Genomic DNA, 57,671 nt, shown 5'->3' with positions numbered 1-57,671 from the left:
CTGTTTTTATTTGTTACTGTTTCTGTTCGTTCATCTGACATCCCTTGTTTAAAATCAGAAACGGTCTGATGGATGTTTCCTGTAACAGTTTTTGGTAACTCTTTGACTTGTTGTTTCTTTTGAGAGACATAGTTCGTTGCTCGATTTTTACTATCCAATACTTTCCCAATTCGTTGTCCGGTCTGATAACTTCGAGTGAACGGTCGCTGTTGAACGCCTTGCTTTTTCTGTCTATCAGAAGTTACCGAAGAGCTACCGATAGAAGGCTTGTTAGTTGTAGTAGAAGGAACAGTTGATGTATTTTTTCTTCTTTTGGTTTTATCAGCTAAATACCCGACAGTTCCACCAATCATTGTTCGGCTAATCGTTCGCCGCAATCTTCTAGTACCACGACCCATGTATTGTTTTGGCCGACGGAATACACTACGACTGACTTGTTGGGAATCACTAGATTGCAGGTTGAAGAAATTGAGAATATCACCTAGTTTTAAGTAGATGCCCGCAAAGGTCACAATTTGTAGAAAAGCAATTAAGAAAAACGGATAACCTACCGTTAAGGTATAAAACATAGTAGATAAACTAAAGGCTACCGTAATAATCAACGTGATTCCAGCACGCAACATAATTGTATTGAAGAGTTTCATTAAAGCGGATTTTCCCATACTGGTGAACGTGGGTAACATGGATAATAAGAAGCTAATTGGCAGAAACATAGCATATAAAATAAACAGGATTTGAGAGAAAATCATGATGCCTGTTAACAAGAAGACAAAGATAGAAATTCCAATGTTAAACAACACTAAAAAGACAACAACGCCTAGACGATTGACCGTTTTCGTCAACGTTAGATTCTGATTATCGTTGTCTTCAATTTCTGCTTTTACGGCGTCTTCACGATCTTTTCCATTATTCGTATCAGGATTAACTTCCAGTAACGCATTCACCCGACTTTCTCCAATTTCTTCTTTGTTGGAGTTATCAAATTGTAGTAACAACCAAGGTTGTTCTACTTGGACCGAAAAGAGAGTATCTCGAATCAAATCAACACTTTCTTTTCCTTCACTATCTGCATGTGGCAAGATAATCTTTGAGCCCAAGTCTAAACTGGCTTGCGAAATATCCGCTGAAAACTCATTGATTCGTTGGATATAGGAAGGAGCGTAAGCAATGAATCCTGCTGATAATAAAAAGACAACCACAAAATTTGTGATTGCCTGAATGGCTTTTGACGTTTCACGTTTGATTAAGCCAACATAGGTAACATATGTGCCTACAATGAGAATAAAAAGCAATAAAAATCCGACATAAAATCCCGAAGGAGCGAACCCATTATGCGAGACCCCTGCTAGTATCTGCATGTTTTCTCCCACTTGATTGGCTGTATCTGAAATGAAATCCAGGGTATAGGCTTGTTGGACCAAATAACCTGTCGCATTCGCTAAATACAAACTAATGGTCCAAATAAAATTTGACATGGCATATAATCCATATTGCACTTGATTACCAATCTCATCTTTCCAGTTCCAAGGCAACCAATCCCAATCGGTATCGACATAAAAATCCAATTGATAATTTGCCAATGGATAGTGAGAATAAAGATTTTGTGCGTCTACTGTATCATCCACCAGACCGACTGCTTGAGCGATTGTGCCAGAGAGCAGGAAAAATAAAAAAGCCATTCCTCCAATTAGAAAAATGACTAACAACATCTTTTTTAATTTTGGTTTCAATCGGATGCACCTCATTCTTCTTGATGAACTGGGGGACGAGTATCAAAAGCATGGAATAAATCTTCAAAAACAGGATGAACTTGAATGGTGCCAACACGCCCATACAAATCTTGAATCAAACATTGGCCATTTTCTAGTTCTCTCAACCGTTTTTGATTGTCCTCATCGTCTGGATCAACACCAAAAAAGGCTAAGGTCTTTTTGATTTCTTGACTATCTGTCGAACGAAAGGCGAATTTTAATCCAATATTGTTTTTCAATTTCTCATCGATTAAATCATCGGCATTCTGCGTCACAAAATAAACACCCGCATTCATCGAGCGACCTGCACGAACCAAGCGATTGGATAAGGTTTTTCCTTGTGCCACTTGTAGAAAAGACCAAGCTTCATCTAAATCAACAATTTTAAATTTGGTTCGATCAGAATGGATGAAATCCAAAGCAAAAGTAGAAATGACAATCAGCATAGCCACACTCAATAATTCAAGGGTGGTATAATCTGAAAAATTTGATTGAGCATCAGGTAAGACTAAATCCGCTACTTGAATAATGTTCAATTGTTTCTCTAAACTAATCGAGTTTTCCGTTGATCCATCACTGAATAGTAAATGGGCAAAATCATAATCCGTAAAGCTTTCAATGTGATCCGCAATCGAATGAGACAGTGGATTTTTATCTTCTCGTAATTCATCAATCACTAACCACAAGCCACGTACTTCTTTTTGTGTCACTGACCGAATCGCTTTTCGTAAAAGTGGGAAACGTTCGCCGTCTCGACTAGATATGCCTGTTAAGAAAGTCAAAATATCAATCGCTAAGCTCTCCGCGTCTTTCTTACGCTTCATGAGAACATAGGGGTCAAGTAATCCTTGATTTTTTTCGTCACTTGTTAGATTCACAATATTAATTTCATCGGCAATTTCTGGCAATGTTTCTTTCCAATAACCACGTTCCGCTTTTGGATCGACAATCAACGCTTGTGCGCCAAATAAAACCGAGTAATAAACCAGCAAGTTATTAGAGAAGGATTTTCCACCACCTAAAGAACCAAGAAATGCCGAAGCAAGAGCATTGGTGACCGAACCTTTGACGCCTTGACTTGCTAGACTCGGTTTGAGATACACATTCTTACCTGTTTCTAAATTGTAGCCAATATAAATCCCATTTGTTTCTCCTAACATTTGAGAGGCACCAAATCCTAAGCCCGCTAGAAAATCAGAAGTCACATACTGCACATAATCATTGATGTATCGTTTGCTAGAAGGAAGAAATTCATAGTGTAACCCCAACATATCACCAAAGGGACGGATTAATTTAATGCTCCAATCATCATAAAAATCTTTAATCTCATTACAGCGACGTTTTAATTCTTCATAGGAAGAAGCGGCTACTCGAATGACATAACTCAATTTGTACATGGCTTCTTTGGTCTGATCGAGTTCAGCTTCTAACTCATTGACATCTTCTAAGGCTTCCAACACATTGTTTCCTGTTTCGTTGTCACTATTCCATGCGTGGTCGTCCAAGTCTTTGAGTTCTTTTTTCTTATTTCGAACGGTGGACAAGGCTTTTTTATTGGCGACAATTTCAATGTTCATGTTGGTGTCAATCGGAAAATCGAATTGTTGTTGCTGGTAATAAAAAATCTCATTAGAAGGAAAATCCAATTCGCCAACAATTGAATCGATCGTAAAGTAAGCAACATAAGCAGTTGTCTCATCATTTTGAATTTTTAAATAGCGTTGATTTTCTTCAATGAGTGAACGAGTCGGTTTCAATAAGTCATATCGTTTTACGAGTGTTTGATGTTTCAATTTTTTGAGAGGCAGAGGGAATTCGTATTCTTCAAAAGAACTTGTTTCTTTGCCATACAGATGTTCAATTAAATAGCCAAAATCATTTTTATTCAACGGTCTGATATGGAAACGACGTTCGATTTTAGCTTGTAAGAGGTCAGCCATTTTTGTGTAGCGACGAACTTCATCTTTTGGCATAACCACAAAATCACCCATCAATTTTTGATTCACTTCTCGAAAAAAGGTAGTGAGCGTGTTCTTAGCAGTCGTTCGTAAATTTTTTAAGGTCACTTCTTGTTCATTGACCAATAATTTAAATCCAATAAAAAAGCGATAGTCCACTTGATTGTCACCAATCATGTTTACTAACGCTTCGGTTTGTTCATCAATCCGCTGAAAAGCAATGTCTTTCAACCGACCAGTGACCATTTCTTTACTTTTTTCTTGAATGGAACGAATGGATCGTTCGGTACTAATTTGCAAGGCATGGATTTTCCCTTCGCGGTTTTGCGCGATTAGTTGACGAAACTTCGTATGCACTTGTAGTTTCTGTTCAGGGGTCAAAAAGGAATAGTTATAGGGCAACAATTCATAATAGGCAAAACATTCGCCTTCGTGATTAAAGACTAAATTATTTTCAATATATTTAATCGGATAATTCAATGTATTCACTCCTTACAATTGTGGCAGTTTCATTCATTTTTACTTTTTTAAATGTGACTGTTTTTCCAGCGTAGGTCACTTTGGAACGAAAGAAATAAGTAATCATTGTTTGAATAAAACGATAAGGTTTCTTTCCATCAAAGGTTTTTTGACTCATAAACCAAGTCAAGCCAACAGGAATGCCGACATACTTTAATAAAGCTCCTTCAATAAACGATAGAGGGGGAGCATCTCCTAATAACATTACCGTAAACAAACTACAAACAAGCCAAGCCATTTGACTAAAGGTAATAGGGAAGGGGAGTTTAAAGTCATTGATCGCATAGATAACTTTTTCAACGGACCAAATACTAGTATAGCTTTTTATTTTTTTCAATTATGGTTTCCTCCTTTGCATTATTATTAATAAAAAAAGTCTACCAATATTTGGCAGACTATATTCATTCGATTTTTTCTAATTCTTGTAGAAACGCTACTAACTTAAATAGTTTATTGGGATTTTCCTCTTGGGAAATTCTTCCAATAGATTGACCGATTTCTTGCATGATGTTATTAAATTCAAGTATGTGTATTGTATCTATGCTAAGACTATCCTTAAATTTTTTCTTCAAATTTTCTTGATATAAGAATATTTTATTAATAATAGATTCTGTTCCGCCTTCTAATATGTTTACAACATAACCACTAATTCGGGGATTTGAAATATATCCTTTGGTTTCACACCAACCATTATTATTATCTGAATTCATGACAATAACTTGCTCACATCCACTATTCATTACAATTGTGGAGTTATGTGTTGCTACAATAATTTGTCTACGAGATTTTAAATTTTTAAAATCTGCAACTAAATTTTTATAAATATATTGATTATCTAAGTTATCTTCAGGTTGATCAATAATGAATGGTTTAAAGTCACCAAGATATTCGTTATAAGTGAGTAAAAAAGAAAGCATTGCGACCACTTTTTGTCCCATTGAAAGGTTAATAATATTTTGAAAGTTTATTGCTTCAGTCTTCATGGATTCTCGATTATTGATATTGAATTCTAAAGTAAAAGTATCACTATTTCTAAAATAATTTTTGAGAAAATCTTTTGCATAACGTTCACTTTTAGGTGAAACAAGATCTTGCCTTAATTTATAAAAAAAGGCTATTAAATCTGTACCTTCTTTAATAAATTTTAGTTCTCTATCGGTAGTTTCAGTACTTACTTTATTAAAAAATATTTTAACATCTAAAGTATCGAATATTACTTGGAAATCTTTTTTATTGAAAATAAGTATAGTTTCAATAGAATTTCCTAATTGTTTAGATAATGCTTGTAGATATGATACTAAATTTTCATAAGTAATTGCATATCCTTTATAGTAATCATCCCAAGCATTTCTGGATACGTTAAAAACTGTATACCAATTAAAATAGCTATCATCAACATTTTTTTGAGTAAAATTAATTCTTAATTTTCTTTTTTGAAGTTCGTTATAGTCATTTAAAAGTTCATTTACTTGTTTTTTACGTGTATTTAGTATTTCTGATTTTTTGCCATATTTATTTATTAAGCCATTTATTCCAGGGCCAATATTGTTAAACATTTTTTTGTTTCTAATATCTTTATTTTGAAACAAAGTTCTATTAATAAATTTAGTTAATTCCTCTTCATCAGCGGCTACATTTACTAACTCGTTCGTAGAGAACTTAGGTGTAAATATCTTATCCATAAAGTGCTTTCTTTTGGTTACTTCACAAATATTCTTTCCATCATAAGTGAAGATTTGAAAACGATCATGTAAGGCGGCACGTCTTGTTTTTTCAGCATCATCTTGGGTATTATTTTGATAGTTAGAAGTTACACTAAAATAATTTTGTGTGAAAATTTGATTATTTTTAGCATAAGATGAATGTAACATAATATAATAAGTTTCGTTATGATATTGATATGCTACACAACTAGTTCCTTGCTTAAGAATTTTTTCTAAATCAGCGATATTCTCAATATATTGAGAAGTAATAAAACCTAATGTATTTAGAATAGTACTTTTTCCACTTCCACGACCACCAATAAAAGCATTCATATTGCTTGAAAAAGTAATGATGAGGTGTTTATCTTTTCCTTTCAAAAATTCTTTCCCATCGATATAGATTGCTTTAATATATTCTTTTGGCTGTTTTTGTTTTTCAAAAGAAACAGATAGATCATAATCTTTCAACGCAGACTTTATTGTTTCAAAATTTAATTTATCACCTTTTATATAGAAATAACTTGTTTTTAATTTTTCAATAAAATGTGCATCATTATCAATAATAAAATGAAATTTCTTTTTAGTATATGCTAAAATGTTTTGCTTTATAATTGGAATATGGTGTGGAGAGTTAATACCTATAATATTAAATAAATTAGAATTAAATAATTGGTTTTTATATGTGCCACTTAGAAAGTCTTTGCTGAAAATATCAGAACTATTAATATGAGCAATATAACCTATAGCACCTATTTCTTTAAGCATTTCAAAAACATCGTAAGAGGTTCGGATAGTTCCTTCTTTACCTGATAATACATTTTCTTTAAGCCATTCTATCAATTTATTTTGTTGATATTGGTTTCTTCGATCTAGAATACCTACAATATGATTCTTATCAGAACAAGAAATTTCAATTCCTTTTTCTAATCTAGTTTTTGTGGAGTATTTCTTTTCTTTTAACAAAATATTCAATGCCTGTTCTAATTTATCAAATCCCTCTATAGAATTATGATCAGTTATCAAACATAATTCTATATCTTCTATTAATAAAGAATGTGCTAGGATTAGATATGCTAGCAATTCTTTTTCATTCTCAAACTTTCCCCTGAGATAGGGAGTAAAATCTTCAATAGAATGATCAATAAAAGGAGAAATCTTTACTTCGTTTACAATTAAAAGTAAATCCTCTTCTTTCAGTTGCTTCCAACTTGTAAAAGGTTTATCCAACTTTATGTGGAGTTTTTCTCTAGTTTCCTCATTAATTAAAGTAAAATCATGTGATGCTGGTGTATGAATGTGGAAGATTGTTTTTTTGAAACTACCACCACTATATTTATTTTTTTCTAGTTCTTTATACAATAAAGGAATAATTCTACGAGAATCAGGTATATTCTTTGTGTGTGAGTCCAAAAAAATCTCCTCCAATTTTTATATACGTATTTAAAGTATATCAGAATTTTATTTTCAAAGTATTCAAAAACTAGAGGAGAGGCAACTCAATTTAAATATTAAAATACACCATTACTAGTGACTAAAAGAGTTCCTTTCAATTCCATATTTCTACCAAGTGATTGATAATTAATATAGTTTTTTCATTTCATCACGCTCTTTCTTAAAATAAAAAGAGCACTCCATTTTAAAGGGAATACTCTTAAAATATTAATTACCATATTTCTTTACTCTATAATCAAACTGAAAACCTTCTTTGGTTAATGCAGTTAAGCGTGGTTCAATATGGTTTTTAATTGTATCTGCAAAATCAAAGAGTTTTCGCGGATTATCAGGGTGTTGTACTTTGGTATACACAATATAAGTTTTGTTTTTTGGTATCTCATCAAAATTAAAAAAAGATTTCCCAGATTCAAGAATGTTACTAGCTGTCAGTACGGAAAGATATTCTGTATTTGATAATCTTTTCATATTACTCCAAATATTTTCATCCCAATCATCCAAGTTAAACCAAAGATCTTTAATTGATAAATAGGTAAGTAAGTAAAAATCTTTTCTTTTCCCATAGTGATAATCATTTGAGTCTAAATCAAGATCTGGATATTTTAATCCTAACTTATTAAAACTGATACGAAGATACTTTTCAAAAAAGTAAAGCTTCTGAGATAAATCAAATTGATAATCAATGAGTATTTTTTCCCATTCACTAAATAGTATTTCTTCAATTGTATCCTCGTTCTTACCTCCCCACTCGTCTGGGATTTCCCAACTCATTACACCATTGCTACCACCCAAAAAAACTTTAGGTGGCATAATTTCATGAGTCTTTTGAGTAATTATATATTCAATTAACTTACTAGTATGGTTCTCTTTTATTAGTTGTAAAGATAAATTAACTAATTGTTCCTTCTCTTCATTAAAACCAGAATAACTAAATGTAACGAATTGATAAAAATCGTTAAAATAATCACCTTCACCTAATAACATTGTCTCTAATTGATCATTATCTTGTAAAATGTGTTTTGCTTTTTTCGTACTTAAATTTGAAACAGTTTCATACAACAAGTAGGTCTCACGACTTTGGGTAAATGATGCTGGGTATTTATTATTAGAAGACAATAATAGTTTAAATGTATCTTCAATTGTTTTTTTAGGTTCAGAACCCACAAAAAGTGTTTGTTTCTCTTTTTCTTGCAGATAGTCTTGATATTCGTTTGAATGTTCAAGCGTTCCATCATCACGAAGAAACTGATATTTTTCTGGATAAAACAGATATAGATATATTAAACTAAGTTGTTGTTCGACCTGAACATGATGTAGTTTTTTGTGCTGAAAAAATTCCTGATTTACTAATTCATTAAATTGTTTTTGATCTCTTAGATTTCGTTTCTCTGCTATAAAAATATCTTGAAACTCTGTTGAAAGAGAGGTCTCTAATTGCTGGGATAACTCATTAAAATAGTTATTCCAAATATTTTTAGGATGCAAAACTATAGGTAGTTCCAATCGTTTATCTATAATTTTCCTCAAGTAATCTCCTTCCGAATGATTAATTTTAGTAAAGTCTCCTACAAATACTATAGGTAGACGACCCTTTAAAATATTAAACAGACTATATAGTTCTTCCTGTTTTTGTGAAGAAATTCTGTCAAAATCATCTACGACTAAAACTTTATTTTTTATAGAACAGTTTCTAAATATAAAACGGTAAAAATCATCTGACTTATACTTTAGAAACTGCCAAACAGTGACAATTAATGAAATGGTACCAGCAACTACAATAAATTTTGGAAAAAGTTGACTTAAACCTAGATTTATTAGTGGGGTCATCAAAATAGAAATTACAGCTGCTAGAACCACTACAAACTTTATCGTCCAGTATAAGCAACGATAAAGTTTTGAAAAAGCAATTTCAATAACACTTCGCTCGTCTTTTATTTTCCATAAATTTAACTCAACTAACTTAATTGGAGGAAGTTTCTTGGAAATATTATTTAAAAATACGGTTTTACCAGATCCCCATGCACCATTTAGAAAATAGGTCTCATTCTTTTTTAAAAGTTGAATAATATTTTTTTCAGCAGTTGAAGTATCAATATATTTTAATTTAATCACTTGTATACCTCCTTATAATTAGGATTTTTATTATCATTATCCTATAAATTTTACTGCTCCACAACAACTGCTTGAAAATATTACCCTACATACTCAAATATACCATGAGAAGTTACAAGATAGTTTCCCTCTATTTCCATATCTCTACCAAGTGCTTGATAGTCAATATAATTTTGAAGGTTGGAAGGGACTTCGCCAAGTTGTCCTGTTTCTTCGACGTAGTAGGTAGCCACATCTTCCATCGAATCACAGTCTGAATAACAGATAATGTCGTCTTTGTGTTCAATTAAATCTTCTAAACTCGAAAACCACGTATTTTGAATTTCTCGTAACTCTTTGAATAGTGGCGTATCCTCAATTTCTTCAATCAAAGCACACAAACGATTTATTTCAGTGATAGGGGTATATTCGTCAATTTCAAAAGGTAATTCATAATCATGGATAGCGTATTCTTCATATTGTTCATTCAATCCAATTTTTTCTTTGACTTCTTCCATATCAATGGGGGGATGAAACCAAGCACCAATTAATTCACCTTCATTATATTTGCCTAAATTTGAAATATAGACTTGCATATCCATTTCAATTCCTCCTTACATATAATAAAAATCTGTAAATGCTAACTGGATTTCATTTGGAATCTCTTCATTTACGACTAAATCAAAAACTGTATAAGATGAATATTCTGGATTGCTATTAAAATGAATGACAACGGAGTGAAGTGTTTCTTCATAGATATCCGTTGCTTTTTCAATTGCTAACTGACAAATTTCATCACCGATTCGTAAAGGAATGCCTGTCTGTAATAGTTCTTCATCAAAAGAATCTCGATTGAAAATAGTGGTAACTTTTATCATTGAACAGCCTTCTTTCTTTAGTAAGTAAAAAAGCAGTCAACTTTTAGAAGTCAACTGGTTAAAAATATATTTAAAATAAGAAATCAAGTAAAGGGAAGTTTGTTGTGTTCTAAAAGAGCCTTCAAATTAGCTAAAGATTCATCGTAATCAGGAGCATATCATATTGTAAGTGATTGTTCATTGGTTAGGGCAGACCAAACATTTTTGATGGATTCCTTAATCAGGACGGAACTATTTATCTTTTCATTGCTCATGACATATTTCTTTTTCATAACTTAATAGCTATAGTTTACCACGAATCTAGATTTATCAAGCACCAATAATACGATTGAAGAGATTCAATAATACATCTTTTACACCCATTGCGTTAAAGACTAAACCTACCGCAATCAAAGCAACAATCAAGAATCCAATCAGTTTAGAAAACTCTCGCTTAAAGCCTAAATACACGCCAATTACAACAATCGCTAATAAGACTAACGATTCCGCATTAGAAAGAAACCAATTATATAAATTTTGTCCAAAATTCATCTCACATTCTCCTTTATTTGATAATAACTTCCTCTACAGGAAGCGTTTGTTGTTGTAAAATCTTTTTCTGACGATCTGATAATTCCGCATAATCAATCATGTTTTGAATGACACTTGTTTGATTGAGTTTGTCGATTTTCATAGCTAGCTTTAAAGTTGGAATGACTTGTCGAGCTAACCAGTTCAAAGTACGGTCAAAAGAATAGGGTTCAGGTTCCGAAGTTAATCGCAGTTTCCGTTGATTTTCGCCGAGGAAAAACGACCAATCGGCATTGATTTTCCATTGACTGCGACGTTTGTTTGGGTCTTTGTCGACGAAGCGAATGTAACGATTGATAATGGAGAAGGTTGTGTTACCAACGTTCCCATTGTTTAATAAATCAATCACCGCATGTAACGCACGCTCATTTTTCAAACGGATCTCAAAACGATTCTTCACTGGATTTTCTTCTAGGGGAATGCCAAGTTTGACATATTGTTCATAGTCTTTCTGATAGATACAAAAATAGACTTCTGACTTTAAAGAGCCAATGTAAAGAGTATCGCCCATATCGGCTTTTTCATGTTGGCGAACCAATTCGCCTGAACGATAATTCTTAAAGTTACGAAAAACAGAAATACATTCTTCGTTTTGACATTTACGAGTGAGTTCTGGAATATTTAGTAAACCGACTTTATCGTTAATTGCTAAATCTAAACGTTTATAAACACCATCTACAGAAAAGACATCTAAGAAAAAGTCATACCACGTTCTTCTTTGTGCCAATAAGAAGTGTTCAAATTGCCGACAGCCTTTGCCTTTCATTTCCACGAGGACACCTTTTTCAATATCATGGGACACCATGACCGCAATATCACCAAATATATATTGTTCCTCATACGAGTAAAAAGCATATTCCTCATGTAACATGTACTTCATTTTTAGTTTTAAGATATTCTCAATCACTCCTTCTGGATTGGTGGTTGGAAATCGAATCCGCACATAATCGAATAACATTTCCAAGGGTAATTCTGGATTGAAACGTTCTAACATAGCATCAAGTTCTGTAAGTAAATCACTGGAAGGAATCACTTTTTCTGTTTCAATTTCACTTAGATATTGGCGAGAGATACCAACCGCAGTGGCTAGTTTATTTTGCGAAACACCATAGGTTTTTCTTCGTTCTTTTAGTTCTACTATTCGTTGTTTGAGGTTTGTCACAATCAATCCTCCTGTCATTTATTGAACAAACAAAAAAGGTGTCAACTATTCATAAAAAGTTGACACCTTGCAAAAGGATAAAAAGATTGTTATATCAAAGTTTCTAAGCTTTTGTTGTTTATTCTATTTGTATTTCTACCCCCCTGTTAGAATGGGGGGGTTAATCAAGGTGGGCGGTGGCAAGCCACACCCACCAGGCTAGAAAAAGCCATGACTTATGCGCTGCCGTCCTGACTTTTTCCGCCTGTATTTGTATTGTTATTCACATGTGATGGTCCTTCATTGTCGTTGAATTGATGATTCCCTTTCTTATACATTCGTCTTCGCTCATGTTTCCCCTTTAAACGCTGTCCACTATCAGTCACAAGTTCCTTCGATAGTAGACATCCTTTCTACGGGATGAATATAAGATCTTTATAATCATTAAAACCTCTAACGATTCGTAAAATACAGAATAAGAATACCAATTGGTGCAATCAACACACTAAAGAAATAGATCAACATAATTTTGATGAAGCCCCAAATCAAGGCAAAGATGCCACTCGTGATCCACACATTTTCGCCCATTAAAAGCGAAACAGCCGAATCATAGACAAACATCGCAAATGGATAGAAGATGAAATTTAGCCCCAAAAAAACATAAAAGGAAGTCGGGGCAGAGCCAGGACTTAAAAAATAGAAAAAAGCAGTAACAATCCCACTAAAAACATACTGACGGATCAAATAAGACGGATGTAAACTGGTAAAAACAGTACGGACAAAACGAAACATGCCATTCCCTCCAATCTTGTTTGTTATCACTACTATACCGCATTTTGTGAAAAAAATCTTATTCAATCATAGTCGAAACCTGTATAGGTAATAACTGGAGGAATTGTTTGATCTTCATCATGAGTGACTTGAAAATGAAAAATCACTGAAAAGCCACTCGCAGCCGTTTTTTCAGGAAAAATCATATGAAACTCTGATTCATTTGTTAAAATTTCAAAAAAGCCAGTGATCTCACTTTCTTTGTCTGGATGATACGTAGGGATAATCTCATTTTCAAAATCAGACAAGTATTGATCATAACCAACAATCTGTTCAATGAATTTGTAGTGATCAGATATTTTCAATGGTTTCATATCCTTTCTATTGTCTATAACCATCGACACCTTCTGAAATCAAATCATTATAAAGTGATTCAATTTGTAGACGAACAAGGGAAGAAGAGGTTTGTTCCATACCCGATTGCAATGTAGTAAGAATCACATTAAACGGAACACCGTCTGTAATGCCACCTTCTTCGATTGGTACTAGCCCCATAATGCCATTTTTACTGACATCAAAAGCTAATTGACGAAATCGACTACTAATTTCTTCCTCGTCACTTCTACCAATTTCATGAAGACGATAAATACACGTATCAAAGTCCATTTTCTGAATCCTCCGTTTCTTTTTTTGTTTTTGAATGATATAGATGACCAATCGTTTCTAAAAAATCATGGCCTTTAGGAACAAGTGGCGTGTAGAATTCACTAATGACATTGGTTCCAACGTCCACATAGCCACGACCTCTAATTTGTTTCAAAAAGAAATCTTTATCAACATCCCCGAACATCATGGAATACCCAAGCTCACTCATACGCCCAAGTGCCACACGAAAATTAAACTGATCTCGAATCCCATCTTGCAAATATTTTGCGTCGGGACGCTGACAAGCGAGGATAATGAAGAAACCCGCTTGCCGGCCTAACATGACGATTTGTTTTAACTTATTCATAACTGCCATATTTTCTTTGGCCGTCAACATTTCCATATAGGCCACATATTCATCAAAGATAAGGAAGTTTGGTTCTAAACCTAGATAAGCGTAATTTTCGCCTGTTTTATAGTTAGGCATTTTCTTCATATCAATACTGCGAGCCATCATGCGATCATAGAAATCATCGATACATTCAGAAATCTCTTCTTTTTTATAATAAACATTTCCCATAACCGTCCCTAAGTCCGCTAAATCGGCATTCTTCGGATCAAGAATAAACAGCTTAGCATTGGATTGAAGTAACGATTCAATAATCGTTAGAATGAAATAGGTTTTCCCACCACCAGTTCCACCAGCGATTAACATGTGAGGGAGGGAATCAAAGGACCACGCTAAATTTTTCATCAATTGCATCGAACCATCTTTCACAGAAACCTCTTCGATTGTCATACGATTGGCAATCGTATCATAAAGTAGGGTGTATTCTACAAAGGAATCTTTGAGTTCTTTATCAACTAGCTCACAGTACAAGCCTGATTCCAATTTCTTCTCTAATCGCAACAGTTGATCTTGATATTTTCCTAACGTAATTTCAACAGTAATGACAATCAGTCCATCTTTCATTCGATAATAGAACCGAGGGAAGAAACTGATTTTCTCTTTCTTTTTAGATGGTGAATCTTCAAAGAATTGGAATTCCTCGACTTGTTTTATTTCATACCACCCATTCTCTAAAATCATCCGAGCGAGTTTTTGACGATGGGTTAAACTCTTGTAGTAATCACATCCATAGCGATACAGTAAATAGAGAAGAACACCCACAGAAAGAAGTGAGAAAACGAGTGATAGGCTGCCATATGGACTGAAAAAGTGTTGTTCCAATTCCTCTAGCTGCCAAGTAGTCCGACTGATAAAAGCAAGATGAAAAGGAAGAAAGGCAAGTAACCAACAACTCAATATAGCGCCGAAGAAAAACTGAAAGACCAAGTTTTTATCACTTGGTCTGATTCGTTTTCCTTTTCTTTGTAAGAGTTTCATAGATTAATCCTGTTTGTTTTTTTGATCAATCTTTGGAGCTGGTGTTGGTTTGTTTTTCAGAATCAAATCATCTGCTTTAATGTACCAATCCACATCCGCCCCACGAAAAGTCGCATTGGCTACGGTGTCTGCGATTGGATTAATTAATTCCACTTCGGCATTGTAATCAAATTCTCGTAACGGAATAGAAGCGGGAATACTGACTTGGATCATTCGTCCTTGTTCACGTGATTTCAAGTCATAGGTTCGTTCCTTTACTTCGGTTGATACGGTGCCATCTTCATTGTTTAGAAAAACTTCCCGACGTAATGCAGAAAACTTCAATCGTCCAAATGTTTTTTCTTTGTCGATAATAATTCCTTGTGCTAATCTCATGTGTGTTTTCCTCCTTTAGGCTTTGACCATATCATCTGCATGTAAAATGTAATTCGTAAATCCACGTTCGCCAATCTTATAGCCTTCTGCGACAATGCGTGGGTTGACTAATTGAACCGATTCTTCAAACTCAAAGAACTTTTCTCCGGCAGTGTGAGGCAAAATGACCTCAATATCATCTGCCCGTTGCACATCTGAATATAAGTTGTAGCTACGAGAAACAGTGGTGAGACGACCATTGACGCGTCGTTGTTCGACGTTTCCTTCACCCGCAAATTCTAAATGTCCAAACGTGTCTTTCATAATCGGTACTACGTATTTTAATTCCATTGTTTTTCCTCTTTTCATTCAAAATTTTGTGTTGAAATAAGTTTAAACATCGTTAATCCTTGGTGGAGAACGTGAGGTGTTCCTCATTGAAACACTTCCTTTCCAAACAAAAAAGCAATTCAACTATGGAATTAGTCAAACTGCTTTAAATGGTAAAATAGGTGCCATCTGATAACTCAAAGGTATCTTCCGAAACATCTGGATCAGTTGGCTTTTCTTCTAAATGCGTGAGCTGATTTAATCGCTTTAAGCCATCAATGTGAGACTCAAACACACCCATTTCAATCAATTCATCCAAATAGGGAAATAGGTCGTAGTGATTGTTTTCTTCGATTAAGAGCGCTAAACGATTAAGTGTTAGAATATCTCCATCATCCATTAATCGGAAAGGAGCTTCCCAATCTTCAATTTCATAACTTTCATCTGTTTCCAATTGTAGCTTTTCTCTTAATTCATCTAATGATACTGGTAAGGTAAACCAAGCGGCGATAATCACGCCATCATATTCATAACGACTTAAATTAGTTACATATACTTGAATTGTACGATCCATTTTTACATCTCCTTGTATAAATTCCGAATGGTTTGTATTTGATTTTTGACAATCAGTAGGTATTCTTCAACTTCCATCAATTGTTCGGCGATCGCTTGTCGACCACGTTCTTCTTGACCGTCAATGTGTTGTAAAAACTGGAAATTATTGACAGCCGCAGACAATTGATTAATTGAGTTGGTACATAATAATTGTTGGGCAGCTTTTAATCGTTCACGTTCTCTAACCATGTGTTTCTCCTTTACTATAGACTTTCGCAACATTGGCTAATATATATTCTGCACAGGGAACAACAATGGAATTTCCTAATGCTTTGTATCTGGCTGAATCACTGATTAATTGTTGATCCATTCCATATTGGGTCCAATTTTCAGGTAACCCCATGATCCGTTCACATTCAAGTGGCGTCAGCTTCCGAACAAACCCTTCTGTTTCTAATCCGTCTTGCCAATAAGCAAAGACATCCACAGTACCAGCTAAGAGAGTGGGAAAAGGGTCAGTTGGTTGTCCGAAACTAGAGATGAACCCTTTGGCATTTCTTTCTTTTGCGTACGTACGCATTCGGCGCTCTTGGAAGGGATAGAGGAATAACTGCCGCCCTGTTTCAGTAATAAGACTTCGATGGTCTTTGGTGGGCGACAGCCTGTTTTGGTCGCAAGTTTCAAAATTCGACTGCATTCCTTGGATGTCAAATAATATTTCTCTGGCACGGAAGTCTCTAAAATCTGCGACGAGAAAGATTCTTCGCCGTCGTTGGGGCACACCCCAATATTGACTATCGAGGACTCGCCAACACACATCAACATCTCTCCCTCGCACCATACCGGCGTTTGCCCATTGACGAGAGGGAGGAATTGGAACTTCGGTTTGAACGAAGGCTTCCAAGACGGCCTTAAAATCCATCCGGTCATTTGATGAAAAAGCTCCCATGACGTTTTCCCAAATAGCGAGAGTTGGATACTTTCCATTGGTCTTTTCCCTCATTTCTTCAATAATTCTAATGGCTTCATAAAATAAATTGGATTTCTTGCCAGCTAATCCTTCACGATTTCCAATGGTTGAGAGGTTCTGACAAGGTGATCCAAACGTGACAATATCAACGGGTGGAATTTCTCCTCCATGTAATTTGGTTAAGTCTCCCCAATGAATCATTTTGGGAAACTGCCTTTTAGTAATACGAATTGGTGCTTTTTCAATTTCACTTGCCCAAAGTGGTGTGATACCATTTCTTTGAGCAGCAAGAGGGAAGACACCGATACCGTCAAATAGACTTCCTAAAGTAAGATTTGTAATTGTTATCAGCTCCTTGTAAATAAAAAAGACACCTCAATGTGAAGTGTCCAAAAAAATGTTGTGATTTCTATTTGTTTATAAGGATGAAATATAAAAAGATTACTCTTTATTATCATCATATCTTGTTAAAATTAAAAATAGATAAATAACTAAGATACATTTTGATTTCGTAATGTCAGATTTTTTAATTAGACCATGAGCAATTTCATTTCGTAGATTAAGCCCCATTGGTTCAACCATAATTATTTGAATTAAAGTATGAATATTATCTCCTAGAAAAGTTTTAATGTAATCTTTAACTAAAAATTCGTTAAATGTTATTTCATGCTGAACCGTATCTTTTTTGAGCGATGTGGTTGCGAATCCCAATTTAGCAAGAAATCGTCTAAATGTAGATTCAAATTGAGGAACTAAAATATGGATAGAGCTAACATAGTCTTCTTTAAAAAAATTTTCAATTCCTATTTTTACAAGAGGGTAATTTCTCTCATCAAGCATTTTCCATGAATCAAACTTTTCCATAAGATGATCGGCAGAAAGGCTATATTCTTCTATCAATTTTTCAAAAATATCCTTTAAGAAAATCTCTAAATTTAGTGTTAATTCTTGTACATAATTAGTAATGAAAATGAACCTTTTTGACTCTTCTTCAGTTTCTGCATTTACGATTTTGTTTCCACCATGAATTATACTTTTTGAGACAAGATTAAAAAAATTATTATCTGATTCTTGAAGCGATTGTTGCTGATTAATTACACTGACATTTGGAATAAATTCGTCACTTTTTGCAAGCTTGTCAAGAGATTCATGAATGTTAGAAATAATATAAGGTGAAACACAATTATTGATATAGTCTTTAGGAATTGTAAAAGGAATTTTTATTGTTGCCATTTCATCGCTTTGTTGATATGTTTCATAAGTTTGCTTTATTAAAACTTTTAAGTCATTAATTTTTTCTGTTTCTCCCATATTCTTATAGTATTCAAGCGCTTGTTCTAAGTTATAAGCTTTTGTTAATGAGCTTTTTTGTTGTCTCCCGCCTTGATACTCAGCTTCTAATTCATAGCTTTTTCCAATATCCAGACGGAGGTTTTGTATTTGTTCTGTATTGTAAGCCTCAAATTTTCCAAGCGCTATAGATTCCTCAACAAATAATCTATAAAAATGATACTCTTGATTTTCAAAACATTTATTTTTAAGATTTGTCAATATTGTTAATGTACAAGTATAAAGCTCTTCTGAAATACAATCTTTGAATTTAGATTCTAAAACGATTCTTACTAATTGAGAAAGATTACAAACCCATATCGAATCATATACATCCCTCGATTCAATTAATTGTGAATGTATTAGCTGAATAGCTTGTTGTAGGTATTCTTTATTACTCATAGAAAGCGAAACCTCAATTAATCTTGATATAGATAAAATGAAATTACTATCTTCTTGTACAGTTTGATATTTACTACAACTTTCTACTAGCGACGCAAGTAAAATTTGTGAAATTTGAAATTTATTTCTCGTTACTTTTTTACTCCCATACTCAAAAAGAAAATCTGAATATCTTACTTTTAAAAAAATATTATCTGTTCCAATCATTCTTCTTTCGTAATATAAAAATTGTTCATCAGTGAAAGCTGTAATTTCAGGAACATTTCCAATGCCTGCACGACTGTATTCGGGAATAAATCTAGTGTCATTTTTATTATTCGAAAGAATTGGTTTTTTTTCGATAAGTGAACAAATATCAATTTCATATTTTGCTAATTTTGCTTCATTTAAAAATCCTTCCGATTTTGCCCAATCATGGATATCTTTAAAACCATCTCTAAATTCTGTATAATACTTGGTAATTTCTATTCTTTCTAGTTCTTTAATTTTATTTATAAATTTTTCCATCTAGTCATCTCCGATATGTCTAATTTTAAATTCAATTATATCCTCTCAAATCCTATTAAGTAATACTAAACATATAAAAACAATATTTAATTGGATAGAGCAATTAAACAAAAGAGAATACTCGTCAAGAATTTTATAATATTATAAGATAGTCTATCTACTAAAGATTTGATATAATTAACATATTATTAAGAAAATACATAAGGAGGTATTGAAATGCTATTTTTTAAGATATTTTTACAAGAAAATAAAGAAGCACTCCCATTGTATAAAAAAATTCATAGAAGTGATTTCTTAGTAGGAAATTATCCTAATTCATATGCAATTCCTTATTCTCCAGAAAAATTTTCTAAATGGATAGATGAAAACACTATTTATTCTTTATTTATTCATTATTCAATCAAACAAGCATTAATTAATAATCGTAAGTTTATGCATATTTTAAATTTGAGTGAGAACTTAAATATGTGTTTAAGTGATTGCCAATTTTATAACATTGATTTAGATTTAGTTCTTGAAGGGGAACCTTTAGGAAATGAAGTAATCATACATTCCCTAAAAAATAAGCATTATAGGTTACTAAAAATTTCTTTTCGACTAGACAACCGTTACTTAATAAGTATTAAAAGAAACGGTGTTATTGAAATTGATGAACAAATTTTAATAACGAATAACCAATCTATTCGAAAATTAATAGATATTATAAATTTAGGGCATGGGGTGAGTACTTGACTGATTCTAAAAATAATAAAATAAATATAAGAAAAGAATCCGCTGCGCTAGGAAAAACGTTCGTAATCTCTTTTGTTATAGCTTTGCTTATAACAAATAATGAAAATTGGATTTTCTCTATATTAAATAGTTTAGGATTAACTAATGAGATATTTCAAAAGACAGTTTTAAGCTTAACAGTGACAGCAGGAATAGGATTAATAAAATTATTTTTATATGGATTTAGTAGATTTATTTTAAACAACCTACAACCATTAGAAATTAAGCTGATTCTTACCAATGGAAAGTTTGCAATTGAAAAACCAATTGAATTTTATCCTATAGATTCAGAATATGAAGAACAACAGATTGATATGATTATTAGTTTTAAGCCAAAAGGTAAACTCAATATGATTATTATGAAATATTTTGGAATAATTATAGATATATATTTTAATCCTAATATTCTAGATATTTATTTTGAAAATGGATGGGAAAGTCAAAATCCGTCATTTGAAGTGGTGGAGAGATCAATTAAAGTTAACCTTTTAAGTCAAATAAGTATTAAAGGAAAAAAGTTTTTTGATCGAGAACATGTTATTCAGGAAACGATATTAATTAAACCAATCAGAGTGAAAAATACTGAAACATATTTAGACTATAATTTTTCCTCTATCAAACATGGAATGTTATCTAGACTATTTACACAAAAAATCGAATTGGATTACAAAGTAGTAGATATCATTTGTAAGGAGGGGTAATAGATGTCTAATTCTAAACAAACAATGAAATTATTTTTATTAGATAAAATATTTAATCTAAATGAGGTACAGGAAACAATTCTCACTCAGAATTTTAAAGAAAAATTGTTTATAGCTAGAAAAGATATTGAACAAGAAAATTATATGACTGAAGATGAGAAACATTTTTATTATACATGGGATCAAAGTCAAACTAAAATAGAAAAACTATTACTTACAGATAATTCAGATGAAGTTATTGTAATAGAAACTTATGCAGTTTTAGAATATCCTAAACGGGTAAAAAAAGATAACGCGGGAAATATATTACCTAAAAAGGATCGAATTAATGATGCTTCTATAAGAGTAATATTTTTTGAGCAGGAAAAAAATGTTTATAGTTTAATTTTTTCATCAAACGAAGCTCATATAGATAGAGTAAGAAAGCTTATAGGAAAAAATTATATAAAAGATGTTGATGAAAAATATTTTATGCCCCCAGATTTGTTTAATTGGTTATTCTATAAATTTAGTGTGTCTAAAGGTTTACTTACAACAAATTTTACATTAAATAATATAAGTGGATTTATAGGGAATTCAATTGATGAACATAATATTTTTAAAAGCTCTTCAGATCAAACATCAGATTTGATTATTACCAAAGCATTTATCAGTAATGGTGAAATATTAAAAAATATTACAGCTAAAATTACTACTTTAGAAGGTGAAATAGTATTTTCTTTAGATCATAATTCTAATGCGACATTGTTTATTACCCAATCACTCATGTATTTTAATAGCATTGATAGAACAATACTAGCTCCGATTTATTTATATAAAATATTAATTCCAACTATAAAAAAGACTTATAAAGAAAATTCTAAAAAATTTTTAGAAAGAGATAAAAAGCACTTTTCTGCCAAAATTGGCTTAGAAGTAATTAAGTCTATTATTAACAATAATGATATTGATTTAAAAGACATCCAGGAATTATTTGTACAAATAGATGAAAAAATTCCTTCAATAACAAACAATTAGGATTCTGTTTATAAACAAATAGAATAAGCTAAAAAGATTCTTCTCTATATATATTATGTTATTTTATATTAGATTTTTTCTTCTATAAATTAGTAAATAATCTTGCTATTGATTGATATACTGGCGAAATTTTTAATTATAAAAAATGACCATCCTTTTGACCATCCTTTACTCTGTGAAAGAGGAAATATAACAGTTTCAAGATCTTTTGAAATCATGTATAAATTAGCTTAGGAACTACTAAGAATCACTAAAACTTTCAATACGGTCTCAAAGACGCAAACGCTGCGGAATAATAAAAACGCTGATAACTCAACGTTTAGCAGACTATCTGATAGGGATAGTCTGTTTTTTTATGTTTTTTGCCAATTTAAAACTTTGTTTGATGCTGAAAAAGTCGTAGGATCATAATGCACAAAACAATGAAAAACTAGTATATAGTTTTAATTATCCACTTGATAAAAACACCTTATATTAACGAAATGAAGAGGGGTTATTTCGAAGTAAAAAACCATTTACCTAAAATTAGAAGCTAAGCTTTCCTTTCAAGGAAGGCTTTTTGTTTTGTTATAGACTTGCGATTGTTTGTGAGCTAGATCGTTCATTTTAATGTCTTATACACGCGGATGATGGGTCTTTTTCCTCTGTTCATTCATAATATTGAACGGTACAGCTAGCGATGCTATACTGACCTCAGTTCCAAGAAAACGTTAACATTTTTTTGTGGGGGAGAGGTTTTTTATGAGGTTTGATCAATTGATAGCAGAAGAACTGATTGTTTTCGATCCATCGATAGATTCAAAAGGATCATTATTTGAGCGAATAGGGGATGTGTTGAAAAAAACAAATAAGGTAAGAAATGTTCAAAAAGTCGTTAAGGCACTATTCAAACGAGAGGAGGAGATCTCCACAGGAATAGAAGATGGATTTGGGATTCCCCATGCAAAAAGCAAATATGTGACAAAACCAGCACTGTGTTTTTTTCATACAGCCAAATTAACGGACTATAGCGGGATAGATGAAATGCCAATTGAATATATTTTTGCCATCGTAGTTCCTGAAAAATCAGCAGATATGCATCTAGAGATTCTCAGCACACTCTCCAGACGATTGATGAATGCAGATTTTAGAAAGGGAATAAAAGAAGCCACTACGCCAGCAGATATCATCAGACAGATTAGTCAAGAATGAAAATAGTAGAGTCTTTGTCCGAGTAGCGATAGTAAAGAAAAAGGAGGAAAACAACCATGAAAATCGTTGGTGTAACTGCTTGTCCGACTGGAATTGCTCATACTTATATGTCGGCAGAAAAATTAGAAGTAACAGCAAGAAATCTAAACCATCAAGCAAAATTCGAAACACAAGGTGTAAAAACAGAAAATCAGTTATCTGAACAAGAAATCAAAGAGGCAGATGCAATCATTCTTGCAGTAGATAAAGAAATCGAATTGGACCGATTTGCCGGGAAAAAAGTAAAGCGTGTCTCTACAAGCCGAGCAATCAAAGAACCGCAAGTAGTAATAGACGAAGCATTGAGAGATATTGGCGTATTCGTTGTGTCTAATGAAAAAGAACCAGCTGCAAATGAGAAAAAGCCGACAATCTATAATCATTTCATGAATGGTGTGAATTACATGCTTCCATTTGTGATCGCAGGCGGAATCATCATCGCACTGAGTTTTGCCTTTGGGATTACAGCGGCTGATCCCAACTCAGCAGACTATAATGTGTTAGCAGCTGCATTTTCAAGGATCGGAGGAGATACAGCGTTTGCCATGATGGTTCCTGCGTTAGGCGCGGGGATTGCTACATCGATTGCTGGAAAAGCAGGTTTTGCCCCAGGAATTGTTGCCGGATTACTGGCCTCTACAGGTGGTTCAGGTTTTCTTGGCGGAATGATTGGTGGCGTGCTAGCAGGGTATATCTGTGATTTTCTGGCAAATAAAATCAGCGTAAAAAAAGAATTTTCTGCTATTTATCAGCTGATTGTCGTCCCCCTTTTATCGATCTTAATTATTGGGCTTTTGATGGTATTTGTGATTGAACAACCGATCACATGGGTGTTGGATGCTTTGACAAATTGGCTGAATAGCTTGGGAAATACATCCGGGCTATTGTTCGGATTACTTATCGGGATCATGATGGCAGCTGATATGGGTGGGCCGATCAATAAATCGATTTCGACTTTCTCGATCGGTTTGATGTCAGCTGGAGTAAATGCACCGATTGCTGCTTGTATGGCTGCAGGAATGACACCTCCCCTAGGTATTGCTTTAGCCACTTTATTATTCAAACATAAATTTACCAAAGAAGAACGGACTTCAGGTCAATCATGCTGGATTTTAGGCGCTTCGTATATTACAGAAGGTGCTATACCGTTTGCGGTATCTGACCCGATCCGCGTGATACCTAGTTTGATGACAGGTTCAGCAGTCGCTGCAGGGATTTCCATGGCAGTAGGAGTTACTTCAATGGCACCTCATGGAGGGATTTGGGTGATGCTAATTCCAAATGTTATGAACAATTTACCTATGTATGTCTTGGCAATTGCATCAGGTACAGTCACTACAGCCTTTATGCTTGGACTATTGAAAAAAACAGTGAAAGAGAAAAAACAAGACAAGTGGACGAAAAATGAAAATCTAACAAATGAGGTGGAAGCGTAATGTTATATACAATGAAAGAGTTATTGAAAGTGGCTAAAGAGAATCAATTTGCAGTACCAGCCTTCAATATTTGCAGCTATGATATGATGAAAGCAATCATCGAAGAAGCAGAGAGATTAGAAGCACCAGTAATCTTAGAAATTCATCCTGATGAAATCGCCTATTTAAGTGTTGAGTTTGTTGCGGCAGTAAGAGCCTATGCTTATACAAGTAAACTGCCGATCGTTATCCACTTGGATCATGGCGGTACGATAGAAGATGTCTTACGGGCGATTCGAAACGGCTATTCTTCCGTGATGATCGATGCGTCTTTGAAATCATTCGACGACAATGTACAGATTACGAAAAAAGTGGTTGCGTTAGCTCATGCGGTAAATGTCTCAGTGGAGGCTGAGCTTGGAACGATTGGGAATAATGGTTCTGCTGAAGGAGGTGCTGAAACAATCATTTATACAGATCCTGATCAAGCGAAGATTTTTGTGAAAGAAACAGGAATCGATACACTTGCTGTAGCAATTGGAACAGCGCATGGCTTGTATCCGAAAAACAGAACTCCAAAATTAAATATCGACTTACTGAAAGAATTGAACCAACAAATCGATCTTCCATTTGTTTTACATGGCGGTTCAGGTAATCCGGACGCAGAAGTCAGCGAAGCTGTAAAATACGGAGTTGCCAAAGTGAATTTGAGCTCAGATCTTAAAAGCGTCTTTTTCAATGCTTTGAGAGAAATATTGAGTGAAAATCCATCGATGTACGAGCCGAATGAAATTTATCCAGCAGCTAATAAAAAGGTACAAGAAGTAGTCAAACATAAAATGGAAATTTTGAACACAGTAGGCAAGGCTAGCTTATACTAAAAATAAAAATGTATGATCAAGAGGGTATGACAATAGTCTTGTCATACCTTCTTAACCACACACGATGTTCAGAAGTAGTTTTTTCGAAAAATTTCTTCTTATTTCTCGAAGCCAATCACTTCTGTCACAACCTCTTTTTTCCTGTTACTATATAAAGTAAATGGGGTGATTTTATGTTGAATGAAGTGGAGAATAGACAGCAGGAGATTGTGAATTATCTAAAAAACAACCAATTTGCAAGAGTCACCGATTTGATCGAGTTAGTAAATTATAGCGAAGCCACGATTAAACGTGACCTTGTTTTTCTGGAAAAAAGTGGATTGATCCGTAGAGTTCGCGGTGGCGCCATGCTTGTTGACAATCGAAAAATTGACGTGCCTTACCTGATGAAGATCACCAAATTAGAAGAAGAAACAGAAAAACGTAAGATTGCAGATACAGCTTCTTCTTTGATTCGAGATGATATGGTCTTATTCTTGGATTCCAGTACAACCTCTTTACATTTAGTCAGAAACCTAGCAAGATTTGATGGTTTGCAGATCATTACGAATGGCATCGTCACAGCTGCTATGTTGAGTGAATACACAACGGCAAAAGTATCTGTATTGGGTGGGGCAATTGTTCCGAAACGAGCAACAATCAACGGTTCAAAAGCCTATAACGATGCATTGTCATATTATGCGGATTTAGCGATAATGAGTTGTCGCGGGCTAGATTTCAGCCAAGGAGTAACAGAAACTCATGAAGGAGAGGCAATGGTCAAAAAAGCTTTTAGAAAACAATCAGACCGGCTTGCCGTTTTAGTTACACAGCAAAAAATTGCACATAAATTCATGCATCAATCCATTGCTTTTCATGAAATCGATTATCTGGTGACAAGTAAAGAACTGACAAAAGAACAGTATGCGAAAGTAAAGGAACACCATATCGAATGTCTGTATGGATAAATTATTACGTGAATGTTCTAAGTGGCTTCCTCATTTTTAGATAGGACCTTATCTTTGCTCGCTTCTCTTAGCCGATGGTATAATAATGAAAAGGTTATCTTGTTAGATAATCTTACTTTTTTATCCAGGAGAAAGGAGTGCAGAAAATGAAACATGTGAAGGCGTTGGTAGTGAAGGCAATCATGATCTGGGCGATTCTGTGGGTCGTGCTGACAGGTTTATACGGTGTTAGCTTTATGGATTCAACAATTGTTGGGGTAATTATTGTAGTCATGATCTATGTGCTAGGGGATCTGTTGATCTTACGTAAAGTAGGGAACATCGCAGCGACGATCGCAGATGCTGGTTCAGCTGCAGTTATCTTGTGGCTCTATCTATATTTTATGAATGATACAGTCGATATTTGGATGAAAGTATTGATTCCTGCTCTATTGATCGGTGTGGCAGAATGGTTCTTCCACAAGTGGTTGCTAAGTCAAGGCATCGTACCAGATGAACGGAAAATGGAATAAATCAACAGTTAAACTATTCTTATCGATAAATGAAAGCTTTAAAAATAAATAGATGTTTAATTAAGAATAATCATAAACTATTTTTACTCAAAAAACCGCTCAGATCATTTTCAGATCTGAACGGTTTTTTTTATCTATTCATCAAGATCAAATTTCATTTTTCAATGATTCAATCAATTCGCCCTCTGCTTCATGACTATGTTTTCGGCCATTAACAAGATAGAGTGCTGTACATATCAATGGAATGACTCCGGCAATCACATACAATCCTCTAAATGAAGTAAGAGATTTTAGCATCCCCATCAAATAAGGACCAACGCCTAAGCCTAGGTCTAAACCAATAAAGTAGGTAGATAAAGCAATACTGATTCGATGTTCGCGGACGATTTTTAAACAAACAGCCTGTCCATTTGACATAAACGTACCATAACCTAGGCCGACTAATGCTCCAGAGATAAGCAATGTCACACTATTCGTCGTTACACTCAGTAAAAATAATCCTGCTGTTAAGAATAAATAGCTAGGATACATCACGTATTGTTCTCCTTTGACATCGAAAATCCTTCCAGTCAATGGACGTGTAAATGTGATGACCAAAGCATATACGACGAAGAAAAATGACCCAGCAGCAACTAAGTGGATTACTTTTGTATAAGAAGATAAAAATGATAAAACACTTGAATAAGAAAGACCCATCAAAAAGGCAATTCCTGTAATGAAAAGTGCTTTCTTTTCAATAAAACTATTGATATTCCATGAGCGAAGAGATATTTTTTGTTCTTCAGATAATGGAATATTTTTTACAGGAAAGACAAGGCAGGCAATCGTAACAAAGAAGACCAGTACAATTGAAAACCAGATAATGAAACGAAAATCAGTCATATTCAGCAAAATCATTCCTAAAAATGGCCCAACAGCAGCAGCTAAACTAGTACTTAATCCATAATAATTGATGCCTTCCCCTTTTTTAGATGCAGGGATATATGCAGTAACGATAGCATTTGTAGCTGTAGAAACTGTACCGTAGCCGAATCCATTCAAGAATCGAACTAAATACAATGCCCCGATAGTTGGCGTATAAAGATATGCTAATGTTGAAAGGAGATAGAAGATCGCGCCGCCTCTTAAGGTAAACTTCCGACCAAATAGTTCTAACTGTTTCCCCATGAATAAGCGTGCCAGCAATGTTCCGATGATATAGATCCCAGAAGCAAAACCTGCTTGGCTCAAGCTGGCGTGTAAGGTGTCTTGCGCAATGACTGCCATGATGACCATCAACAGATAATAAATCAGGTAGACAATAAAATTGATCAATGTGATTCCAATAAAATATTTATTAAATAATTTCTTTTCCATGTATGTTATACATTCCCCTTAAGCTGAATATGCTTTTAATTTTTGTATTTGAACTTCTACATCGTGATAATTGGATGGATAGCGATCAACAAGTTGGCGAATAAATAAATCTCTTGTAGACATAAACAGATTTAAAAATTCTTCGCATTCGTTTGTTGGATTCTCATCCACTGCTTTGATCAATTCGATCGAGTTTTGATACGCATCATTTAAAAAGACTAAAGAAGCTTTCATATCAAATCTTGTTTGATATGCTGTTTCTAATCGATTAATGATTGTGTTCATCCAGTAATTCATGTTTTTTCCCTCTATTCTTAAAAAATTTTACTTCTGCAGTATAACGAATAAAAAAAAGGAAAAAAATCGCATAAGTGATGGAAAAAGGTACTTAACAAATGTTAATATCATTAGTAAAATACCTTTGGACTTTAAAAAGTTTTAAAGTACTGTATGATCTTTTTAGATGAAAGTTTGGATGGGGGAGCATCATTGGATAGTAGAGTCTTAAAGGAATATTTGGATAAAAATGATTTTCCGATTATACGCAAAGGATATCATAAATATTTGACATTCGAAGGGATGGAAGATTCCCATACGTATATCTTGAAAGAGGGAACGGTAAAAGCAAGTGTTATTTCAAATGATGGGAGAGAATTTAACCTTCGCTATATCAAAGATCTTGAAATCGTCTCTCTTTTAAAAGACGAATATTCACAATTCATCGATTCGCCGTATAATATTCGAGTTGAATCAGAATATGCAGAGTTTTATCGAATCAATCGTGTGCGCTTTTGGCAAAATATCAACCAAGACCCAAAGCTACAACACTATGTAAAAGAGTATTACCGCTATCGTCTGCTTTATTCGATGAAAAAAATGCAGCAAATGCTATTAAATGGAAAGCTGGGAGCTGTTTGTACGCAACTTTACGAATTATATGATTTATTCGGTGTGCGGACAGAAGAAGGGATGCTGATCGATTTTTCGATCACGAATGAAGAAATCGCCAAATTTTGTGGCATCTCAACTGCTAGCAGTGTAAACAGAATTTTAAAACAACTGAAAAAAGATGGTATTATCACCGTTAAAGACCATCATATCGTTATTTTGAATATGGACTTGTTAGAAGACAATATTATCTTTTGATGAACAAAGAGGTTGTGAAATCAGCGTTTTGACCTGAGTATTAGAGAAACAAACGGAAAAATAGTTCCTCATATTTTGCCGTTTTTTGAGCTAATACCGAGGGTCAGCTGATTGAACACCGTTTACCAAGAGGTTGTGAGCCTGCCGTTTAACTCTGAGTCACAAGGAATAATTTCAAAAAACAGCTTTTCATGTTTGATGAATATTGTGACTTGTGACCGAGGAGTTGGTAGGAGAACACCGTTTAAGGAAGAGGTTGTGAAAAAGCTGTTCTGCATCAAGTAATAAGAAGAGCCAAGTAAAAACAGTCTCTTATGTTTTTAACTTGGCTGGACTTATCACCGTAGATGTAAGCTTTTGAACGCCGTTTATTTGCAACAAAAGGGGCTGTGACACGATTTTTGTCACAGCCCTTTTTTTGCGAACATTCATTTAGCAATTTTTAGAAACTTCTGCCGCCACCGCCAAAAGTCCCGCCACCGCTAGAATGGGTAGTACTTCCGCCACCGCCGCTTCCAGGAGGTGGGCTTTTGGGGATTCTTCTTGTCGTGACAAAAGAATTTGTCAGACGATCGGTTTTTTCAGTTAATTTGATACTGGATTTTTCTCGGAATGGATATTTGTAGATGCCTGATTTCAATTGATAACGCGAAACAGTCACAAAATAAAAGACAAGACTAAGGATAAGAGCCAAAACAACAGCAATGATGATTTCTACTGTCGTCAAAACCTTATAGCGTGTAATTTTGCCAGTTTCTTCGTCTACACGATAATGTCCTCCTGGAACTCCGTCTTCCACATATGTTGCTGATTTAGACAGGTAAGCTTTTGCAGCATTGTAATAGGCAGCATTTGTCATCTGATCATAAACATCATCTAATATCGAATCGATTCTGCTGTCAGTCAAATAATCGATCATATTACCAGAAGTCGAAATGTAGATTTCACGCTGTCCCATATCTAATAGCAATACTGAGCCATTTTGATCATTTCCGACTGCGTCTCTTAAGTAATTATCAGCAAAGTCTCTTGGTTCTTCTGAATTAGATGTAGTCGTTACGATCAAGACTCGTCCTTTGATTTTTTCATTCAGCTTTTCTGCCTGTTGTTCCAAAGATTGGATTTGATCTGTTGTAAATAACCCAGCCTCATCATTTACCGTAGCTGTATCTGCATGAGTAGCCACCGGCCAGCCAACACTTACTAGCAAAAGAAAGAATAAAAAAAATTTTTTCATCATATCAAGTAACCTCCGATCAGAAAGAGGATCGCTAGCCCAGCGAAAATCCCAAGAGCGGTCAGTCCCAATTTTTTCTGGCTGATCGGCAGGACACCGCTGACCTTTCCTGTTTGTCCATTCATTGCATAGTAGTAGACTTTTTTACTTGAGTCATTGCTTCGATAAGTAACAAGCCATACCGGCAGTAATACGTAATTATTTACTTCGTTTGTGATTGAAGCAGAAGTTCGCACACCGGTCAATGTTGTATATCCATTTGCGGTATCTTTTAACAGCTTCTCTGAATAGTCTTTTAATTCAGATTGAATCTGTGATTTGATTGCCTCATATTCGATATCTCTTTTTTCTGCTTGGAAACCGGCTAAATACTGGCTTTTAAAATCAATTGCTTTATCTAACGGGAAAGGTTGCACGCCTTCGACCATCTTTTGTTGCGTATTTTTTGATAAGGCATTTTTTACTAGTTCTTTAAAAGAAAGCTTGCCTGCTCTTGAAACAGCAAATTGCTTCGTTTCTGTGTATTCGATGTCACCTATCCGCCATATGCGGATAACTGTACCATTCGCCTGCATGGCACCATCTACTTCAGCATCTGTAGCCCAATAAGGGAAATATACACCTGTCAACTTATCGATTTGATCCTTATTGAAAAAAGCTTTGGGAACAAACCATTTTTTCTTGGTCCAAGCGAGAAATCTGTTGATTGCTTCTTCTTTCTCGACAGCAAAAGGAAGTACTTTATTTGGCAAGAATTCTCCGCTTAAACGTCCCGATAGTACGACGGGATTATGGCAGTAGTAACAATAAGTCGCAGCAGTTGTCGCATCAGTCACGATCTCTGCACCACAGTTGGGACAAAGAAAAAGATCCATCGCTGCGGTATTATCTGCAGATTCGTCCGCTGTATCTGAAAAACCGCCTGCCTCGTCAACCGCTTTGCGCTCGGCTTCATTCATATCGGCAAGCTGTTCTTGGGCTGTAAAAGTAAAATCTTCGGTAGGTGAAGGTTCTTCTTTGCTTTCTTCGCCAGCCATACGCGCTTCTTTTTGCTTTTGCTCATATTGGCTGACTTCTTCTTCTGTATAGATATTCAGGCAGTATTCGCAATGAAATTTTTGGTCTTTGGGATCAAAAGTCAACGGACCGCCGCAATTAGGACATTTATGTGTAAGAACATCCATCAGCTGCACACCTTTCTAAATAAATTAATCAACGGGGATTCCTTTAAACGGTTTACCACAGTTTGGACAGAATTTAGGGATGCCGTTGGAAAGATCCACGATCTCATTGCATTCACTGCATCGCATTTGTAGCTTAGGCTGAACGTTTTCTACAGGTTTGGCAGCTCCGCAGTTGGAACAGAATTTTCCGGAATTTTCTGTCCCGCAAACTGGACATGTCCAAGTATCCGCATTTCCTTGTGCAGTTTGTTGATTTTGTTTTTCTGCTTGTTGTTTGATTTGTTCTTGGTTATTTTGAGCTGCTTGAGAAAGATAAGAACCATTTGCATTCATTCCCATACCTACACCCATAAAGCCGGTCATTGCTCCTGCTTCATTTTTTCCGGCTGCTTCCATACCACGTGCAATGGAACCTTGCACGTATCCTTCACGTACGCTAGGATCACCTAGCATCGCCCCTTCGTTACGCATATTGATCAGTTTCACAGAATCATCGGTGTAAGAAATGCTGGCTACAGCCACAGAAACAATCTCCATCCCACGTAATTCACGCCAAGAATCATCCAATGCAGTATCCATGTATTTGCTTAATTCCAAACTCTTAGATGGTACATAAGAAATCCGTTGACCATCTGCAGACATCTGATTGATTGCTGATTGCAGCGCTGTTAGGAATTCAGCTAAATACTGCTCATTGATATCATTGATTTCCACTTGTGTTTTGTTTTTAGGGATTGCGTTTGTATAAAATAAAATCGGGTCAACGACATGAATAGAATAAGTGCCATGTGCCCGTAAGAATAATTCTGCGTTATAGAAATTGTCAAAGTAGTTCAACGGCGCGCTTGTACCGAATTTGATTCCCTTTATTTCTTGGAGATTGATATAAAAAACTTGTTGTTTCTGCGGTGTGACGCCGCCAAATTTAAATCGGTCAAAAGTTTCAGCAATTGCTTCTTTCAGTGTTCCGTTGAACATGGAAGGAGCTGCGTCATTTTTAATGGTGTAATAACCTTCCTCAGCGGTATAATCGATGATTTTTCCACCATCGACCAAAAGCATCATCATGTTTGGATAGACATGGACGACTGTTCCGTCTGTTAAAACATCTTCTGTTCCTTTACGATTGGAGCCACGTTTGTCATCTTTGCGGACTTTGACACCTTTTGTCATGACCGTTGTATCACTCATATTGTCTGGTTCGATGACTTCTAGCCATTGATCTGCCAGACCGCCGCCAACCATACTTGTTGCTGCTTTGATAAGACCCATAAAAAATTCCTCCTCTGATTCAGCTAATGCCAAACAATTATTGTTTATTTATTATACCATAGGAAGATGTGAAACTTCTCGGACTAGAGACGGAATTGAAATGGAAAATTGCGTATTGTTTAAATACCTGAAAAAGCCGAGAAGGATAGTAGTTTTTTTACCTAATATCACGTATAATAAGAGATAGTGAATTTTTTAAAAAAGGGGGATCCTTATGGCATATCAAGCACTTTATCGAGTCTGGCGTTCGCAGCGTTTCGAAGACATCGTTGGACAAAAAGCTGTGACACAGACACTAAAAAATGCTATTGTTTCCCACAAAACCTCACATGCCTACTTGTTTACAGGACCCAGAGGAACCGGAAAGACGAGTGCAGCAAAGATTTTCGCAAAAGCAATCAACTGTCCGAACAGTAAAGACGGTGAGCCATGCAACGAATGCGAAATGTGTCGATCAATTACTGCTGGTACGCAAGAAGATGTGATCGAAATCGATGCTGCCAGCAATAACGGAGTCGAAGAAATCCGATTTATCCGTGATCGGGCAAATTATGCGCCTACAAAGGCAGCGTACAAAGTGTACATTATTGATGAGGTACATATGCTTTCAACAGGAGCTTTCAATGCCTTGTTGAAAACATTGGAAGAGCCAAAAGAAAGTGTCATATTCATCTTAGCAACGACCGAACCTCACAAAATACCAGCTACGATCATTTCACGGACTCAGCGATTTGATTTTAAACGGATCAATACGGCAGATATTGTCGAACATCTTGAATTTATCTTGAAAGAATCGACTATCAGCTATGAACCAGCTGCATTGAATGTGATTGCCCGTTCTGCAGAAGGCGGGATGCGGGATGCATTGAGTATTCTTGATCAGGCAATCTCGTTTAGTGAAGGAACAATTACTTTAGATGATGCCATGCAAGTGACAGGTAGCTTAACTGACGAAATGATGGACAGTTACTTGAGTGCTTGCGTGAAAAAAGAAGTACCAGAAGCATTGGAAACATTGAACCAAATTCTCGCAGCCGGCAAAGAATCACGTCGCTTTCTAGAGGATATGTTACAATACTGCCGTGACTTGCTGATGTATCAGCAAGCACCTAATCTAGTTGAGGAACAATCGAGTACGATCAGAAGTACATTTACAGAATTGGCACAAACTGTTTCAGCGGATCAGCTGTTTTCAATGATAAAGATTTTGAGCGATACTCAAAATGAAATTCGTTTTACCAATAGTGCCGCTATTTATTTGGAAGTCGCTACAGTCAAACTTGCTCAGCTACCGTCTGCTTCTGTTCCTTCAGCAGATGTAGCATTTGCAGATGATCAGATAGTAAAACAGCTACAACAAGAGATTAAGGAACTAAGAAACGAAATCAAGGAACTACGCAGTAATACAGGAATTGAGAATACAAAAGTACAGCCAGTACAGCATACAAATCATAAAAAACAGACAAGTACCTATCGTGTACCGACGGAACGAGTATATAAAGTTCTGCGGGAAGCGACAAGACAGCATCTGAACCAAGTAAAAGAAGTATGGGAAGACTTGCTGATGAGTCTATCTGTCACTCAGCGAGCAATGCTTAAAGCAAGCGAACCAGTTGCAGCTGGACCTACAGGACTAGTGATTGCGTTTGATTATGAGATTGTTTGTCAAAGAGCAGCAAATGACGAAGAATTGCAGCTTTCGGTACACAACAACTTAAGCCGAATGATCAAAGATTATGCGCCTGATCCTGTTTATATTACGAGAGAAAGCTGGCCAGAACTTCGAAGAAATTATTTGACGCAGGCACAAGAAGAGGGAACAGAAAACTCTTTTGCTTCTGAAGACTCAGAAGGAGAAATCGAGTTGCTTCCTCAAGAACAAGAAGTACCAGAAGAAACACTTGTAGTAAAAGCAGAGGAACTGTTTGGCTCCGAAGCTGTTACAGTGGTAGATGATTAATAAAAAGGAGTAGATAATTATGATGCGTGGAATGGGCAATATGCAAGGCATGATGAAACAAGTACAAAAAATGCAAAAAGAAATGGCAGAAGCACAAGAGCTGCTAAATAAAACAGAGTTTACAGGTAAAGCCACCAATGAATTGGTCAAAGCGGTTTTTACAGGCGATCGTCGCATGAAAGATATCCAAATCAATGAAGAAGTCGTTGATCCTGATGATATCGAGATGCTTCAGGATCTTGTCGTAATGGCAGTCAATGATGCGATCGCACAAATTGATGTGGAAACTGAGAAAAAATTAGGGAAATACGCAAAAGGTTTGCCAGGATTTTAGTTTTAAACTGAAGGAGTAATGAATATGCAATATCCAGAACCAATTGCGAAACTGATCGACAGCTACATGAAACTTCCAGGAATCGGTCAGAAAACAGCGACAAGACTCGCCTTTTATACGATCGATATGAAAGATGAAGTAGTAAATGAATTTGCTAAATCTTTGTTAAGTGTAAAACGCGATTTGCATTTTTGTAGTATCTGCGGAAACATCACAGAAGAAGATCCCTGCGAAATATGTAGAAATCCTTCACGTGATCGAAGCGTTATCCTAGTGGTCGAAGAGCCGAAAGATGTAATGGCAATGGAAAAAATGCGAGAATATCACGGACTTTATCATGTTCTCCATGGTGTGTTATCACCGATGGAAGGGACAGGTCCAGAAGACATCAATATTTCTTCTCTGTTGCAGCGGCTGCATGATGCAGATGTAAAAGAAGTGATTATCGCAACAAATGCAACAACAGAGGGAGAAGCAACAGCTATGTATCTCTCACGTCTGATCAAACCCGCAGGTATCAAAGTGACTCGTCTAGCACATGGTCTGTCTGTAGGCTCTGATATCGAGTATGCAGATGAAGTTACTTTATTGAAAGCTGTCGAAGGAAGACGTGAGTTATAAATTTCTAATTAAGTGTTTTTTCAGATACAATATAAAAGCAGCACAAGAGATGGGGGCAACAATGTGAACGGACTATTTATTACAATCGAGGGGCCTGATGGTGCAGGAAAAACCAGCATCTTGAATGAACTTTACCCTCTTTTGAAAGAAGTAGCAAAAACAGAAATCATTCAAACAAGAGAACCAGGAGGCATTCCGATTGCTGAAGAGATCCGAGCAGTGATCCTTGATCCAAAAAATGATCGGATGGATGAACGTACGGAAGCACTGCTTTATGCAGCAGCAAGAAGACAACATCTAGTCGAAAAGGTTCTGCCTGCTCTGGAAAAAGGGAAAATCGTTTTATGCGATAGATTTGTCGACAGTTCTCTTGCTTATCAAGGTGCAGGCCGACGCATCGGCGTTACCGAGATTGCTCGGTTGAATGAGTTTGCTACAGAAGGTACTACGCCGGATTTTACCCTTTATCTTGACGTAGATTCAGACACCGGATTAAGAAGAATCAAGAAAAACAGACAAAATCAAATCGACCGTTTAGATTCGGAAGGTTTGGAATTCCACCAGCGTGTACGTCATGCCTACTTGAAGCTGGCAGAAGAGAATCCGGAAAGAATCCACAAAGTTGATGCAAGAAAAGGCTTTGAAGAAGTGCTGCAAACAAGTTATCATACAATTATTGAACAGTATCCGCAATTTTTTGAAAACTAGGAAGGTGAACGTTTATGAAAATTATTTTAGCGATTATCCAAGACAAAGACAGCAACCGTTTATCAAATGAATTGATTGATGCAAATATCCGTGCCACAAAACTATCATCGACAGGCGGCTTCCTTAAGGCTGGAAACAGCACGTTTATCGTGGGTATTGAAGATGACCGTGTAGAAGAAGCATTGGAAATCATCAAAAAAACGTGTGAATCAAGAAAGCAATTTGTATCTACACCTGTTACACTGGATATTTCGATGGATGGGGGCGTCCCTTATCCAGTAGAAGTAGAAGTAGGCGGTGCCACAGTCTTCGTCTTACCTGTTGAAGGATTCCATCAATTTTAGGAGGAGCTGAGCTATGAATCAAGAAATAAACTTGGCTCAAATGCAACCGATCGTGTATCAGCAGCTTCAACGGAGTTTTGAGCATGGGCGTATCGCTCATGCTTATCTTTTTGAAGGGGAGAAAGGAACAGGAAAACATGAAGTAGGTATATGGCTTGCACAGCACCTGTTCTGTACCCAAATGAAAGACAATCTGCCTTGTGGAAAATGCAACAATTGTCAGCGGATCGAAAAGAAAGAACATCCAGATGTTTTGGTTATTGAACCGGAAGGACAAACCATCAAAGTCGATCAGATCAGACGTTTGCAGACGGAATTCAGTCGCAGCGGTTACGAATCAAGAAAAAAAGTTTTTTTGATCAAAGAAGCTGAAAAAATGAATAGCAGTGCGGCAAACAGTTTGTTGAAATTCTTGGAAGAGCCCCCTGGAGATTTTTTAGCGGTGTTAGAAACAGATGCAGTAGGAAGAATTCTCCCTACTATTCAATCTCGTTGTCAAGTTCTGCATTTTCAAGAACTTTCGAAAGAAGCACTGATCCATCGATTGCAAGAAGAGCAGATTCCATTTGAAAAAGCAAAACTTTTGGCTTTCTTAACAAACAGTTTAGGAAAAGCAGTTGAAATCTCTCAAGATGAATGGTTTAATGATGCTAAGGACTTGATTTATCAATGGTTCGTTTACTTGCAAAAGCAAGATACTCAAGCCTTTATCTATGTCCAAAAAAAATTGGTAAAATCATTTAAAGAAAAAACACAACAGTTTACAGGATTATCTGTCTTGATGTTTTATTATCAGGAAGCACAGCGTCAAGCAGTAGCAAACGGCGAATATGGCAAAGTGAAACAGATAAACCAGATAATTGAACGGATATTGATCGCAGAGCAGAAACTACGCAGCAATGTCAGTTTTCAGGCTGTTGCGGAACAGTTCGTTTTGCATACGATTTTTTAGCTTGCCGCAAAGGATGATGATCAAGGAGGATGGAAATGGTAGAAGTAGTAGGTGTCCGATATAGAGATGCAGGTCATATCTATTATTTTGCACCAGGAGACTCTGAATATGTTTATAATGACAAGGTATTAGTCGAATCTCAGCAATCCTTACATATTGCTACTGTTGTCCTTCCTAAAAAAGAGATTGATCCCAATGACCTTCCTGAAGCTATCCGTCCGATCTTGCATAAAGCGTCACAAGCTGAATTAGAAAAAGACAAAAAAAACAAAAAAGATGCTCATGATGCATTGAAAATCGCAAAAGAAAAAGTGCAGTTGCGTGAGTTGGAAATGAAAATGGTCAAAGCTGAATACACATTTGATCGAAATAAATTGATTTTTTCTTTCACGGCGGACGGGCGAATTGACTTTAGAGAATTGGTAAAAGATCTGGCCGCTGTATTTCGTACTCGTATTGAGCTTCGACAAATTGGTGTCCGCGATGAAGCAAAGATAATAGGCGGAATTGGTCCATGTGGGCGTCCATTATGCTGTTCTTCTTTTTTAGGCGATTTCGTGCCTGTATCAATCAAAATGGCAAAAGATCAAAGTTTATCTTTGAATCCAACAAAAATTTCCGGTTTATGCGGACGCTTGATGTGCTGTCTGCAATATGAGAGCGAAGAATACGAGACAGCGAAAAAAGAACTCCCTGACTTTGGAAAAGTAATTGCTACACCTGATGGTAAAGGGAAAGTCGTAGGGTTGAATCTGCTTAGCCGTATCGTTAGTATTCGGCTGACTGGACGGGAAAATCCTGTCGAATATGAATGGGATGAATTGAAAGAATTTATCCAAGTAGGTGAGATGAATGGATAAGAGATCATTATACGACGGATTGAATCAATTAGAATCAGAGTTGAGAAATACATTAACAGAACTTGTTGAAATGAAGCATGCTTTGCATGAGATCGTAGAAAAAAATACAACTTTGGAGATGGAAAATCAACGTCTGCGGGAACACCTGCGGGAATTGAACCAAGTTGCACAAGCTCCAGCTGAAAATGTGAAGCAGGAACTTTCTAAGTCTCGTATGAATCTTGAAAAAATTTATGAAGAAGGATTCCATGTCTGCTACGATTTATATGGATCAAGAAGGGACAATGACGAGCCTTGTGCGTTTTGTCTAGAAGTGATCTATCGCGAAAGCGGTCGATGACCAATAACAAGAGGAGACTGGAGCGGAGAAATACTGCTCCAGTCTTTTTATTAAGGAGATTGTGACAGATGTATAATCAAAAAAGTTTCAAGGGAAATCCGGTATATGGGGATTTATATCTTGTACCGACGCCAATTGGAAATTTAGAAGATATGAGCTACAGAAGTGTTCGTATGCTGCAAGAATCCGATCTTATCGCAAGTGAGGATACGCGTAATACACAAAAGTTATTGAATCATTTTGAAATCCATACACCCCAAAAAAGTTTACATGAACATAATTATAAAGAACGTGTCCCTCAATTGATTGCTTTGTTAAAAGAAGGAAAAACGATTGCTCAAGTCAGTGACGCAGGAATGCCTTCCATCAGCGATCCTGGACATGAGCTAGTTTTAGCCTGCATAAAAGAAGGAATTTCTGTGATCTCTATCCCAGGACCTACAGCTGGGATGACGGCTTTGATTGCTTCAGGGCTAGTGCCTCAACCATTTTTATTTTATGGCTTCCTTCCACGTAAGAAAAAAGAACAGAAAGAAACATTGAAAAAGCTAAAAGAACAGACAGCTACGCTGATTTTTTATGAGTCACCTTATCGGATCACTGCTACATTGACAAATTTCTTAGAAATTTTTGGAAATCGCCAAGTCGTTTTGTGTCGAGAATTGACAAAAGTCCATGAAGAATACCTTAGAGGAAGTACGGAAGAGCTACTCGCTTATATCGAAGAACATCCAGTAAAGGGTGAATGTTGTCTGCTTGTAGAAGGGAATTTGTTTGAAACGCCAGTGACGGAAGTTGATGAAGAGTTGGGAACGTTAAAGGAACAAGTAGAAGCAAAGATCGCTTCAGGCGAAAAACCAAATGCTGCTATCAAAGCAGTAGCGCTGAAAAATGGGCTGAAAAAACAAGAAGTCTACCGTCAGTACCATGAATTAGACTGAGATAGTATAAGTTGTCTATAATGAAAGACTAATGAGGAAATCAGCTACTAACTTTTCAAATCTCTTGAACGCGAACGAATGTTCCTGTATAATAAATAAGAGGTGAGGATGATGGAGCTGCAATTTCCTTTACATAATGATACATCAAGAAAAATCATTCATATTGATATGGATGCTTTTTTCGCTTCGGTTGAAGAACGAGATCATCCTGAGTTTCGCGGACATCCATTAGTAATTGCCAGACACCCCAGTGACACTGGTGGGCGTGGAGTAGTGACTACAGCAAATTATGAAGCAAGAAAATTCGGAATTCATTCAGCAATGAGTGCACAAAAAGCGTATGAGCTTTGTCCGCAAGCCATCTTTAAGCCTGGCGACCATCATAAATACAGCGATATTTCCAAACAAGTACGGGAAGTATTCTATCGTTATACAGATATTGTGGAACCAGTTAGTATCGATGAAGCGTATCTTGATGTGACCGAAAATAAAATCAATTGCAAGTCAGCCATCAAAATCGCCCGAATGATCCAAGCAGATATTTGGGAGAGTGTCCAGCTAACATGTTCTGCGGGAGTAAGTTACAATAAGTTTTTGGCCAAATTAGCATCAGACTATCAAAAACCTAGAGGAATCACGGTAGTTGCCCCTCAAGACGCTGTGCCATTTTTAAAAGCTTTGCCAATTGAAAAATTTCATGGGGTAGGGAAGAAAACTGTACCTAGAATGCATGAGCTAGGGATTTATACAGGAAAAGACCTATATGAATGCACAGAAATGATGTTGATTCGAAATTTTGGAAAAATGGGCTATTCTCTTTATCGTAAAGTCAGAGGAATCCATGATTCTCCAGTAAACGTTACAAGAGAGCGAAAATCTGTGGGAAAAGAGCATACTTATGGGCAGCCGTTGCAAACGGAAGAAGCAGTGCTGACTCAGTTGCGCCAACTAGCTGAAAAAGTAGAAGAAGCACTGAGAAGAGTCCAAAAACATGGGAAAACAGTAGTTTTGAAGGTCAGGTACACGGACTATTCTACTGTGACCAAAAGAGTGACATTGCCAGAATATATCTATAAAAAAGAAGCACTCTTTTATCAAGCAAGCCTTATATGGGAGGAAATCTTGGGAGTAGAAAAAGGAATCCGATTGTTAGGGATTACTTTGACGAATCTGGACCCGATGACTTATGAAAACATCGTCCTTCCATTATGGGAAAATCAAGAAATATAAAAACAGCTTTGAGAGTTGAAACCGGAAATCCGTTTTCTCTCCCAAAGCTGTTTTTATATCAAGTCTTGCTTTTTGATTTGTTCATAGGTTTCTGTTGCATCCGTACATTTTTCCCAAATCACAACTTGATTGGATTCTAAAGATTTTTGGACGTCAATGATCCGCTGGTTGCTACTTCCGCGAAATTGTAGTTTTAGGTCACGTTTGCTTAATTCAAAGCGTCCGTCAACAAGGATATCGATTTGCGAAAGGAGTTCTAATTTATCTTCTGAATCTTGTAGCAATTCATCAAAGGTATAGCCTGTCCATGACCAGATATCTTTTGTCGTACCGAACTCTTTTCGGATACGTCGTACGACTTGCAGACAAACATCTGTATTCAAAAAAGGTTCGCCACCAAGTAAAGTTAAACCTTGCACGTAATCGTTGCGCAAGTCAGCGATGATTTGTTCTTCTAATTCAGGTGTGAATGGTTTGCCATATCGGAAATTTTGTGCAGCTTTGTTGAAGCAGCCTTCGCAGGCAAATAAGCAGCCACTAACGTAAAGACTGTTGCGGACACCTTCACCATCGACAAAATTAAACGGTTTGTAGTCAGCAATATAGTTTTGGCTGTAGTCTTTTGCTAACCATTCTTTTGGTTTTGGATTTCTCATAAAAAAACTTCTTTCATTTAAGGTTCAAAGATATAGCTATTGAAGATAAAATCTACTCGACCACATAAATAAGAACAAACTGACCTAAATCCATTGTTCAAGAAAGCTTGTTCTTATTTTGATAGAGGGCGTTCAAAGATACAAAGCCATCGAAAGAGGGTGGTGAAAAAAGACTTGTCATAGCCTCTTATTCTGAATAAACGGTGTTCAAAAGCTTGCATCTGCAGTAATAAGCCCAACTAAACGAAAAATATGAGGAGCTATTTTTGTTTAGCTATTCTTATTACTTGATGCAGGACAGCTTTTTCACAACCTCATTTCATGTGTTTCACACGTGAGGAAATTTCTTTATGGCGGCCATGTACCATCGGACGAGCTTGCGGATTTCCTAAATAGCCACAAGTACGTTTGACTACATCACATGTTTTTGGATCATGATTTCCACATTCTGGACATTCGAACCCTCGTTCTGTCGGTTTGAAATCACCTTCGAAACCACATTGATAGCAATGATCGATTGGCGTATTCGTACCAAGATACCCGATTTTGTCATATGCAAAATCCCATACAGCTTCTAAAGCTTTCGGATTTTGTTGGAGCATAGGGTATTCACAGTAGTGGATGAATCCACCTGAACAATATTTTGGATAATCCTTCTCAAATTCCAATTTTTCAAATGGCGTTGGGTTTTTACGCACATCATAGTGGAAACTGTTTGTATAATATTCTTTATCTGTGATATTTTCGATGATGCCGAATTTTTCTGTATCCAAACGGCAGAAACGGTCAGTTAGACTTTCACTTGGAGTTGAATAGACACTGAAATGATAACCATATTCATCCCCCCATGCATCTGCATTAGCTTTTAATTCTTTGACGATATCAAGTGTGAAAGCTTTTGCTTCTGGGTTTGTTTCCCATTCGCCACCGAAGAAAGCTGAAGCAACTTCATACAATCCAATGTAGCCTAACGATACAGTAGCTCGACGGTTTTTGAATAATTCATTGACAGAATCGGTACGTGAAAGACGTTTCCCGAAAGCACCATACATATATAAAATTGGCGCATTTGCTGGAATGGCTTCTTTACAACGTTCTACACGATAGAGAAGCGCATCTTTCATGATTTCTAAGCGGTCAGACAGTAACTGCCAGAATTTATTCTGATCTCCTTTTGATTCGATCGCGATTCTTGGCAAATTCAATGTAACAACACCTAAATTCATTCGTCCGACATTTACTTCTTGACCATTTTCGTCTTTCCACCCTTGCAAGAATGAACGACAGCCCATAGGTACTTTGAAACTTCCAGTTAATTCAACGATTTTATCGTAATTCAGAATATCAGGATACATTCTTTTCGTTGCACATTCCAATGCTAGTTGTTTGATGTCGTAATTAGGATCTTCAGGGTTTAAGTTCACACCTTTTTTCAAAGTGAAGATCAGTTTAGGGAAGATAGCTGTCCGCTTTTCACTCCCTAATCCATTGATTCGAATCTGTAAAATTGCTTTTTGAATTTCTCTTTCAAACCAGTTTTCTCCTAGTCCAAATCCTAATGAAGTGAAAGGAGTTTGTCCATTTGAAGTAAATAAGGTATTGATTTCATATTCCAAACTTTGCATAGCATCGAAGATATCTTTTTTGGTTTTTGCTTTTGCATATTCTTTTTGGCGTTCTGGCGAATCGATCCATTCTTCCGCGTCTTTTAGATGTTTTTTATAGTTCAATTCTGCAAAAGGAGCAAGCAATTCATCTGTTCGGTCGGCAGAACAGCCACCATATTGACTTGACGCTACATTGGCAATAATCTGTGAGATTTGTGCTGTGGCGGTCTGGATAGATTTTGGCGATTCGACTTCGGCATTGCCGATTTTGAACCCATTGTTCAGCATGCCTTTGAAATCAATCAAGCAGCAATTCGTCATCGGTGTATAAGGATGATAATCCAAATCATGGTAATGGATATCGCCTTTTTGATGCGCATTTGCTATATGTGGTGGCAACATTTTCAGTCCGATTGATTTTCCAACGATCCCGGCTGTCAGATCTCGCTGTGTATTGAAAACATTACTGTCTTTATTTGCGTTTTCGTTCACGACAGTTTGGTCCTTGTTGATTAGCTTTTCAATCGAAAAGTTGATATCTGTTGCTTTACTGCGAGCAAAATCTCGTTTGGTACGATAATTGATGTACTCTTCTGCTAATTCATATTCGTTTTTTTCTAGTAATATATGTTCCACGATGTTTTGAATCTCATAGATTTTGACATTTTCAGCAAACCGGCTTTTGATTTCTTGGACAACCAAGTCTGCAATCATTTGAATTTTTTCATAAGTAAGTGGTGATAATGAGCCGTGAATTTTCTTTTCTGCTTTGATCAGTGCTTCATTGATCTTTTGTTCATCGAAATCAACATGGCGGCCATCGCGTTTGATGACTTTCATCTGGGATGTCTCTGGCTGCTGAGTAACGACAGTTTTTTCTTCATAATTTACTTTCATTATCTTCAACTCCTGCTAAATTGTTCTTGTCTATCATAAAACAAAATCGGGGAAGGAGCAACTAAATATCGGCTATATATAGTATTCAATGTGCTGTATAATTGGATTTCTATACTATATGTAGTGTATATTTTATTGTGAAAAAAGGTGAAAACTTGTAGCTGGTGGATTTGTTTTTTGCATATTTAATTTTGCTGAATAAAATAATTGAATAAAATTTTTTATTCAGTCCAAGTAAAAGTGACAAAAACATAAGAGCAAATTATTCGTAGATATGCTACTATGCAAATAAATAGAAATGAAAAATGAAAGAGGAGGAGAAGAATTGGAAAAGATGATCGAAGTGAAACATCTAAGTAAAAGCTACGGCAGCAAACTTTCTCCCGTCAAAGCCTTAGATAATATCTCATTCACAGTAGAAGAAGGCGAGTTTGTTGGGATTATGGGCCCAAGTGGTGCAGGAAAGACAACGCTGATGAATATCTTGTCCACGATCAATTTGCCTACGATGGGCAGTGTCTCGATCCAAGGAAAAGAAATCACAAAAATGAAAAACAGTGAGCTCAGTGACTTTCGTCGAAAAAAACTAGGATTCATTTTTCAAGAGTTCAATTTGATCGATACCCTAAATGCAAAAGACAATATCCTATTGCCCCTAGCAGTTGAACGGATGACTAAAGAGGAAATGGAAAAGAGAGTAAGACATGTAGCTCAATTGTTGAATATAGAAGAACTGCTCAAACGGTATCCCGATGAACTTTCTGTCGGACAGAGACAACGAATTGCAGCTGCTAGAGCACTTGTTGTTCAGCCACAAGTGATTTTTGCAGATGAACCAACTGGCTCTTTGGACTCGAAGTCGGCTACAGAATTGTTGAACTACTTGAAGACCATGAATCAAAAAGAAAAAGCAACGATACTGTTAGTCACCCATGATCCATATACAGCAAGCTACTGCGATAGAATTTTATTTATTAAAGATGGTGTGATTTTTTCTGAAGTTGTCAGAAGAGGGACAAGAAGAGAGTTCTTTGAGAAAGTAATAGACATGCAGGCGACGATTGGCGGAGGAGGAAAAATGAATGCTGTATAAACTAGCCGTTAAAAGTTTTTTTCGGCAGTCACGAGGCTATCTTGTTTATTTTTTCAGTTTGACTTTATCCGTAATGATCTATTATTCCTTCAGCGCAATGACCTACGATCAATCTTTAGTCAGAAGAGCAAGTCAAGATACTTCGATAGATGGTGGATTGAGTTTTGGTGGATTTATCATTACTGTTGTTTTGCTTTTTTTCGTATTCAGTGCCAACCGATTTTTCTTGAATAGAAGGCAAAAGGAAATAGGCATCTATCAGCTTTTTGGTATGAATAAACTGCAGATATCAGGTATATATGTGTTAGAAATCATGATAATTGGATTGTTCGCCTGTATTTCTGGGATATTACTCGGTATTATTTTTTCCAAACTCTTTTCAATGATTTTGGTTCGAATGATGGATATGGATCTTACTAGTCCATTTTTTATCTCCATTCCATCAGTAGTAGATACTTTATTTGCTTTTTTCATCATCCTTTTAGCAGTATCTGTATATTCAATATGGAAAATATGGCGCTATCCAATGATTCGAAGTTTTGGAGAAAAAGAACAAGCAGATAGTTCAACAATGCGCTTCAGGACAAGGCACCGATTACTCGCAGTCATCGGGTTACTACTTTTAACGAGCGGATATTTTGGAGCTAGTCATTTTAGGGAAATCACTTCATGGATGATCAGTTATCATTATCTTGATACATTAGTTTTCTTTTTTCCTTTTTTAATTTTTTTCGTTTGTGTGGTCGGTACTTATTTGTTTTTCTGTTATACATTTCGGTTATTTTTGATCATATTGAGTAAATGGAAGATTTATTACTATGGTATCAATTTTTTGATAATGGGTAACACGCAAGTTCATTTGCTCAAAAGTTGGCGTACAAATTCTCTGATTACAGTCATTCTCGGAATTTCTTTAATGACAATTGGCGGCACGGCTAGTATCTCTACTATTTTATCCTACCAGGAGAAAGTTTCCTCCCCGATGGACTATCAGTTTGATGTTGAGACAGAGAAAAAAATCAAGCCGATTCTAGCAGAGGAAGGGCAGAAGATAACTAAAGAAATCACCTTGCATTATAAAGTCATTGGGAGTATCTATAGTCAAAATCTCGAAGAACCTATGTTTCAAACTGCTAATCTGATCACGGAAACACAATATCAAGCCTTCAGAAAAGTTAATCCAGATTTGCCGAACATTTCTTTGAAATCACCTGGTCATACTGTTTTGCTTGATCAAATGCAAACTCTTTTTCGGAATATTTCATTATATGGATCTAGTATTGGACTGCCAGATAATCAAGAATTGAAGATTCAACAAATGCTTCCAAGTGTATTAGGTGACGAAACAATGGTATATCTAAGTCCTGTACTGATTGTAGATGATACCGTTTTTGAAAAAGCAAAAGGTGTGGATTATCAAGTAGTCAATGTAGATGTATCAGGTGGAAATAATGAAAAAATAGATGAACGACTGAGCAATGACCTGTCGATAAAGTGGCTCAATGCTGTTTATTATTCTTATGATATCGTAAATGGAAGTCTACAAGGAGAAATTAGCACAAAGAAACTTCCGGATGACCAAATGAAGGAAGCACAATTTAGCCAAGAAAGCTCTCGTTTGAATTTCTCTTCCAGCTATTCGAAATTGCGTGCAGTTAATCGGCGAATCGGTATCAATATTTTTGTCACACTATTTGTCGGGATGATCGTGATTATTGCTACTGGTAGTATTTTGACAGTCCGGCAATTAGCAGAAGCAGAGGAAGAAAAAGAAAATTATCACCTATTGACTAAGCTGGGGATTCCACAAAGAAGGATCAGACGGATGATCTTCGAGCAAAACGCACTTACCTTCTTTCCACCCATGATATTAGGGATCACTCACGCAGTATTTGCAATCAATGTCTTCACTCAGTATATAAAAACTGCCGATTACTGGTTGGCTTATCTTGTGAGTGGCTTATTGATCCTTATCTATCTTTTGCTTTATGTCATTACGAGTCAGTTATATTGTCGGATTATCGAGGAATGATATACGGAATAAGACAAGATAATAAATAGAACTAAATTTTGAATACCATTTATTTGGAATAAGAGGTTGTGACACGATTTTTGTCACAACCTCTTTATTTTTTATATTTTTTAAAAGTACGAGAAATTATAAAGAAAAAAGCAGTGATTTGATGTGCTATTTTTATAAAAGCTATGTGACAAAACTGTTAGTAAAAAAACGGTTTCTGTAAGCTAGACACATGTTTCTTTTTGTCAAAATTAGTTACACTTTGTGTGAGGTTATATGAGGAGGGAATCCAATGAACAAATGGCGTTCTAATCCAAAATTGAATTATTGGGGAAAATTCATCATTCGAACAATTTTTTATAGTGCAGTACTGCTGTTCCTGATTTATCTGTATCACTATAAAAATATTCAAGGAGGAACTTTTATCTATAACGAATTTTAGGAGGAAGAGTATGGAAATCAAAACGATTATTGAAGCAATCGATGATTGGGGAATAAATGAACCTGATCGAGTTGCTTATCAGGCGGATGAGACGCATACTTTTGGTGAATTGAAACAAGCATCAGACGCACTTGCTTATTATTTAGAAAAAAAGGTAGAAGGCGATGGACCAATTGTCGTTTTTGGCAATTTGGAGTTTGAAATGATTGTCTCATTTCTAGGGGTTGTCAAATCTGGCCATGCCTATTTGCCGATTGAAGAGCATACACCCAAGGAGCGTATCCTATCGATCTTTCGGGTGGCTAAACCATCTATGGTCATCAGTATCGGGGACTGGATAGAAGATATTCCTTCGGTTCCTGTCATAACAAAAAAAGAATTTCAAGAAATCAAGAAGATACCAGTAGGATTTTATCCCAGAAATAGCGTAAAAGGTACAGAAAATTTTTATATTATTTTTACTTCTGGTACTACTGGAGAACCAAAAGGCGTACAAATCAGTCATGATAATCTAGTCAGCTTTGTTCAATGGACGATGGAAGACTTTGGGATCAATCCTGGTATGCATTTCTTAGCCCAAGCGCCATTTTCTTTTGATTTATCGGTATTTTCTATTTATCCTGCATTAGTTTCTGGCGGAATGCTGAAGCCGTTAAATAAAGCAGTTGTTCAAGACTTTCGTCAATTATTCGCGACATTGCCAGCCTTGAAGTTGAATGTGTGGGTTTCTACTCCATCATTTATGGATATTTGCTTGATGGAACCTACATTCAATGGAGAAAATGTGCCGGAATTGGACATGTTTTTATTTTGCGGAGAAGAATTGACGAAAAAAACTGCAGAAAGTCTACTTGATCGATTCCCAAATGCACGGATATATAATACTTACGGTCCAACAGAAGCAACTGTAGCTATTTCAAGTATTCAGATTGACCAGCATGTACTAGATAGTTATGACCGACTACCGATTGGCTACGTAAAAAAAGACACGAAAGTTTCTATTGTCCAAGAAGGTAAACCTGTTTCAAAAGGAGAAACGGGTGAAATCATTATTGCAGGACCAAGCGTATCAAAAGGTTACCTGAACAATCCCGAAAAGACAGCTGCTGCGTTCTTTTGTCAAAATGACTTAGCAAGTTACCATACAGGGGATGCAGGTAGACTAGATGAAGATGGGCTTTTATTTTATGAAGGACGTATGGATCAGCAGGTCAAATTACATGGATACCGGATTGAACTCGGGGATATCGAACATTATCTGCTCCAAGACAACCGAATCAAACAAGCTGTCGTCGTACCAAAATACCAAGGAACAAAAGTACAGCAGCTGGTTGCTTTTGTCGTATTAGAAAACAAAACGAAACAGCCGGATTTTCAGTTGACTAAATCTATCAAAGAACAATTACTAGAAGTTGTGATGGATTATATGATTCCTCAGAAGTTCCATTATGTCGATCTGCTGCCTCAGACAGTTAATGGAAAAATCGATCGAAAAAAATTAACAGCTGAGGTGAATCCTGAATGATGTTACCTCATATGATCCCTTATGCAGAGCCGTTTTATTTTTTTCTTTTAGCCATTGCGCTTGTACCGATCGTTCTATCTTTATTGATATGGGAAAAAAGATTACCAGTTTATCAATCAGCAGTGACACTTTTCTTTTTATTTGTCAGCTTTGGAGGTAATTATTGGCAACAGGGAGCGGCGCTGATTGGGTATGTTTTGTGGCAGACGATACTTGTATGGGGCTATTTTGTTTATCGGCAAAGGAAAAATCAGACAGGATGGTTTTTTGCCGCCGTTATTTTAGCGATAATTCCACTGTTTTTAACGAAAGTGACTCCTTTTTTTGAACATGGAAAAGCATCGTTACTTGGTTTTTTAGGAATCTCTTATTTAACCTTTAAATCTGTACAAATGATCATGGAAATAAGAGATGGCATGATCAAAACATATAAGCCATTTCGTTATATCCAGTTTCTGCTGTTCTTTCCAACAATCTCTTCTGGACCAATCGATCGCTATAGGAGATTTGAAAAAGATCAGCTCCATCCGCCTGTTCGTGATAAATATGTTGATCTTTTGGGAAAAGGCGTCCAAAATATTTTTGTCGGTTTTTTATATAAATTCATTATCGGTTATTATTTTGGTCAAGTACTGCTTCCTGTAGTGGGACGCATTGCCTTACAGCATGGTGGTATTTCATGGGCATTAGTAGGTTATATGTACGTGTACAGTATGTATTTGTTTTTTGATTTTGCTGGCTATAGCTTATTTGCAGTCGGTACAAGCTACATGATGGGATATCAGACACCAATCAATTTCAATAAACCTTTTTTATCATGGAATATCAAAGAATTCTGGAATCGTTGGCATATGACGCTGTCCTTTTGGTTCCGTGATTATGTATATATGCGATTGATGTTCTTCATGATGAAGAAAAAATTTTTTAAAAGCAAGATCGTAATGTCAAATATCGGTTATTTTGCTTTGTTTCTTCTAATGGGTATATGGCATGGATTGACGTGGTACTACATCGTATATGGACTGTATCATGCTTGTCTGATCTGTCTGACAGATGCATGGATCCGATTTAAGAAGAAGCATAAAGAGCAGTTGCCTTCTAACAAATTTACGCATGGCTTAGCCGTATTTTTGACATTTCAAGCAGTATGTTTTAGCTTCCTGATTTTTTCAGGATTTTTAGATAAACTTTTTTTTAGCTAACGAATAGTGACATATTAATTTATATAACAAAGGAGAAAAGGAAAATGGAAGAACAAATTTTATCAATCTTAGAAGAAATAACAGGAACAGATGAAGTAAGAAAAAATCGTGATATTGATCTATTTGATGAAGGGTTGCTTGATTCTTTAGCATCTGTTCAATTATTAGTCGAGCTAGACGGAGAGCTGGATATCCAAGTCCCTGTATCTGAATTCGAGCGAGAGGATTGGAGCACACCGAATAAAATCATTCAACAAGCAACTGCATTGAAGGGTTGAGTATGAAAAAGAAACTTTTTGCTATTTTCGGCCCGGTTGTTTTAGCTGTTGGCTTACTGTTTGTGTTTTTTACCTCCTCCTATCAAGTAGATATCTCTAATCCAGAAACGATTAGACGTGCCTCTTCTTCCATGTCAGTGAACGTGTTGAAAGGAGATGCGATAAAAAATTATGCATTATCTGAAAAACAATATATTCCTTTTTTTGGCTCAAGTGAATTAAGCAGAATCAGTCCATTTCATCCGTCTGTTCTGGCAGAAAAATACCAGCGAAACTATCGTCCATTTTTGCTGGGAGCACCCGGGACACAATCGTTAAGCCAATATATGATGATGCGTTCTGCAGGAGATGCTATGAAAAACAAGAAAGTCGTCTTTATTATTTCTCCTCAGTGGTTCGTTAAAAATGGTGTAAAAACTGATTACTTTAATACGTATTATTCTGAACTTCAAACATACGACTGGTTGTTTTCAATGAAGAAAGTAACGCCTGCTGATCGCTATTTAGCTAGAAGATTATTAACTTTCTCAAAAGTAAAAGAGAATGATACGTTGACGGCGATTCTGCAAACGATCAAAAAAGGGAAGCTACCTTTACCTGAATCTTTGAATCAGCTGCGCAGCCAATGGAACATGCTGAAGAGAGAGGATGAAGTATTCAGCAATATTGGGTTGAAAGATCGACAGCAAAAAATCGATCATGAGTCAAAACGATTACCAAAACAATACCAAGAAACAGAATTATCCATTTTAGCAAATCAAATTGGAGAACGAGAAACGACGAATAATCCATTCGGGTTGAAAAACGATTTTTATACGCATCGTATCCGAGCCCACGAGCCAGAGCTCAAACAGTCACAAAAAAATTGGGATTATCGTTTTTCGCCAGAATTTTCTGATTTTCAGCTGGTCTTGGATCAATTAGCAAAAAACCATAACGAAGTATTGTTCATCATCCCACCGGTTAACGAGAAATGGAGCGATTATACCGGACTATCTCAAGAAATGTTACAAGGATTTGCCAAAAAGATCAAATTTCAATTAAATAGCCAAGGATTCAATCGAATAGCTGATTTTGTCAATCAAGCGGGTACCAACTATTTTATGGAAGACACGATCCATCTAGGCTGGAAAGGCTGGTTGGCTGCAGATCAACAGATCAGACCGTTTTTAGAAGAAAATCATATTACTGCTAGTAAGTATCATCTTGACGATGCTTTTTTTAGCAAATCTTGGCAACATCAAATACCAGATAAACTACAATTAAAATAAAGAAAACAGGCGAGTGTTGCTCGCTTGTTTTCTTTATTTTTGAATATTCTGAATAAAAGATAAAAATACCAAGTTTGCCTGAACAAAAATCATAAGCAATGGTATAATCACAATATGAATATAGAAATGGGGGAAAACATTTGGATACAAAAGAAGAACAGCTACTTATTGATTTAACTTCTGCAAAAGGAGTACCTGGAAATGAAGAAGAGGTAAGAGAAGTATTCAGAGAATATGCCAAACCATTCGCTGATGATATTTTTTATGACGGTTTAGGCAGTGTGATTGCCAAACATGGTGCTGGCGGAGGCCCCAAGGTCTTTATTTCTGGACATATGGACGAAGTTGGTTTTATGGTAACAAAAATAACCGAAAAAGGATTCTTGGAATTCCAAACTCTTGGAGGTTGGTGGGGGCAAGTCATGCTTGCTCAGCAAGTTGAAATCAAAACACGTGAAGGGAAAATCGTCCACGGTGTGATTGGTTCCAAACCACCACATGTTTTAACACCTCAAGTAAGAAATAAACCTTATGAAATAAAGGATATGTTCATTGATATTGGCGCATCAAGCCAAGAAGAAGCCAAAGAGTGGGGCATACGTCCTGGAGATATGGTCACTCCATATATTGAATACAAACGAATGAATGGCAGTAAATATTTACTGGCAAAAGCATGGGATAATCGTATCGGAACAGCTGTTTCTCTGCGAGTATTAGAGAATCTATCTAAAGAAGCACACCCAAATGTTTTATTCGCAGGAAGCGATGTGCAAGAAGAAGTAGGCTTGCGAGGTGCTCGAACAAGTACACACCTTGTAAATCCCGATATTGCTTTTGCTTTAGATACTGGTACAGCAGGAGACACTCCAGGAATGACACCAAAAGAAGCAGATTCGATTTTAGGAAAAGGCCCACAGATTTTGATTTTTGATGCATCTATGATCCCGCATAAAAAATTATTGAATTTTGTTATTGATGTAGCAGAGGAAATGGATATTCCATTCCAATATACAGTGATTTCTGGCGGAGGAACTGATGCAGGACAAATGCATTTGACAAGAGATGGTGTTCCGTCTGTAGCCATTACCGTTCCTGTTCGTTATCTGCATTCCCATACATCAGTGATTCATGAAGATGATTATTTGAATACAGTGAAACTAGTCACAGAATTAGTGAAACGGCTTGATAGTGAAACAGTTGAAAAAATTCGGAGTTATGAATAATGAATAATAGAATACCTATTTCTGAATATCGGAAAAAAGCACGAGTTTCTTTGGAAAATCAATGGGGAATCAATACTTGGCTTGTTTTCTTATCTATAATATTTACGAGCGTCATCCAGAACTTTTTTGACGGTTTCAGTCCTTTTCCGGAAGAAAGCATGCAGCAGCACTTATTGAGTTTTCTAGTCGATAAGTTACTTTTATTCGCATTCAACTATGCATTGTTTTACATTGCGCTAGTAGTTGTACGGGGTGGCAGACCAAAAAGTAACCTTTTATTTTCAGTTTTCCAAAGAAAGTATTTTGGTTCGATACTTGGCATCAATTTGATCAATTCAGTCATCAACTGGCTACTCAACAGTTTAATCTTTCTGCCCATGTTTTTAATCAGCGGAGTGAGTACTTATATGCAGCTGCTTTTCAGTTCAAATGCGGTACCTACGGGTGTCATGCCAGAAGATTTTCTTGATATCAGCTTTGTTTTATCGATGATAGGGATGATTTTTGTTTCAGCACTCATCATGAGTATTGTTGGCGGTTTATTCCAATTTGCTGCATGGACAAAGTTCGACTATCCTGATTTGTCGGTTATTCAATGTTTGAAATATGGCTGGTTTTTATTGAAAGATAGAATTGGTACGTATATTTTGTTGCAGCTGTCTTTTATCGGCTGGTATTTGCTAGGAGCAATCGCTTTGTTCATCGGTCTTTTGTGGGTCATTGTTTATGTGAATGTGTCAGTTGCAGAATTTTATGAACAAGCACGGATTGAAAAAGGAGGTCCAGACGCCTATTTTACTTAGCATGTAAGCAGTTTATTCATCAAAAAAATAACTTTTGTGGTAGGATAAATCTTTGAGGGGGAATGTACGATGAAATTAACTGTTTTAGGATGCTTAGGAGCGTATCCTTATAAAAATCAAGGGACAACAGGTTATTTGCTTCAATCTGACGGGTTCAATTTGTTGATCGATGCAGGTAGTGCTACGCTGATCAAATTACAAGAACACCTTGATCCACTTGATCTAGATGCTGTGATCCTTAGCCATTATCATCATGATCATATTGCTGACCTTGGTGTATTACAGTATTACTGGCAACTTCATCCTAAGAGAAATCCGGAGACATTGCTTTCAATTTATGGACACACAAAAGATTCCATTCACTTTGAAGAATTGACGATGGAAAATGTCTCAAAAGGACATCCTTATTTTGAAGCTGAAGAATTAAAAATTGGTCCTTTTCTGATTACTTTTATGGAAACAATCCATCCAGTAGTATGTTACGCCATGCGTATCGTAGAAGAAACAACGGGGAAAGTATTCGTATTTACAGGTGATTCAGGTTATTTGGAAAGTTTCGCTGATTTTGCGAAAGATGCTGATTTGTTTCTAGCAGATACCTATCTTTTTGAAGGAAATGAACATCATCATGCCCATTTCACTTCAAAAGAAGCTGGAGAACTTGCGAAATCAGCTAACGTAAAGAAACTTGTACTTACACACCTACCTCAGTTTGGTGATTTAGAACAATTGAAAAATGAAGCGCAAAAGGCAGCAGGCAAAGGGATTGATGTAGAACTTGCTGCAGTTGACAAAGTGTTTAACATTTAGGAGGAAGAACATGATTTTTGTACCAAATGAAAACCACGACCCAAGAATCAATTTAGCAATTGAACAATATTTGCTGCAAGAAATGCCTTTAGATGAACCTATTTTGCTCTTTTATATCAATGAATCTTCAATCATCATCGGCAGAAACCAAAATACGCTTGAAGAAATCAATCGAGATTATGTGGAAGAAAATGGCATTCATGTTGTCCGTCGCTTAAGTGGAGGCGGAGCTGTCTACCATGATTTTGGAAACCTGAACTTTAGTTTTATCATGCCTGATGATGGGGATTCATTCCGTGACTTTGCGAAAGTAACACAGCCAATCATCCAAGCACTTCATGAATTGGGTGTTGCTGGGGCGGAATTGAAAGGCCGAAATGATCTAGTCATTGATGGCATGAAATTTTCTGGCAACGCGATGTATGCTACCAACGGTCGGATGTTTGCTCATGGAACAATTATGTTCAACTCTGATATCAATGAAGTAGTCAATGCATTAAAAGTAAAAAAAGACAAAATCGAATCAAAAGGAATCAAATCGATCCGTTCTCGTGTAACGAATATCAAACCATTTCTTCCAGAAGAAAAGCAAAAAATGACAACAGAAGAATTTCGTCAAGAAATCTTGTTGAAAATTTTCGGCGTAGAGTCAGTAGAAGAAGTAAAAACGTACGAATTGACTGATGAAGATTGGAAAAAAATCAATCGAATCTCTGAGGAATATTATCGAAATTGGGATTGGAATTACGGGAAGTCTCCAGATTTCAATTTCTCTCGCCAAAAACGTTTTTCTATCGGTTCGATTGAAGTCCATTTGAATGTCTCAGAAGGAATGATCAAAGAAGCAAAAATCTTTGGCGATTTCTTCGGACTAGGAGATATCTCTGACGTGGAAAAAAAATTGGTTGGACAGAAATATGATAAAGCATCTCTATCAAAAATAGTCAGCCAAATTGATGTGAAGAAATATTTTGGTGCGATAGAACCAGAAGAATTGCTTACCTTACTTTATTGAAAATAAAAAATAGCGGAATCCACATATATGGATTCCGCTATTTTTTATACAGGATTCGGGTAATTTCGAGAGAGTTGAACAGTGATCCGATCAATGAAAGTATCTTTTTCCTGCGTTAGTGTTCCTGTGTAACGATCCGCTACGTCTTTCATCATCATTAAGTCAAAACGTTCCTGATCATCTAATTCTTCTGTGATGCCTCGACTAAATAGGTTTGTATCGTAATGTGCACTATGTTCGCAACAAATGACGAAATGTTCCTCTTGTTCGTGTATCGACAAATAAATTTTTCGATACAGTGGATTTTCGATGGCATGAGTTTCTCTAAAGGAATGCTCTAAAGCGTGGATCAAAAGTTGAGCCAGATCGTCATCGTTGATAGGAAGTTCTTCGGGAAGATCTGCTTGGAAGGTTATCTGAATATTCCGTTTGGCAGCTAACTTCTGGTAACGCGCTAAGATAAGATTTGTCACCTGGTGGTTGCAAAAAGAACACAGCATTTCGAAATTTTTTGCTTCTTCTAATATCTTTTCCACATAGTTTTTAGCTTTTGTTTGGTCCGTATGCATTAAATCTTGCAGATTCTCCATCTCTTGGACAAATTCCAGGCGAAGTGTATTTACTTCTTGGATATGCTGTCGAAGCTGCTCATAATGTTGCTCCAACAAATCATTTTTGATTTTTAAGAAATCTACTTGTCTCCGATCTTTGTCGGTATTTAAGATGTGATCGATTAGATTGTAGCTGATAATAACGATTAGAATGATAATATATAAAATCGTAGACCAATTGATCGTTGTTTGATAGATACCTAATGCCGTTTGGATGTAAATCAAGCAATGGATAATGGCTACCAAGACGATCCAAGGTGTACAAGCTACATAAAAACGGTTATTCTTATATGCTTCGCCAATGCATGCAAGTGAAGTGACTAAAGTGCTTATAACACTAGCAATATTAGCAATCGGCATTAATTCAGGAAGTTCTGCAGGAGTAAAAGTTGCATAAAGCAGAACGCCGATAAAAATCAAAAGTTGGAACGTACAAAAAATTCCGTACCATTTTTTATAGTAAAACATTCGGCTCCAATAGTAGCAGATGATGAAAGCTGACGTTAAGATAATAAATAAATGAGATAAAAAAGAATGAACGAATGGTTCAAAAAGAATACCACTTAAAATATCTTCTGATACAGCTTCAAATCCTAATGCCAAAGCAAAGCAACTTAAGAGAATAAGTGAGTATTCAAGACGTTTTTGTTTATACATCAAGTAGATCGTATAGAAAAAGGTCCCTATAGCGATAAAAACAGCGATTATCATCGTCAATACTTGCGGCACTGATTGTGAATAAATAAAACTAATCAATGGTCCAGTTGTTCCTAGATAAACTTTCGGTGGCAGTCCAGCATAGTTCTGATAAGGAGATGAGACTGTAAGGGTCAATTTTTTTCCGATATAATTTGCTGGTAAATCTATCACAGCCAATGAGAGTCCGGGATTGCTTTCTTCCTGATAATCTTTCCGTTGGTATAAAATCTTTTCGCCTAGATATACA

At 36.0% G+C, this 57,671-nt stretch carries 58 protein-coding genes (2 of these 58 running past the window's edge); 30 read left to right on the top strand and 28 right to left on the bottom strand.

Annotated elements, in window-relative coordinates:
- From IGL31_RS09785 to IGL31_RS09690, 20 genes are all read right to left on the bottom strand, one after another.
- Positions 1–1,709: the 5' portion of a CD3337/EF1877 family mobilome membrane protein gene (locus IGL31_RS09785; RefSeq protein WP_430619625.1), read on the bottom strand. 541 nt of this gene lie to the left of the window's left edge; the window shows 1,709 of its 2,250 coding nt (coding positions 1–1,709); its start codon is at positions 1,707–1,709; the stop codon falls past the left edge of the window.
- A 32-nt stretch (positions 1,710–1,741) separates the two neighbouring features.
- The gene (locus IGL31_RS09780; RefSeq protein WP_086300211.1) at positions 1,742–4,189 is read right to left on the bottom strand and encodes an ATP-binding protein; all 2,448 of its coding nucleotides are present in this window, start codon (positions 4,187–4,189) and stop codon (positions 1,742–1,744) included.
- On the bottom strand, positions 4,173–4,565 hold the full coding sequence (locus tag IGL31_RS09775) for a conjugal transfer protein (protein ID WP_086300210.1): 393 nt from the start codon (positions 4,563–4,565) through the stop codon (positions 4,173–4,175). Before IGL31_RS09775 ends, IGL31_RS09780 begins: the two co-directional genes overlap by 17 nt.
- Positions 4,566–4,629: 64 nt before the next feature.
- Positions 4,630–7,341 (bottom strand): Spaf_1101 family AAA-like ATPase, encoded by a 2,712-nt coding sequence (locus IGL31_RS09770; protein WP_086300209.1) that lies wholly within the window; start codon positions 7,339–7,341, stop codon positions 4,630–4,632.
- 249 nt (positions 7,342–7,590) lie between these two features.
- The gene (locus IGL31_RS09765; RefSeq protein WP_086300208.1) at positions 7,591–9,495 is read right to left on the bottom strand and encodes a P-loop NTPase fold protein; all 1,905 of its coding nucleotides are present in this window, start codon (positions 9,493–9,495) and stop codon (positions 7,591–7,593) included.
- Positions 9,496–9,575: 80 nt separating this feature from the next.
- A complete protein-coding gene (locus tag IGL31_RS09760; RefSeq protein ID WP_086300207.1) occupies positions 9,576–10,076 on the bottom strand; it encodes an antirestriction protein ArdA in 501 nt (166 codons plus the stop codon).
- 12 nt (positions 10,077–10,088) lie between these two features.
- Positions 10,089–10,352, bottom strand: coding sequence for a hypothetical protein (locus IGL31_RS09755; protein WP_086300206.1), 264 nt, complete (start codon positions 10,350–10,352; stop codon positions 10,089–10,091).
- Between the two features lie 309 nt (positions 10,353–10,661).
- On the bottom strand, positions 10,662–10,883 hold the full coding sequence (locus IGL31_RS09750) for a hypothetical protein (RefSeq protein WP_086300205.1): 222 nt from the start codon (positions 10,881–10,883) through the stop codon (positions 10,662–10,664).
- Positions 10,884–10,896: 13 nt separating this feature from the next.
- Positions 10,897–12,102: a MobT family relaxase gene (gene mobT, locus IGL31_RS09745; protein WP_086300204.1), complete on the bottom strand. Its 1,206-nt coding sequence runs from the start codon at positions 12,100–12,102 to the stop codon at positions 10,897–10,899.
- A gap of 197 nt (positions 12,103–12,299) precedes the next feature.
- Positions 12,300–12,449, bottom strand: a complete 150-nt coding sequence (locus tag IGL31_RS09740) for a hypothetical protein (RefSeq protein WP_179189393.1) — start codon at positions 12,447–12,449, stop codon at positions 12,300–12,302.
- A 67-nt stretch (positions 12,450–12,516) separates the two neighbouring features.
- On the bottom strand, positions 12,517–12,855 hold the full coding sequence (locus IGL31_RS09735; RefSeq protein ID WP_256927194.1) for a hypothetical protein: 339 nt from the start codon (positions 12,853–12,855) through the stop codon (positions 12,517–12,519).
- Between the two features lie 62 nt (positions 12,856–12,917).
- Positions 12,918–13,232, bottom strand: coding sequence for a hypothetical protein (locus IGL31_RS09730; protein WP_086300203.1), 315 nt, complete (start codon positions 13,230–13,232; stop codon positions 12,918–12,920).
- Positions 13,216–13,500, bottom strand: coding sequence for a hypothetical protein (locus IGL31_RS09725; protein WP_086300202.1), 285 nt, complete (start codon positions 13,498–13,500; stop codon positions 13,216–13,218). Before IGL31_RS09725 ends, IGL31_RS09730 begins: the two co-directional genes overlap by 17 nt.
- Entirely contained in the window at positions 13,490–14,866 is a 1,377-nt protein-coding gene (locus IGL31_RS09720) for an FtsK/SpoIIIE domain-containing protein (RefSeq protein ID WP_086300201.1), read from the bottom strand. The genes IGL31_RS09725 and IGL31_RS09720 overlap by 11 nt, the downstream gene beginning before the upstream one ends.
- Before the next feature lie 3 nt (positions 14,867–14,869).
- Entirely contained in the window at positions 14,870–15,241 is a 372-nt protein-coding gene (locus IGL31_RS09715) for a YdcP family protein (RefSeq protein WP_086300200.1), read from the bottom strand.
- 15 nt (positions 15,242–15,256) lie between these two features.
- Complete coding sequence (locus IGL31_RS09710; RefSeq protein ID WP_086300199.1) at positions 15,257–15,571, bottom strand: YdcP family protein; 315 nt, start codon at positions 15,569–15,571, stop codon at positions 15,257–15,259.
- A gap of 145 nt (positions 15,572–15,716) precedes the next feature.
- Positions 15,717–16,124 carry an antirestriction protein ArdA gene (locus IGL31_RS09705; RefSeq protein ID WP_086300198.1) on the bottom strand — a complete coding sequence of 136 codons (408 nt, stop codon included), beginning with the start codon at positions 16,122–16,124 and terminating at the stop codon, positions 15,717–15,719.
- Positions 16,125–16,126: 2 nt separating this feature from the next.
- On the bottom strand, positions 16,127–16,354 hold the full coding sequence (locus tag IGL31_RS09700; protein WP_086300197.1) for a hypothetical protein: 228 nt from the start codon (positions 16,352–16,354) through the stop codon (positions 16,127–16,129).
- Positions 16,347–17,417, bottom strand: a complete 1,071-nt coding sequence (locus IGL31_RS09695) for a DNA cytosine methyltransferase (protein ID WP_086300196.1) — start codon at positions 17,415–17,417, stop codon at positions 16,347–16,349. The genes IGL31_RS09700 and IGL31_RS09695 overlap by 8 nt, the downstream gene beginning before the upstream one ends.
- Before the next feature lie 99 nt (positions 17,418–17,516).
- Positions 17,517–19,313, bottom strand: coding sequence for a DUF4209 domain-containing protein (locus IGL31_RS09690; protein ID WP_086300195.1), 1,797 nt, complete (start codon positions 19,311–19,313; stop codon positions 17,517–17,519).
- 216 nt (positions 19,314–19,529) lie between these two features.
- Here IGL31_RS09690 and IGL31_RS09685 point away from each other — a divergent pair, with 216 nt between their 5' ends.
- From IGL31_RS09685 to IGL31_RS09650, 8 genes are all read left to right on the top strand, one after another.
- Complete coding sequence (locus IGL31_RS09685; protein WP_086300194.1) at positions 19,530–20,045, top strand: hypothetical protein; 516 nt, start codon at positions 19,530–19,532, stop codon at positions 20,043–20,045.
- Positions 20,042–20,785: a hypothetical protein gene (locus tag IGL31_RS09680; RefSeq protein WP_086300193.1), complete on the top strand. Its 744-nt coding sequence runs from the start codon at positions 20,042–20,044 to the stop codon at positions 20,783–20,785. Before IGL31_RS09685 ends, IGL31_RS09680 begins: the two co-directional genes overlap by 4 nt.
- A gap of 3 nt (positions 20,786–20,788) precedes the next feature.
- On the top strand, positions 20,789–21,802 hold the full coding sequence (locus tag IGL31_RS09675) for a hypothetical protein (RefSeq protein WP_086300192.1): 1,014 nt from the start codon (positions 20,789–20,791) through the stop codon (positions 21,800–21,802).
- A gap of 741 nt (positions 21,803–22,543) precedes the next feature.
- Positions 22,544–22,993, top strand: coding sequence for a PTS sugar transporter subunit IIA (locus IGL31_RS09670; RefSeq protein ID WP_002296225.1), 450 nt, complete (start codon positions 22,544–22,546; stop codon positions 22,991–22,993).
- A 56-nt stretch (positions 22,994–23,049) separates the two neighbouring features.
- Positions 23,050–24,468: a PTS fructose transporter subunit IIC gene (locus IGL31_RS09665; protein WP_002294052.1), complete on the top strand. Its 1,419-nt coding sequence runs from the start codon at positions 23,050–23,052 to the stop codon at positions 24,466–24,468.
- On the top strand, positions 24,468–25,328 hold the full coding sequence (locus IGL31_RS09660) for a ketose-bisphosphate aldolase (protein ID WP_002299682.1): 861 nt from the start codon (positions 24,468–24,470) through the stop codon (positions 25,326–25,328). The genes IGL31_RS09665 and IGL31_RS09660 overlap by 1 nt, the downstream gene beginning before the upstream one ends.
- A 173-nt stretch (positions 25,329–25,501) precedes the next feature.
- Positions 25,502–26,275: a DeoR/GlpR family DNA-binding transcription regulator gene (locus tag IGL31_RS09655; protein ID WP_002299683.1), complete on the top strand. Its 774-nt coding sequence runs from the start codon at positions 25,502–25,504 to the stop codon at positions 26,273–26,275.
- A 146-nt stretch (positions 26,276–26,421) separates the two neighbouring features.
- On the top strand, positions 26,422–26,787 hold the full coding sequence (locus tag IGL31_RS09650) for a DUF2512 family protein (RefSeq protein ID WP_002289228.1): 366 nt from the start codon (positions 26,422–26,424) through the stop codon (positions 26,785–26,787).
- Between the two features lie 147 nt (positions 26,788–26,934).
- On the opposite strand, the gene IGL31_RS09645 is transcribed toward IGL31_RS09650, so the two are convergent.
- Both IGL31_RS09645 and IGL31_RS09640 read right to left on the bottom strand, forming a co-directional pair.
- A complete protein-coding gene (locus IGL31_RS09645) occupies positions 26,935–28,143 on the bottom strand; it encodes an MFS transporter (protein WP_002294047.1) in 1,209 nt (402 codons plus the stop codon).
- A gap of 18 nt (positions 28,144–28,161) precedes the next feature.
- Positions 28,162–28,440 carry a hypothetical protein gene (locus tag IGL31_RS09640; protein ID WP_002289230.1) on the bottom strand — a complete coding sequence of 93 codons (279 nt, stop codon included), beginning with the start codon at positions 28,438–28,440 and terminating at the stop codon, positions 28,162–28,164.
- Positions 28,441–28,632: 192 nt separating this feature from the next.
- On the opposite strand from IGL31_RS09640, the gene IGL31_RS09635 reads away from it, so the two are divergent.
- Positions 28,633–29,289 (top strand): Crp/Fnr family transcriptional regulator, encoded by a 657-nt coding sequence (locus IGL31_RS09635; RefSeq protein ID WP_002289231.1) that lies wholly within the window; start codon positions 28,633–28,635, stop codon positions 29,287–29,289.
- Between the two features lie 442 nt (positions 29,290–29,731).
- On the opposite strand, the gene IGL31_RS09630 is transcribed toward IGL31_RS09635, so the two are convergent.
- Genes IGL31_RS09630 through IGL31_RS09620 form a run of 3 tightly spaced genes read right to left on the bottom strand, consistent with a single transcriptional unit; the run spans position 29,732 to position 32,982 of the window.
- The gene (locus tag IGL31_RS09630; RefSeq protein WP_002289232.1) at positions 29,732–30,529 is read right to left on the bottom strand and encodes a TPM domain-containing protein; all 798 of its coding nucleotides are present in this window, start codon (positions 30,527–30,529) and stop codon (positions 29,732–29,734) included.
- Complete coding sequence (locus tag IGL31_RS09625; RefSeq protein ID WP_002298878.1) at positions 30,526–31,710, bottom strand: hypothetical protein; 1,185 nt, start codon at positions 31,708–31,710, stop codon at positions 30,526–30,528. Before IGL31_RS09625 ends, IGL31_RS09630 begins: the two co-directional genes overlap by 4 nt.
- Positions 31,711–31,734: 24 nt before the next feature.
- Positions 31,735–32,982, bottom strand: coding sequence for an SPFH domain-containing protein (locus IGL31_RS09620; protein WP_002294044.1), 1,248 nt, complete (start codon positions 32,980–32,982; stop codon positions 31,735–31,737).
- Between the two features lie 214 nt (positions 32,983–33,196).
- Between IGL31_RS09620 and dnaX the strand changes: the two genes are divergently transcribed.
- The 10 genes from dnaX to dinB all read left to right on the top strand — a co-directional run bounded on the left by dnaX (position 33,197) and on the right by dinB (position 41,272).
- Positions 33,197–34,942, top strand: coding sequence for a DNA polymerase III subunit gamma/tau (gene dnaX, locus IGL31_RS09615; protein ID WP_086300191.1), 1,746 nt, complete (start codon positions 33,197–33,199; stop codon positions 34,940–34,942).
- A 19-nt stretch (positions 34,943–34,961) separates the two neighbouring features.
- A complete protein-coding gene (locus IGL31_RS09610; RefSeq protein ID WP_002292337.1) occupies positions 34,962–35,276 on the top strand; it encodes a YbaB/EbfC family nucleoid-associated protein in 315 nt (104 codons plus the stop codon).
- Positions 35,277–35,300: 24 nt separating this feature from the next.
- Complete coding sequence (gene recR / locus IGL31_RS09605) at positions 35,301–35,897, top strand: recombination mediator RecR (RefSeq protein ID WP_002296223.1); 597 nt, start codon at positions 35,301–35,303, stop codon at positions 35,895–35,897.
- A gap of 63 nt (positions 35,898–35,960) precedes the next feature.
- Entirely contained in the window at positions 35,961–36,605 is a 645-nt protein-coding gene (gene tmk, locus IGL31_RS09600; RefSeq protein ID WP_086300190.1) for a dTMP kinase, read from the top strand.
- Positions 36,606–36,619: 14 nt separating this feature from the next.
- Positions 36,620–36,949: a cyclic-di-AMP receptor gene (locus IGL31_RS09595; protein ID WP_002292340.1), complete on the top strand. Its 330-nt coding sequence runs from the start codon at positions 36,620–36,622 to the stop codon at positions 36,947–36,949.
- A 13-nt stretch (positions 36,950–36,962) separates the two neighbouring features.
- On the top strand, positions 36,963–37,901 hold the full coding sequence (gene holB, locus IGL31_RS09590; RefSeq protein ID WP_081156829.1) for a DNA polymerase III subunit delta': 939 nt from the start codon (positions 36,963–36,965) through the stop codon (positions 37,899–37,901).
- A 35-nt stretch (positions 37,902–37,936) separates the two neighbouring features.
- On the top strand, positions 37,937–38,761 hold the full coding sequence (locus IGL31_RS09585) for a PSP1 domain-containing protein (RefSeq protein WP_002298875.1): 825 nt from the start codon (positions 37,937–37,939) through the stop codon (positions 38,759–38,761).
- Positions 38,754–39,101, top strand: a complete 348-nt coding sequence (locus IGL31_RS09580) for a DNA replication initiation control protein YabA (RefSeq protein WP_002288076.1) — start codon at positions 38,754–38,756, stop codon at positions 39,099–39,101. The genes IGL31_RS09585 and IGL31_RS09580 overlap by 8 nt, the downstream gene beginning before the upstream one ends.
- Positions 39,102–39,169: 68 nt before the next feature.
- The gene (rsmI, locus tag IGL31_RS09575) at positions 39,170–40,042 is read left to right on the top strand and encodes a 16S rRNA (cytidine(1402)-2'-O)-methyltransferase (RefSeq protein WP_002318291.1); all 873 of its coding nucleotides are present in this window, start codon (positions 39,170–39,172) and stop codon (positions 40,040–40,042) included.
- Between the two features lie 108 nt (positions 40,043–40,150).
- The gene (gene dinB, locus IGL31_RS09570; protein WP_002294035.1) at positions 40,151–41,272 is read left to right on the top strand and encodes a DNA polymerase IV; all 1,122 of its coding nucleotides are present in this window, start codon (positions 40,151–40,153) and stop codon (positions 41,270–41,272) included.
- Between the two features lie 53 nt (positions 41,273–41,325).
- On the opposite strand, the gene nrdG is transcribed toward dinB, so the two are convergent.
- Complete coding sequence (gene nrdG, locus IGL31_RS09565; protein WP_002288081.1) at positions 41,326–41,928, bottom strand: anaerobic ribonucleoside-triphosphate reductase activating protein; 603 nt, start codon at positions 41,926–41,928, stop codon at positions 41,326–41,328.
- A gap of 314 nt (positions 41,929–42,242) precedes the next feature.
- Positions 42,243–44,432: an anaerobic ribonucleoside-triphosphate reductase gene (gene nrdD, locus IGL31_RS09560; protein WP_002288083.1), complete on the bottom strand. Its 2,190-nt coding sequence runs from the start codon at positions 44,430–44,432 to the stop codon at positions 42,243–42,245.
- A gap of 325 nt (positions 44,433–44,757) precedes the next feature.
- Here nrdD and IGL31_RS09555 point away from each other — a divergent pair, with 325 nt between their 5' ends.
- From IGL31_RS09555 to IGL31_RS09505, 11 genes are all read left to right on the top strand, one after another.
- On the top strand, positions 44,758–45,525 hold the full coding sequence (locus tag IGL31_RS09555) for an ABC transporter ATP-binding protein (RefSeq protein ID WP_002304285.1): 768 nt from the start codon (positions 44,758–44,760) through the stop codon (positions 45,523–45,525).
- On the top strand, positions 45,515–47,557 hold the full coding sequence (locus IGL31_RS09550; RefSeq protein ID WP_002288087.1) for an ABC transporter permease: 2,043 nt from the start codon (positions 45,515–45,517) through the stop codon (positions 47,555–47,557). Before IGL31_RS09555 ends, IGL31_RS09550 begins: the two co-directional genes overlap by 11 nt.
- Positions 47,558–47,837: 280 nt before the next feature.
- Positions 47,838–47,987: a teichoic acid D-Ala incorporation-associated protein DltX gene (locus tag IGL31_RS09545; protein WP_002288113.1), complete on the top strand. Its 150-nt coding sequence runs from the start codon at positions 47,838–47,840 to the stop codon at positions 47,985–47,987.
- Positions 47,988–47,997: 10 nt separating this feature from the next.
- A complete protein-coding gene (gene dltA, locus IGL31_RS09540) occupies positions 47,998–49,512 on the top strand; it encodes a D-alanine--poly(phosphoribitol) ligase subunit DltA (RefSeq protein ID WP_086300189.1) in 1,515 nt (504 codons plus the stop codon).
- The gene (dltB, locus tag IGL31_RS09535; protein ID WP_002288090.1) at positions 49,509–50,714 is read left to right on the top strand and encodes a D-alanyl-lipoteichoic acid biosynthesis protein DltB; all 1,206 of its coding nucleotides are present in this window, start codon (positions 49,509–49,511) and stop codon (positions 50,712–50,714) included. The genes dltA and dltB overlap by 4 nt, the downstream gene beginning before the upstream one ends.
- A gap of 44 nt (positions 50,715–50,758) precedes the next feature.
- Entirely contained in the window at positions 50,759–50,992 is a 234-nt protein-coding gene (gene dltC / locus IGL31_RS09530; RefSeq protein ID WP_002288092.1) for a D-alanine--poly(phosphoribitol) ligase subunit DltC, read from the top strand.
- A 2-nt stretch (positions 50,993–50,994) separates the two neighbouring features.
- The gene (gene dltD, locus IGL31_RS09525) at positions 50,995–52,263 is read left to right on the top strand and encodes a D-alanyl-lipoteichoic acid biosynthesis protein DltD (protein ID WP_002288094.1); all 1,269 of its coding nucleotides are present in this window, start codon (positions 50,995–50,997) and stop codon (positions 52,261–52,263) included.
- Positions 52,264–52,403: 140 nt separating this feature from the next.
- Positions 52,404–53,486, top strand: a complete 1,083-nt coding sequence (locus tag IGL31_RS09520) for a M42 family metallopeptidase (RefSeq protein WP_002288096.1) — start codon at positions 52,404–52,406, stop codon at positions 53,484–53,486.
- Entirely contained in the window at positions 53,486–54,289 is an 804-nt protein-coding gene (locus IGL31_RS09515; protein ID WP_086300188.1) for a DUF975 family protein, read from the top strand. The genes IGL31_RS09520 and IGL31_RS09515 overlap by 1 nt, the downstream gene beginning before the upstream one ends.
- Positions 54,290–54,358: 69 nt before the next feature.
- Complete coding sequence (locus IGL31_RS09510; RefSeq protein WP_002299607.1) at positions 54,359–55,099, top strand: MBL fold metallo-hydrolase; 741 nt, start codon at positions 54,359–54,361, stop codon at positions 55,097–55,099.
- Between the two features lie 10 nt (positions 55,100–55,109).
- Entirely contained in the window at positions 55,110–56,114 is a 1,005-nt protein-coding gene (locus tag IGL31_RS09505; protein ID WP_086300187.1) for a lipoate--protein ligase, read from the top strand.
- A 44-nt stretch (positions 56,115–56,158) separates the two neighbouring features.
- Here the strand turns inward: IGL31_RS09505 and IGL31_RS09500 are convergent, their stop codons facing one another.
- A protein-coding gene (locus tag IGL31_RS09500; protein WP_002332097.1) for a membrane protein crosses the window boundary here: on the bottom strand, positions 56,159–57,671 show its 3' portion. The gene runs 332 nt beyond the window's last position; only the last 1,513 of its 1,845 coding nucleotides appear in the window; its start codon lies off the right edge, out of view — the gene reads right to left on this strand; its stop codon occupies positions 56,159–56,161.

Source organism: Enterococcus sp. MSG3290, from assembly GCF_050555565.1.
GTDB classification, from domain to species: Bacteria; Bacillota; Bacilli; order Lactobacillales; family Enterococcaceae; genus Enterococcus_B; species Enterococcus_B faecium.
This window is presented reverse-complemented; position numbering and strand designations above follow the sequence as displayed.

Excerpts from the sequence above, each read along its gene's own strand:
- IGL31_RS09760 (WP_086300207.1), bottom strand. The coding sequence starts at position 10,076 with ATGGATATGCAAGTCTATATTTCAAATTTAGGCAAATATAATGAAGGT.
- IGL31_RS09755 (WP_086300206.1), bottom strand. The coding sequence starts at position 10,352 with ATGATAAAAGTTACCACTATTTTCAATCGAGATTCTTTTGATGAAGAA.
- IGL31_RS09750 (WP_086300205.1), bottom strand. The coding sequence starts at position 10,883 with ATGAATTTTGGACAAAATTTATATAATTGGTTTCTTTCTAATGCGGAA.
- mobT (WP_086300204.1), bottom strand. The coding sequence starts at position 12,102 with ATGACAGGAGGATTGATTGTGACAAACCTCAAACAACGAATAGTAGAA.
- IGL31_RS09735 (WP_256927194.1), bottom strand. The coding sequence starts at position 12,855 with ATGTTTCGTTTTGTCCGTACTGTTTTTACCAGTTTACATCCGTCTTAT.
- IGL31_RS09730 (WP_086300203.1), bottom strand. The coding sequence starts at position 13,232 with ATGGTTATAGACAATAGAAAGGATATGAAACCATTGAAAATATCTGAT.
- IGL31_RS09725 (WP_086300202.1), bottom strand. The coding sequence starts at position 13,500 with ATGGACTTTGATACGTGTATTTATCGTCTTCATGAAATTGGTAGAAGT.
- IGL31_RS09720 (WP_086300201.1), bottom strand. The coding sequence starts at position 14,866 with ATGAAACTCTTACAAAGAAAAGGAAAACGAATCAGACCAAGTGATAAA.
- IGL31_RS09715 (WP_086300200.1), bottom strand. The coding sequence starts at position 15,241 with ATGAGATTAGCACAAGGAATTATTATCGACAAAGAAAAAACATTTGGA.
- IGL31_RS09710 (WP_086300199.1), bottom strand. The coding sequence starts at position 15,571 with ATGGAATTAAAATACGTAGTACCGATTATGAAAGACACGTTTGGACAT.
- IGL31_RS09705 (WP_086300198.1), bottom strand. The coding sequence starts at position 16,124 with ATGGATCGTACAATTCAAGTATATGTAACTAATTTAAGTCGTTATGAA.
- IGL31_RS09700 (WP_086300197.1), bottom strand. The coding sequence starts at position 16,354 with ATGGTTAGAGAACGTGAACGATTAAAAGCTGCCCAACAATTATTATGT.
- IGL31_RS09690 (WP_086300195.1), bottom strand. The coding sequence starts at position 19,313 with ATGGAAAAATTTATAAATAAAATTAAAGAACTAGAAAGAATAGAAATT.
- IGL31_RS09685 (WP_086300194.1), top strand. The coding sequence starts at position 19,530 with ATGCTATTTTTTAAGATATTTTTACAAGAAAATAAAGAAGCACTCCCA.
- IGL31_RS09675 (WP_086300192.1), top strand. The coding sequence starts at position 20,789 with ATGTCTAATTCTAAACAAACAATGAAATTATTTTTATTAGATAAAATA.
- IGL31_RS09670 (WP_002296225.1), top strand. The coding sequence starts at position 22,544 with ATGAGGTTTGATCAATTGATAGCAGAAGAACTGATTGTTTTCGATCCA.
- IGL31_RS09665 (WP_002294052.1), top strand. The coding sequence starts at position 23,050 with ATGAAAATCGTTGGTGTAACTGCTTGTCCGACTGGAATTGCTCATACT.
- IGL31_RS09660 (WP_002299682.1), top strand. The coding sequence starts at position 24,468 with ATGTTATATACAATGAAAGAGTTATTGAAAGTGGCTAAAGAGAATCAA.
- IGL31_RS09655 (WP_002299683.1), top strand. The coding sequence starts at position 25,502 with ATGTTGAATGAAGTGGAGAATAGACAGCAGGAGATTGTGAATTATCTA.
- IGL31_RS09650 (WP_002289228.1), top strand. The coding sequence starts at position 26,422 with ATGAAACATGTGAAGGCGTTGGTAGTGAAGGCAATCATGATCTGGGCG.
- IGL31_RS09645 (WP_002294047.1), bottom strand. The coding sequence starts at position 28,143 with ATGGAAAAGAAATTATTTAATAAATATTTTATTGGAATCACATTGATC.
- IGL31_RS09640 (WP_002289230.1), bottom strand. The coding sequence starts at position 28,440 with ATGAATTACTGGATGAACACAATCATTAATCGATTAGAAACAGCATAT.
- IGL31_RS09630 (WP_002289232.1), bottom strand. The coding sequence starts at position 30,529 with ATGATGAAAAAATTTTTTTTATTCTTTCTTTTGCTAGTAAGTGTTGGC.
- IGL31_RS09625 (WP_002298878.1), bottom strand. The coding sequence starts at position 31,710 with ATGGATGTTCTTACACATAAATGTCCTAATTGCGGCGGTCCGTTGACT.
- IGL31_RS09620 (WP_002294044.1), bottom strand. The coding sequence starts at position 32,982 with ATGGGTCTTATCAAAGCAGCAACAAGTATGGTTGGCGGCGGTCTGGCA.
- dnaX (WP_086300191.1), top strand. The coding sequence starts at position 33,197 with ATGGCATATCAAGCACTTTATCGAGTCTGGCGTTCGCAGCGTTTCGAA.
- IGL31_RS09610 (WP_002292337.1), top strand. The coding sequence starts at position 34,962 with ATGATGCGTGGAATGGGCAATATGCAAGGCATGATGAAACAAGTACAA.
- recR (WP_002296223.1), top strand. The coding sequence starts at position 35,301 with ATGCAATATCCAGAACCAATTGCGAAACTGATCGACAGCTACATGAAA.
- IGL31_RS09595 (WP_002292340.1), top strand. The coding sequence starts at position 36,620 with ATGAAAATTATTTTAGCGATTATCCAAGACAAAGACAGCAACCGTTTA.
- holB (WP_081156829.1), top strand. The coding sequence starts at position 36,963 with ATGAATCAAGAAATAAACTTGGCTCAAATGCAACCGATCGTGTATCAG.
- IGL31_RS09585 (WP_002298875.1), top strand. The coding sequence starts at position 37,937 with ATGGTAGAAGTAGTAGGTGTCCGATATAGAGATGCAGGTCATATCTAT.
- IGL31_RS09580 (WP_002288076.1), top strand. The coding sequence starts at position 38,754 with ATGGATAAGAGATCATTATACGACGGATTGAATCAATTAGAATCAGAG.
- rsmI (WP_002318291.1), top strand. The coding sequence starts at position 39,170 with ATGTATAATCAAAAAAGTTTCAAGGGAAATCCGGTATATGGGGATTTA.
- dinB (WP_002294035.1), top strand. The coding sequence starts at position 40,151 with ATGATGGAGCTGCAATTTCCTTTACATAATGATACATCAAGAAAAATC.
- nrdG (WP_002288081.1), bottom strand. The coding sequence starts at position 41,928 with ATGAGAAATCCAAAACCAAAAGAATGGTTAGCAAAAGACTACAGCCAA.
- nrdD (WP_002288083.1), bottom strand. The coding sequence starts at position 44,432 with ATGAAAGTAAATTATGAAGAAAAAACTGTCGTTACTCAGCAGCCAGAG.
- IGL31_RS09550 (WP_002288087.1), top strand. The coding sequence starts at position 45,515 with ATGCTGTATAAACTAGCCGTTAAAAGTTTTTTTCGGCAGTCACGAGGC.
- IGL31_RS09545 (WP_002288113.1), top strand. The coding sequence starts at position 47,838 with ATGAACAAATGGCGTTCTAATCCAAAATTGAATTATTGGGGAAAATTC.
- dltA (WP_086300189.1), top strand. The coding sequence starts at position 47,998 with ATGGAAATCAAAACGATTATTGAAGCAATCGATGATTGGGGAATAAAT.
- dltB (WP_002288090.1), top strand. The coding sequence starts at position 49,509 with ATGATGTTACCTCATATGATCCCTTATGCAGAGCCGTTTTATTTTTTT.
- dltC (WP_002288092.1), top strand. The coding sequence starts at position 50,759 with ATGGAAGAACAAATTTTATCAATCTTAGAAGAAATAACAGGAACAGAT.
- dltD (WP_002288094.1), top strand. The coding sequence starts at position 50,995 with ATGAAAAAGAAACTTTTTGCTATTTTCGGCCCGGTTGTTTTAGCTGTT.
- IGL31_RS09515 (WP_086300188.1), top strand. The coding sequence starts at position 53,486 with ATGAATAATAGAATACCTATTTCTGAATATCGGAAAAAAGCACGAGTT.
- IGL31_RS09510 (WP_002299607.1), top strand. The coding sequence starts at position 54,359 with ATGAAATTAACTGTTTTAGGATGCTTAGGAGCGTATCCTTATAAAAAT.
- IGL31_RS09505 (WP_086300187.1), top strand. The coding sequence starts at position 55,110 with ATGATTTTTGTACCAAATGAAAACCACGACCCAAGAATCAATTTAGCA.